Origin of the sequence: Streptomyces microflavus (assembly GCF_014650075.1) — a bacterium.
Taxonomy (GTDB): Bacteria; Actinomycetota; Actinomycetes; order Streptomycetales; family Streptomycetaceae; genus Streptomyces; species Streptomyces microflavus.
Genome location: NZ_BMUG01000004.1, coordinates 400,672 through 458,342, shown reverse-complemented (window position 1 = coordinate 458,342; position 57,671 = coordinate 400,672). Strand labels below are relative to the sequence as shown.

At 71.1% G+C, this 57,671-nt stretch carries 47 protein-coding genes (2 of these 47 only partly in view); 10 read left to right on the top strand and 37 right to left on the bottom strand.

Annotated elements, in window-relative coordinates; translation table 11 throughout:
• The 5 genes from IE264_RS14270 to IE264_RS14255 form a co-directional block, all read right to left on the bottom strand.
• On the bottom strand, positions 1–223 hold the beginning of the coding sequence (locus IE264_RS14270) for an agmatine deiminase family protein (protein WP_032757498.1). 809 nt of this gene lie to the left of the window's left edge; the window shows 223 of its 1,032 coding nt (coding positions 1–223); it begins with the start codon at positions 221–223; the stop codon falls past the left edge of the window.
• Between the two features lie 160 nt (positions 224–383).
• Positions 384–1,487 (bottom strand): branched-chain amino acid aminotransferase, encoded by a 1,104-nt coding sequence (locus IE264_RS14265; protein WP_015611588.1) that lies wholly within the window; start codon positions 1,485–1,487, stop codon positions 384–386.
• A gap of 255 nt (positions 1,488–1,742) precedes the next feature.
• Positions 1,743–2,786, bottom strand: a complete 1,044-nt coding sequence (locus tag IE264_RS14260) for a 3-isopropylmalate dehydrogenase (protein ID WP_032757499.1) — start codon at positions 2,784–2,786, stop codon at positions 1,743–1,745.
• Positions 2,787–2,959: 173 nt separating this feature from the next.
• Positions 2,960–3,088, bottom strand: coding sequence for a hypothetical protein (locus IE264_RS38405; protein ID WP_015611586.1), 129 nt, complete (start codon positions 3,086–3,088; stop codon positions 2,960–2,962).
• 229 nt (positions 3,089–3,317) lie between these two features.
• Positions 3,318–4,235, bottom strand: coding sequence for a LysR family transcriptional regulator (locus tag IE264_RS14255; RefSeq protein ID WP_032757500.1), 918 nt, complete (start codon positions 4,233–4,235; stop codon positions 3,318–3,320).
• A 197-nt stretch (positions 4,236–4,432) separates the two neighbouring features.
• Between IE264_RS14255 and IE264_RS14250 the strand changes: the two genes are divergently transcribed.
• Entirely contained in the window at positions 4,433–5,434 is a 1,002-nt protein-coding gene (locus IE264_RS14250) for an NADP-dependent oxidoreductase (RefSeq protein WP_032757501.1), read from the top strand.
• A 66-nt stretch (positions 5,435–5,500) separates the two neighbouring features.
• Here IE264_RS14250 and IE264_RS14245 read toward each other — a convergent pair whose 3' ends face one another.
• Together IE264_RS14245 and IE264_RS14240 are read right to left on the bottom strand one after the other, a co-directional pair.
• A complete protein-coding gene (locus IE264_RS14245; protein ID WP_015611583.1) occupies positions 5,501–6,052 on the bottom strand; it encodes a GNAT family N-acetyltransferase in 552 nt (183 codons plus the stop codon).
• Between the two features lie 97 nt (positions 6,053–6,149).
• Entirely contained in the window at positions 6,150–7,223 is a 1,074-nt protein-coding gene (locus IE264_RS14240) for a S1 family peptidase (protein ID WP_032757502.1), read from the bottom strand.
• A gap of 203 nt (positions 7,224–7,426) precedes the next feature.
• Here IE264_RS14240 and IE264_RS14235 point away from each other — a divergent pair, with 203 nt between their 5' ends.
• Positions 7,427–8,137, top strand: a complete 711-nt coding sequence (locus tag IE264_RS14235) for a nitroreductase family protein (protein WP_015611581.1) — start codon at positions 7,427–7,429, stop codon at positions 8,135–8,137.
• A 156-nt stretch (positions 8,138–8,293) separates the two neighbouring features.
• Here the strand turns inward: IE264_RS14235 and pruA are convergent, their stop codons facing one another.
• Both pruA and IE264_RS14225 read right to left on the bottom strand, forming a co-directional pair.
• Positions 8,294–9,925, bottom strand: a complete 1,632-nt coding sequence (pruA, locus tag IE264_RS14230) for an L-glutamate gamma-semialdehyde dehydrogenase (protein WP_032757503.1) — start codon at positions 9,923–9,925, stop codon at positions 8,294–8,296.
• Between the two features lie 54 nt (positions 9,926–9,979).
• Positions 9,980–10,906 (bottom strand): proline dehydrogenase family protein, encoded by a 927-nt coding sequence (locus IE264_RS14225; RefSeq protein ID WP_032757504.1) that lies wholly within the window; start codon positions 10,904–10,906, stop codon positions 9,980–9,982.
• Positions 10,907–11,118: 212 nt separating this feature from the next.
• On the opposite strand from IE264_RS14225, the gene IE264_RS14220 reads away from it, so the two are divergent.
• The gene (locus tag IE264_RS14220; protein ID WP_032757505.1) at positions 11,119–12,270 is read left to right on the top strand and encodes a PucR family transcriptional regulator; all 1,152 of its coding nucleotides are present in this window, start codon (positions 11,119–11,121) and stop codon (positions 12,268–12,270) included.
• A gap of 30 nt (positions 12,271–12,300) precedes the next feature.
• Here IE264_RS14220 and IE264_RS14215 read toward each other — a convergent pair whose 3' ends face one another.
• From IE264_RS14215 to IE264_RS14170, 10 genes are all read right to left on the bottom strand, one after another.
• Positions 12,301–13,083 (bottom strand): isoprenyl transferase, encoded by a 783-nt coding sequence (locus tag IE264_RS14215; protein WP_015611577.1) that lies wholly within the window; start codon positions 13,081–13,083, stop codon positions 12,301–12,303.
• A 77-nt stretch (positions 13,084–13,160) separates the two neighbouring features.
• Positions 13,161–13,706: a hypothetical protein gene (locus IE264_RS14210; RefSeq protein ID WP_032757507.1), complete on the bottom strand. Its 546-nt coding sequence runs from the start codon at positions 13,704–13,706 to the stop codon at positions 13,161–13,163.
• 75 nt (positions 13,707–13,781) lie between these two features.
• The gene (locus tag IE264_RS14205; protein WP_015611575.1) at positions 13,782–14,480 is read right to left on the bottom strand and encodes a serine/threonine-protein kinase; all 699 of its coding nucleotides are present in this window, start codon (positions 14,478–14,480) and stop codon (positions 13,782–13,784) included.
• Between the two features lie 59 nt (positions 14,481–14,539).
• The gene (locus IE264_RS14200) at positions 14,540–17,116 is read right to left on the bottom strand and encodes a Tox-REase-5 domain-containing protein (RefSeq protein WP_063605753.1); all 2,577 of its coding nucleotides are present in this window, start codon (positions 17,114–17,116) and stop codon (positions 14,540–14,542) included.
• Positions 17,117–17,371: 255 nt separating this feature from the next.
• Positions 17,372–18,964, bottom strand: coding sequence for a phosphoglycerate dehydrogenase (gene serA / locus IE264_RS14195; protein ID WP_015611573.1), 1,593 nt, complete (start codon positions 18,962–18,964; stop codon positions 17,372–17,374).
• A 312-nt stretch (positions 18,965–19,276) separates the two neighbouring features.
• Positions 19,277–20,278, bottom strand: coding sequence for a ketol-acid reductoisomerase (ilvC, locus tag IE264_RS14190; RefSeq protein WP_031124384.1), 1,002 nt, complete (start codon positions 20,276–20,278; stop codon positions 19,277–19,279).
• Positions 20,279–20,388: 110 nt separating this feature from the next.
• The gene (ilvN, locus tag IE264_RS14185) at positions 20,389–20,916 is read right to left on the bottom strand and encodes an acetolactate synthase small subunit (protein WP_003966072.1); all 528 of its coding nucleotides are present in this window, start codon (positions 20,914–20,916) and stop codon (positions 20,389–20,391) included.
• Positions 20,917–20,939: 23 nt separating this feature from the next.
• Positions 20,940–22,796 carry an acetolactate synthase large subunit gene (locus IE264_RS14180; RefSeq protein WP_015611571.1) on the bottom strand — a complete coding sequence of 619 codons (1,857 nt, stop codon included), beginning with the start codon at positions 22,794–22,796 and terminating at the stop codon, positions 20,940–20,942.
• 232 nt (positions 22,797–23,028) lie between these two features.
• Positions 23,029–25,848: a putative bifunctional diguanylate cyclase/phosphodiesterase gene (locus IE264_RS14175; RefSeq protein ID WP_032757509.1), complete on the bottom strand. Its 2,820-nt coding sequence runs from the start codon at positions 25,846–25,848 to the stop codon at positions 23,029–23,031.
• 324 nt (positions 25,849–26,172) lie between these two features.
• Positions 26,173–27,135 (bottom strand): 2-hydroxyacid dehydrogenase, encoded by a 963-nt coding sequence (locus IE264_RS14170; protein WP_032757511.1) that lies wholly within the window; start codon positions 27,133–27,135, stop codon positions 26,173–26,175.
• Between the two features lie 163 nt (positions 27,136–27,298).
• On the opposite strand from IE264_RS14170, the gene IE264_RS14165 reads away from it, so the two are divergent.
• The 3 genes from IE264_RS14165 to IE264_RS14155 all read left to right on the top strand — a co-directional run bounded on the left by IE264_RS14165 (position 27,299) and on the right by IE264_RS14155 (position 30,026).
• On the top strand, positions 27,299–28,255 hold the full coding sequence (locus IE264_RS14165) for an aldo/keto reductase (protein WP_031124380.1): 957 nt from the start codon (positions 27,299–27,301) through the stop codon (positions 28,253–28,255).
• A 155-nt stretch (positions 28,256–28,410) separates the two neighbouring features.
• Positions 28,411–29,619: a PQQ-dependent sugar dehydrogenase gene (locus tag IE264_RS14160; protein WP_032757513.1), complete on the top strand. Its 1,209-nt coding sequence runs from the start codon at positions 28,411–28,413 to the stop codon at positions 29,617–29,619.
• A 50-nt stretch (positions 29,620–29,669) separates the two neighbouring features.
• Entirely contained in the window at positions 29,670–30,026 is a 357-nt protein-coding gene (locus IE264_RS14155; protein ID WP_032757514.1) for a DUF6191 domain-containing protein, read from the top strand.
• A 152-nt stretch (positions 30,027–30,178) separates the two neighbouring features.
• Here IE264_RS14155 and IE264_RS14150 read toward each other — a convergent pair whose 3' ends face one another.
• The 14 genes from IE264_RS14150 to IE264_RS14085 all read right to left on the bottom strand — a co-directional run bounded on the left by IE264_RS14150 (position 30,179) and on the right by IE264_RS14085 (position 48,312).
• Entirely contained in the window at positions 30,179–30,784 is a 606-nt protein-coding gene (locus IE264_RS14150; RefSeq protein WP_032757516.1) for a hypothetical protein, read from the bottom strand.
• 48 nt (positions 30,785–30,832) lie between these two features.
• Entirely contained in the window at positions 30,833–31,390 is a 558-nt protein-coding gene (locus IE264_RS14145; RefSeq protein ID WP_032757518.1) for a GNAT family N-acetyltransferase, read from the bottom strand.
• Complete coding sequence (locus IE264_RS14140) at positions 31,368–33,608, bottom strand: MMPL family transporter (protein WP_032757520.1); 2,241 nt, start codon at positions 33,606–33,608, stop codon at positions 31,368–31,370. The genes IE264_RS14145 and IE264_RS14140 overlap by 23 nt, the downstream gene beginning before the upstream one ends.
• A gap of 186 nt (positions 33,609–33,794) precedes the next feature.
• On the bottom strand, positions 33,795–35,903 hold the full coding sequence (locus IE264_RS14135; RefSeq protein WP_032757522.1) for a phosphocholine-specific phospholipase C: 2,109 nt from the start codon (positions 35,901–35,903) through the stop codon (positions 33,795–33,797).
• Positions 35,904–36,025: 122 nt separating this feature from the next.
• On the bottom strand, positions 36,026–37,285 hold the full coding sequence (locus IE264_RS14130; RefSeq protein WP_032757523.1) for an SLC13 family permease: 1,260 nt from the start codon (positions 37,283–37,285) through the stop codon (positions 36,026–36,028).
• A gap of 98 nt (positions 37,286–37,383) precedes the next feature.
• A complete protein-coding gene (gatB, locus tag IE264_RS14125; RefSeq protein WP_032757524.1) occupies positions 37,384–38,892 on the bottom strand; it encodes an Asp-tRNA(Asn)/Glu-tRNA(Gln) amidotransferase subunit GatB in 1,509 nt (502 codons plus the stop codon).
• Positions 38,893–38,908: 16 nt separating this feature from the next.
• Positions 38,909–39,142, bottom strand: a complete 234-nt coding sequence (locus IE264_RS14120) for a hypothetical protein (protein WP_018509752.1) — start codon at positions 39,140–39,142, stop codon at positions 38,909–38,911.
• 5 nt (positions 39,143–39,147) lie between these two features.
• The gene (gene gatA, locus IE264_RS14115) at positions 39,148–40,650 is read right to left on the bottom strand and encodes an Asp-tRNA(Asn)/Glu-tRNA(Gln) amidotransferase subunit GatA (protein WP_032757525.1); all 1,503 of its coding nucleotides are present in this window, start codon (positions 40,648–40,650) and stop codon (positions 39,148–39,150) included.
• A gap of 5 nt (positions 40,651–40,655) precedes the next feature.
• Positions 40,656–40,952: an Asp-tRNA(Asn)/Glu-tRNA(Gln) amidotransferase subunit GatC gene (gatC, locus tag IE264_RS14110; protein WP_003966094.1), complete on the bottom strand. Its 297-nt coding sequence runs from the start codon at positions 40,950–40,952 to the stop codon at positions 40,656–40,658.
• A 126-nt stretch (positions 40,953–41,078) separates the two neighbouring features.
• On the bottom strand, positions 41,079–43,232 hold the full coding sequence (locus tag IE264_RS14105; protein ID WP_015611557.1) for a putative bifunctional diguanylate cyclase/phosphodiesterase: 2,154 nt from the start codon (positions 43,230–43,232) through the stop codon (positions 41,079–41,081).
• Positions 43,233–43,653: 421 nt separating this feature from the next.
• On the bottom strand, positions 43,654–45,882 hold the full coding sequence (gene ligA / locus IE264_RS14100; protein WP_032757526.1) for an NAD-dependent DNA ligase LigA: 2,229 nt from the start codon (positions 45,880–45,882) through the stop codon (positions 43,654–43,656).
• A gap of 32 nt (positions 45,883–45,914) precedes the next feature.
• Positions 45,915–46,943 carry a methionine synthase gene (locus IE264_RS14095; protein ID WP_032757528.1) on the bottom strand — a complete coding sequence of 343 codons (1,029 nt, stop codon included), beginning with the start codon at positions 46,941–46,943 and terminating at the stop codon, positions 45,915–45,917.
• Positions 46,944–47,021: 78 nt separating this feature from the next.
• The gene (locus IE264_RS14090; protein WP_032757530.1) at positions 47,022–47,711 is read right to left on the bottom strand and encodes an SDR family oxidoreductase; all 690 of its coding nucleotides are present in this window, start codon (positions 47,709–47,711) and stop codon (positions 47,022–47,024) included.
• A gap of 61 nt (positions 47,712–47,772) precedes the next feature.
• A complete protein-coding gene (locus tag IE264_RS14085; protein ID WP_032757532.1) occupies positions 47,773–48,312 on the bottom strand; it encodes an LOG family protein in 540 nt (179 codons plus the stop codon).
• Between the two features lie 106 nt (positions 48,313–48,418).
• Between IE264_RS14085 and IE264_RS14080 the strand changes: the two genes are divergently transcribed.
• Both IE264_RS14080 and IE264_RS14075 read left to right on the top strand, forming a co-directional pair.
• Positions 48,419–48,754, top strand: coding sequence for a DUF427 domain-containing protein (locus tag IE264_RS14080; protein WP_015611552.1), 336 nt, complete (start codon positions 48,419–48,421; stop codon positions 48,752–48,754).
• A gap of 77 nt (positions 48,755–48,831) precedes the next feature.
• The gene (locus IE264_RS14075; RefSeq protein WP_032757533.1) at positions 48,832–49,647 is read left to right on the top strand and encodes an alpha/beta fold hydrolase; all 816 of its coding nucleotides are present in this window, start codon (positions 48,832–48,834) and stop codon (positions 49,645–49,647) included.
• Between the two features lie 223 nt (positions 49,648–49,870).
• On the opposite strand, the gene IE264_RS14070 is transcribed toward IE264_RS14075, so the two are convergent.
• The 3 genes from IE264_RS14070 to IE264_RS14060 form a co-directional block, all read right to left on the bottom strand.
• Positions 49,871–50,626 (bottom strand): M48 family metallopeptidase, encoded by a 756-nt coding sequence (locus IE264_RS14070; protein WP_032757534.1) that lies wholly within the window; start codon positions 50,624–50,626, stop codon positions 49,871–49,873.
• Between the two features lie 41 nt (positions 50,627–50,667).
• A complete protein-coding gene (locus tag IE264_RS14065; protein WP_032757536.1) occupies positions 50,668–54,351 on the bottom strand; it encodes a type I restriction endonuclease subunit R in 3,684 nt (1,227 codons plus the stop codon).
• Between the two features lie 241 nt (positions 54,352–54,592).
• Positions 54,593–54,907, bottom strand: coding sequence for a hypothetical protein (locus IE264_RS14060; RefSeq protein WP_063605755.1), 315 nt, complete (start codon positions 54,905–54,907; stop codon positions 54,593–54,595).
• Between the two features lie 186 nt (positions 54,908–55,093).
• Here IE264_RS14060 and IE264_RS14055 point away from each other — a divergent pair, with 186 nt between their 5' ends.
• Positions 55,094–56,203, top strand: coding sequence for a Scr1 family TA system antitoxin-like transcriptional regulator (locus IE264_RS14055; RefSeq protein WP_229887522.1), 1,110 nt, complete (start codon positions 55,094–55,096; stop codon positions 56,201–56,203).
• Between the two features lie 240 nt (positions 56,204–56,443).
• Complete coding sequence (locus tag IE264_RS38655; RefSeq protein ID WP_078657474.1) at positions 56,444–56,716, top strand: DUF397 domain-containing protein; 273 nt, start codon at positions 56,444–56,446, stop codon at positions 56,714–56,716.
• Between the two features lie 376 nt (positions 56,717–57,092).
• On the opposite strand, the gene IE264_RS14040 is transcribed toward IE264_RS38655, so the two are convergent.
• A protein-coding gene (locus tag IE264_RS14040; RefSeq protein ID WP_158706530.1) for a restriction endonuclease subunit S crosses the window boundary here: on the bottom strand, positions 57,093–57,671 show its end. 657 nt of this gene lie beyond the right edge of the window; only the last 579 of its 1,236 coding nucleotides appear in the window; its start codon lies off the right edge, out of view; the stop codon is at positions 57,093–57,095.

Sequence of the window (57,671 nt, the reverse complement as noted above, 5' to 3'; positions counted from 1 at the left end):
GCCCGAGCATCGCGGCGGCCCCCTCCTCCTGCCCCGGCCCGACGACCATGGTGACCGGCTCGAACCGGCGTACGGCGCGGGCGACGGCGGCCCAGGCGCGGCGGGCCTCGTCCAGCTCGGCGTCGGAGTCGAAGGTGGGGTTGGGCCCGGGCCAGGCCATCCAGGTGCGCTCGTGGGGGGCCCACTCGGGGGGCATGCGGAAGGGGGCGGGGGTGGCGGACATGGGGGCTCCTGGTCGCGTTGATTAGAGTGCCACTCTAACCGTATGGTTCGGCTGTACGGAAGTTTCATACGGACCTCTTGGAGCGGTGCTCTATTCGCCGGTACGGAAAAGGCCGCACCGGCGGGGAGCCGGGTGCGGCCTGTTCCTGGGGCGGGAGGCCCTAGCCGAGCGGGTGCATCCAGCCGTGGGTGTCCTCGGCGATGCCTCGCTGGATGTCCAGCAGGCGGTCGCGCAGCTTCATGGTGACCTCGCCGGGCGTGCCGTCGCCCTGGGTCCACTCGCCGCTCGCGGTCTTCACGGTGCCGACGGGGGTGATGACGGCGGCGGTGCCGCAGGCGAAGACCTCCGTGAGGGTGCCCTTCGCGGTGTCGTCGCGCCACTGGTCGATGGAGACGCGGCCCTCCTCGGAGCCGTAACCGAGGTCGCGGGCGACCTTGAGGAGGGAGTCGCGGGTGACGCCTGCGAGGAGGGAGCCGGTGAGGGCGGGCGTGATGAGCTTCTTGGAGCCGTCCTCCTGCTCGTACACGAAGTAGAGGTTCATGCCGCCGAGCTCCTCGACCCACTTGTGCTCGACGGCGTCGAGGTAGGCGACCTGGGCGCAGCCGTGCGCGGCGGCCTCGGCCTGGGCCAGGAGGGAGGCCGCGTAGTTGCCGCCGGTCTTGGCGTCGCCCACGCCGCCGGGGACGGCCCGGACACGGTTCTCGGAGAGCCAGATGGAGACGGGCTTCACGCCGCCGGGGAAGTAGGCGCCGGCGGGCGAGGCGATGACCAGGAAGAGGTATTCGTTGGCCGGCTTCACGCCGAGGCCGACCTCCGTGGCGATCATGAACGGGCGCAGGTAGAGCGACTCCTCGCCGCCGTGCGCCGGGACCCATCCCTTGTCCTGCTGCACCAGCACGTCGCACGCCTCGATGAACGTCTCGACGGGCAGCTCGGGCATGGCCAGCCGGGCGGCGGAGCGCTGGAAGCGGCGGGCGTTGGCGTCCGGGCGGAACGAGGCGACCGAGCCGTCGGGCTGGCGGTAGGCCTTGAGCCCCTCGAAGATCTCCTGCGCGTAGTGCAGGGTCATGTTGGCGGGGTCGATCGACAGCGGGCCGTAGGGGACCAGCTCGGCGTCGTGCCAGCCGCGGCCCTCGGTCCAGCGGATCGTCACCATGTGATCGGTGAAGTGCCGGCCGAATCCGGGGTTGGCCAGGATCGCCTCGCGCTCCGCGTCGGACAGCGGGTTCGAGGAGGGCTTGAGCTCGATCGTGGGCGTCGTCATGAGTGCGTGTCCTTCACCGGTCTTGTGTGTGATGGACCGCGCCCACGCCCGTTCATGCCCGACGCTTTTCGGTCAGGTCCTAGGACGTCCGAGCTTTCCGCGAGCCACGGCCCCGCGTTCGATTATCTCCTGCGGGGGGCCAGGCACGAAATGGTGTGAATGCGGTCCAGGGGTTGATGGTGGCACCCGGGGGCCGCACAGGTGAAGCCGCCGGGCGCTGATGCGACCCGGCGGCTTCGAAGTGGAGTCGTCGGGTCAGGTCGCTACGCGTACCGCGAGCGCGTCGCCGATCTCGTCGGTCGTACGCGTGGCGGCACCGTCGCGCTCCGCGAGGTCGGCGGAGACGGCGTCCTCGATGCGCACGGCCTCGGCCTCGTAACCGAGGTGGCGCAGCAGGAGGGCGACGGAGAGGACCGTGGCGGTCGGGTCGGCCTTGCCCTGCCCCGCGATGTCGGGGGCGGAGCCGTGGACCGGCTCGAACATCGACGGGAACGCGCCCGTCGGGTTGATGTTGCCGGAGGCGGCCAGGCCGATACCGCCGGTCACGGCGGCGGCGAGGTCGGTGAGGATGTCACCGAAGAGGTTGTCGGTGACGATGACGTCGAAGCGCTCCGGCTGGGTGACGAAGAAGATCGTCGCGGCGTCGACGTGCAGGTAGTCGGTGGAGACCTGCGGGTATTCGGCGGCGACCCGGTCGAAGGTGTTCTTCCACAGGTGGCCGGCGTAGACGAGGACGTTGTTCTTGTGGACCAGCGTCAGCTTCTTGCGCGGGCGGGCGGCCGCGCGCTCGAAGGCGTCCCGGACCACGCGCTCGACGCCGTACGCCGTGTTGACGCTGACCTCGGTGGCGACCTCGGCGGGGGTGCCGGTGCGCAGCGAGCCGCCATTGCCCGTGTACGGACCCTCGGTGCCCTCGCGGACCACGACGAAGTCGATGTCGGGGCGGCCGGCGAGCGGGGTCGCGGTGTTCGGGAAGAGCTTGGACGGCCGCAGGTTGATGAAGTGGTCGAAGGCGAAACGCAGCTTCAGCAGCAGCCCGCGCTCCAGGACGCCCGACGGCACGGACGGGTCACCGATCGCGCCGAGGAGGATGGCGTCGTGGTTCTTGAGCGCCTCCAGCTCCGCGTCCGGGAGGGTGTCGCCGGTGCGGTGCCAGCGCTGGGCGCCAAGGTCGTACTCCTTGGTCTCCAGCTTCACATCCTGCGGGAGGACAGCGTTGAGGACTTTGAGGCCCTGGGCCACAACTTCCTGGCCGATTCCGTCACCGGGGATCACTGCGAGATCGATGCTGCGAGACATGCGGGAAGCCTAACGGTGCGTCCCACCCCATGACATCCGACGTCCACCATGCGGACGGACGCAAGCGTGTTCGGGGCTTGCGGGGTGTTCCGGATGCTCGGGGTGGGGGCGAGCGGTGCGTGGGCGCGGGTGGTGTGCGCGCGGGTCTCTCCGGCCGCGCGGGCCCCGGCGGCTCAGTGGCCGGTCGAGCCGCCGTTGTCCCGGCGGTCGAGGGCGCGCTGCAGGGCGGCGGCGGCGTTCTTGCGCTCGGCCTCGGCCTGGCGGGAGCTGTGACGGACGCGGCGGGTGGTGGTGTTGGCCATGATGGATCGACTCCTTGAGATCGCATGGATGCCGGGGGCAGGCCGCACATCGTGGTGCGGCGCCGAGGCCGGGCCGGGATCGGATTTCGAGGTGCCGGAAGGAGCGGGGAGCGTACGCCGCAGGGGTTACCTGCTCAGGGCGTGCGCCCGCAACCGCCACAGTCGCTCGATCGAGCGATTCGTTCGGCTCCTACAAAGCTAGGACAGCGGAGCCGCTCTGTCTCCACAGTTAGTCGGACTTCCTACTATCTGAGACGGCCGCTCCCCCGCGCTCCGCCCGCAATTCCCGGATCAGTGCCCGTACGGCGAGGGATCGTGCCTGCTCAGGGGTGGTGAGGTAGCCGATCGAGCGGGTGGGGCGGTCGGGTCCGAGAGCAGTGATCCGAATTCCGTCGGGTGCTCCGTACAGGGACAGGCCGGGCATGATCGCCATGCCGAGACCACGGGACACCATCGAGAGCACCGCTCCGTCGTCCTCGGCCTGCACGGTCGCCTCGGGGATCCAGCTCTGGGCCGCCCACCAGTCGCGCGTGTACGAGGTGCAGTTCTCGTCCCAGTCGACCAGCGGCAGCGTCCGGGGCGCGGAGTGCCCGGCCGGGTGCACCAGGGAGTACTCCTCCTCCAGCAGTACGCCGCCGACCAGCCCCGGCTCCACCGGCGAGGTGGTCCCGATCGTCGCGACGGCCAGATCGGCCCGCCCGTCCAGCACCTCCCCGGCCGTGCCCCGCCCCACCTCGCGCACCATCCGCACCACCGGCTCCACCCCGGGGTGGCGGGCCGTGAGGCGTTCCAGGGCGGGCGGCAGCAGATGCAGAGCCGCGCTCCGGAAGGCGGCGATCCGCAGCGGCCCGCTCACGGTGTCCGTCCCGCCCGGCCCGGCGGCGATCCCCCGGGCCTCGGTGCCCATCACGTCGAGCAGCCGCAGGATGCGCCGGGCGTGGGCGGCGACCACGTCACCGGCCGGGGTCGGCGTGGCGCCCCGGCGGCCCCGCTCGAAGAGCACGGCACCGATCCGGCGCTCGCTGGTACGGACGGAGTGGGAGACGGCGGACTGCGTCATGCCGAGGTCCCGGGCGGCGGCGGAGAATCCGCGTGCGTCGGCTACGGCGGCGATGACGCGGAGCTCCTGCGGGGCGAGGTCGGTCATCGCGCCACCCGCGCCCGGTGAGGGCCGGGGCCGGGCGCACGCCCGCGCCCATGCACTGCCCCATGCCCATGCCCATGCCCATGCCCAGAACCATGCCCATGCCCATGCCCTCGCCCATGAAAGCTGCTCATGGAAACGATTCTTCCATCGATGCCACCCCCTCCCCGGCCGCCGCGTTCCCTCCTAACGTCAGCCGCATGACGACACAGCGCACCCTCCACCTCGCCGCCCGCCCGCACGGCTTCCCGACGGCCGATCTCTTCTCCGTCGACACGTCCCCCGTACCGGAGCCCGCTCCCGGCACGGCGGTGGTGGAGAACCTCTACCTCTCCGTGGACCCGTACCACCGCGAGGAGATGGACGGCGGCTGGGAGCTGGGCGTCCCGCTGGAGGGCCGGGCCCTCGGCCGGGTGACGGCCTCCCGCACACCCGGGTTCGTGGAGGGCGACCTCGTCCTGCACCGGGAGGGGTGGCGGACCCATGCCGTGGTGGTGCCCGGCGAGGGCGGGGTGCGCAAGGTGCCCGCGTACGACGGGGTCCCGCTCACCGCCTACATGTCGGTCCTCGGCGGCACCGGGCTCACCGCCTATGTGGCACTCACCCGGACCCTGGAGTTCCGGGCCGGGCAGGACCTCTTCGTCTCGGCGGCGGCGGGCGGGGTCGGTACGGCGGTGGGGCGCATGGCCCGGCTGCTCGGCGCCGGGCGGGTCGTCGGCAGCGCGGGAACGCCCGCGAAGGTGACCCGGCTGACCGGGGAGCTCGGATTCGACGTGGCGTTCGACTACCACGACGGGCCGGTCGGGGAGCTGCTGGCCAAGGCGGCACCGGACGGTATCGACGCCTACGTGGACAACGTCGGCGGGGACCATCTGGAGGGCGCGATCTCGGTGCTCCGCGAGCACGGGCGGATCGCGTGGGTCGGCGCCATCTCCCAGTACCACTCGGCGCACGAGCCGCCGGCCGCCCCGCGCAACCTGTTCGACATCGTGGAGAAGAGCCTGCGCCTGGAAGGGGTGATGGTGCGCAACTACCGTGATGTGCAGCAGGAGTTGGAGGACTTCCTGGTGCCGCATATCCAACGCGGTGCGGTCGTCCCCGATGTCACGGTGGTGGACGGCTTCGAGCGGACGGTGGAGGGGTTCCTCGGGATGCTGCGGGGCGGGAACACCGGGAAGATGCTGATCCGGGTCGCCGGCTGAAGCCCTGCGGCCGACTCGGGCTCTCCCGCCGATTCAGGCCCTCCGGCCCGCTGTTGCCCGCCCGCCCTACAGCAGGTCGCCGTCGCGCCAGTCGAAGACGAGCGGGTGCGCGGCCGCGGGCAGGAAGTGGCCGGCGGCCGGGCGGACGTAGGTGGAGCCCTCCTCCTCCGGCAGCGCCACGGTCCCGTGCGGCCCGAGGGCGGCGAGGCTCCCCGGCCACACCTGCCAGCCGCGCGCCGCGTAGAGCGCCGCGCCCGCGTCGGAGGCGGACAGGGCCCCGAACTCGTAGGCCCCGTCGACGACCCGCTCCAGCGCGGCCATCACCCGGTGGCCGAGCCCCTGGCGGCGGCGGCCGGGGCGGACGGCGACGGCTTCGACGTAACCGGCGCGCAGCGAGCGGCCGTCGTGGAGCACCCGGCGCTGGACGATCGAGCCGTGGGCGACGAGGAGCCCGCCGGTGTCGCGCACCAGGGCGTGGACGCCGCCGAGGGAGTGCTCCCAGTCGTCGTCGCCGAAGTCGCCGTCGAAGGCGGTGTCCAGCAGGGTGCGGATCTCGTCCCGTACAGCCGCGGTCAGCTCATAGGTGTGGGCGGCGTGCACCGCGGGGAGCTCGGTCATGGAGTCAGTTTCCCAGGCACCCGCTCCGACCAGGCACGCAGGGGCGAAGCGGGGTACGGAGCCGGTCGTGACGGCTCCGTACCCCGGGGCTCACGGCTCAGTACACCGTCACGCCGTACGCGGAGAGCGCCTCGACCACCGGCTGGTGGATGGCCGAGCCGCTCGTGCCCGAGCAGCCGGAGCTGCCGGAGTGGATGCCGAGGGCGACGGATCCGGCGAAGTGGGCGCCGCCGCTGTCGCCGCCGGCCGAGCAGGCGGTGGTGCGGACCATGCCGTAGACGGGCCCGTCACCGTAGTTGACGGTGACGTTGACGGCGGTGACCGTGCCGGAGGTCACCTTGGTGGTGGAGCCGCTCTTGCGGATCGCCTGGCCGACGACGGCGTTGGCGGCGGAGGCGATGTCCTGGGTGGAGCCGTTGTAGAGGTCGACGGTTCCGGCGGGCGAGGAGCCGTCGGTGTAGCGGACGATGCCGTAGTCGTTGGTCGGGAAGCTGGTGCCCTCCCGGACGCCGATGACCGAACCGCCCGAGCTGGCCGACCAGTTGGCGGAGATGTTGGTGCAGTGTCCGGCGGTCACGAAGTAACGGGCCCCGCCCTTGGTGACGTTGAAGGCGGCCGAGCAGCGGCTGCCGCCGCCGTAGATGGCTCCGCCGCCCAGCACCTCGCGGTGGAAGACGCCGGGTACGCGGCTGATGCTCACCGCGCCGCCGAGCCGCTCGGCGACGGCTTCGAGGCGGGCCATGTCCCGCTCGGAGACGGAGGAGTCGGCCTCGACCGCGACCTGGTTGCTGCGCGGGTCGATGCCCCAGGAGGTGCCGGTGATCTTCGCCTCGGCCTCCAGGGTCTCCACCACCGCGTCGAGCTGGGCGGCGCTGCGGGCCACCCGGCGCACGGTGGCCCCGGTGGCGCGGGCCTGCTCCTCGGCCCGGTCGGTGGTGACGGTGACGACGAGTTCGCCGGTCTTCCGGTCCAGGTAGGTGCCGGCGGTGGCGGCCCCGAGCCGGCGTTCGACGGCGGCGTCGAGCGCGTACGCGGACGGGGCGGGGATCGCCGAGGGGGCGGCGGCGAGGGCATCGGCCGGGGCCGCGGTGGAGGGGGTGGCGCCGAGGCCGAGGGCGCCGGCGACGAGCAGCAGGGAAACGCCCAGGCGCGCGCGGGAGTTGCGTCTCATGGGGGGCTCCTTCTCGGGTGACGTGTGGGGACGTACCGAGAAGGAATTTGACATGGACATTACCTAACCCACAAGACCGCGTGGCCCGGTGCCCCGCTGGGCGGACGGATCACCCCGGTCAGCGGACACTGACCGGGACCGGCTCCCTCGCCTGTCCGAAGCCCCGCTTCCCCCGGACCGCGCCCGCCGCGCACACTGCGGCCATGTCCGACACCGCACCCACGCCCCAGCAGTGGTCGCCCACCCATGGCGACCCGTACCGCCCCGCGCCCTACCGCCCCGAGCGGATCGCCGAGAAGACGTCCCTGGCCCACGCCGCCCGGCTGCGGCGGCGGATGGACGAGCGCAGGACCGTCCGCGCCTTCTCCCCCGACCCGGTCCCCGGGCAGGTGCTGCGCGACGCCATCGCGTGCGCGGCCACCGCCCCCTCCGGCGCCCATCAGCAGCCGTGGACCTTCGTCCTGGTCAAGGACCCCGAAGTACGCCGCCGGATCCGGGAGGCGGCCGAGCAGGAGGAGAAGCTGAGCTACGACGGGCGGCTCGGCGAGGAGTGGCTCGCGGCGCTGCGCCCCCTGGGCACCGACGCGGTCAAGGCCCATATGACGGACGCGCCCGCCCTGATCGTGGTGTTCCAGCAGCGCTACTGGCTGGGCGAGGACGGCACCAAGCGCAAGCACTACTACGTCGACGAGTCGGTCGGCATCGCGGTGGGGATGCTGCTCACCGCCCTGCACCTGTCCGGTCTCGCCGCGCTGATCCACACCCCGAGCCCGATGCGCTTCCTCGGCGAGGTGCTGGACCGGCCCGAGAACGAGAAGGCTTTCGCCGTGATCCCCGTCGGCTACCCGTCGGACGACTGCGAGGTCCCCGACCTGGTGCGCAAGTCGCTGGACCAGGTGCTCGTGGAGATCTGAGCGGCCGCGCCCGGCCCCGTAGAAGGGGAAGCACATGGAAACCGCCCCCCGGCCGGCAGGGGGGCCGGTCGGGGGGCGGTGCTCTGAGGGGGCTCCCGGCTGCGGAGAGCCCCTGGGAGGCCCGGGGCGTCGTGCTGCGGCGCCCCGGGGAGGGTGTCAGCCCTGGTGGGGGTAGGTGTACTCGGTCGGCGCGACCAGCGTCTCCTTGATGGCCCGGGTGAGGGTCCAGCGCTGGAGGTTCTGCGGGGCGCCCGCCTTGTCGCAGGTGCCGGAGGCACGGCCGCCGCCGAAGGGCTGCTGGCCGACGACGGCGCCGGTCGACTTGTCGTTGATGTAGAAGTTGCCCGCGGCGTAGCGGAGCTTGTCCATCGTGTACGCGGCGGCCGCGCGGTCGCCCGCGATGACCGAGCCGGTGAGCGCGTAGTCGGAGACCGACTCCATCTGCTCCAGCATGGCGTCGTACTTCTCGTCCTCATACACGTGGATCGCGAGGATCGGGCCGAAGTACTCGGTCGTGAAGACCTCGCTCGAAGGGTCGGAACAGGCGATGACGGTCGGGCGGACGAAGTAGCCCACCGAGTCGTCGTACGTGCCGCCCGCGACGATCTCGCACGCCGGGTCGGACTTCGCGCGGTCGATCGCGGCCTTGTTCTTGGCGAACGAGCGCTCGTCGATGACGGCCCCGATGAAGTTCGTCAGGTCGGTGACGTCACCCATCGTGATGGAGTCGACCTCGGCCGCGAACTCCTCCTTGAAACCGGAGTTCCAGATGGAGGCGGGGACGTACGCACGGGAGGACGCGGAGCACTTCTGGCCCTGGTACTCGAAGGAGCCGCGGGTCAGCGCGGTCTTCAGCACGGCGCGGTCGGCGCTGGGGTGCGCGACGACGAAGTCCTTGCCGCCGGTCTCGCCGACGAGCCGCGGGTAGGTGCGGTAGTTGGCGATGTTGTTGCCGACCGTCTTCCACAGGTGCTGGAAGGTGGGGGTCGAGCCGGTGAAGTGGATGCCGGCCAGGTCGCGGTGGTTCAGCGCCACCTCGGAGACGGCGATGCCGTCACCGGTGACCAGGTTGATGACGCCCTTGGGCAGACCGGCCTCCTCCAGGAGCTGCATGAGCAGCACGGCGGCGTGGGTCTGGGTCGGGGACGGCTTCCACACCACGACGTTGCCCATAAGGGCGGGGGCGGTGGGGAGGTTGCCCGCGATGGCCGTGAAGTTGAACGGCGTGATCGCGTAGACGAAGCCCTCCAGCGGGCGGTGGTCCATGCGGTTCCACACGCCCGGGGAGTTCGCCGGGGGCTGCTCGGCGAGGATCTGGCGCGCGTAGTGCACGTTGAAGCGCCAGAAGTCGACGAGCTCGCAGGGGGTGTCGATCTCGGCCTGCTGGGCGGTCTTGGACTGGCCGAGCATGGTGGAGGCGGCCAGCGTCTCGCGCCAGGGGCCGGCCAGCAGCTCGGCGGCGCGCAGGATGATCGCCGCGCGGTCGTCGAAGGACATCGCGCGCCAGGCCGGAGCGGCGGCGAGGGCCGCGTCGATGGCGTCCTGGGCGTCCTGCTCCGTGGCGCCGGCGAAGGTGCCGATGACGGCCTGGTGGTTGTGCGGCTGTACGACGTTCACCCGCTCACCGCCACCCATCCGCTTCTCGCCGCCGATGGTCATCGGCAGGTCGATCGGGTTGTCGGCGAGCTCCTTGAGCTTCACCTCCAGGCGGGCGCGCTCCGGGGAGCCCGGGGCGTAGGAGTGAACCGGCTCGTTGACCGGCGCGGGGACCTGGGTGACGGCGTCCATGAGTGCCTTGTCTCCTTGGTGTCGGCGGGGATGTGGGTCGGCCCGGTGGCCGTCTCAGCCCTTGGTGAGAATCGAGCGGCCGAAGAACAGCAGATTGGCCGGCTTCTCCGCGAGGCGGCGCATGAAGTACCCGTACCAGTCGGTGCCGTACGCCGTGTAGACGCGCATCCGGTGGCCCTCGGCCGCGAGCCGGATGTGCTCGTCGCTGCGGATGCCGTACAGCATCTGGAACTCGTACTCATCCAGTTTGCGCCCGGACTGGCGGCCGAGCTCCTGGGCGATGGCGATGAGACGGGGGTCGTGGGACCCGATCATCGGGTAGCCCTCACCCTCCATCAGGATCCTGGTGACGCGGACGTACGCCTTGTCGATCTCGGCCTTGTCCTGGTACGCGACGGAGGCGGGCTCCTTGTAGGCGCCCTTCACGATGCGGACGCGGCTGCCGGCGGCGGCCAGCCGGCGGGCGTCGTCCTCGGTGCGGAACAGGTAGGACTGGATGACGCAGCCGGTCTGCGGGAAGTCCTTCCGCAGCTCCTCGTGGATGGCGAACATCGAGTCGAGGGTGGTGTGGTCCTCGGCGTCCAGGGTGACCGTGGTGCCGATGGCGGCGGCCGCCTCGACGACCGGGCGGACATTGGCGAGGGCCAGCTCGTGGCCGTTCTCCAGCGCCTGGCCGAACATGGACAGCTTCACGGACATCTCGGCGCGGGTGCCCAGGTCGAGTGCCTTGAGGCGCTCGATGAGCTCCAGGTACGCGTCGCGGGCGGCCTCGGCCTGCGCGGGGGTGGTGATGTCCTCGCCGACGACGTCGAGCGTGACCTCCAGGCCCTTGTCCGCGGCGTCCTCGACGATCGGCACGACCTGGTCGACGCTCTCCCCGGCGATGAAGCGGTCCACGACCTGCTTGGTGCCGGGCGCGGCCGAGACGAACCGGCGCATCTTGTCGCTGCGCGATGCGGCGAGAATCACGGGACCCAGCACGGGGCACCTCCACGAATGTACGGACGAGGGGCCGCATCGGCGGATACATGAACGCATGTGTACGGACATGAACACACCGGTACGGCACGGATAACCACCGTGAAATCTAGATACCGCTCCGATCCTGTGCCATCGACACCTGTCACGCATCCGTGGCCGCCATCTCAGACATGTGTATGAAGAGGTGGTGGGAGGGGTGCGAGAATGGCGGAGTGACAGGCGATTACCAGGAACTGGTCGACGAGATCTCCGCCCTCCTCGGCGCCCCCGCCACCCTGGAGAACCGCGACTTCGGACTGGTCGCCTTCGGGGCCCACGACAGCGACGACGACACCGCCATGGACCCGGTCCGCACCCGCTCGATCCTGACCCGCCGCTCCACCCCCGCCGTCCGCGCCTGGTTCGAGGGGTTCGGCATCACCCGGGCCACCGGCCCCGTCCGCATCCCCGCCGCCCCGGAGGCCGGGGTCTTCCGGGACCGCGTCTGCCTTCCCGTACGCCATCGGGGTGTCGTCCTCGGTTACGTCTGGCTGCTCGACACCGACCCCGGGCCGACCGACGAGCAGCTGACCGCCGCGATGGAGGTCGCCGCCCGGATCGGGGCGCTGCTCGCCGACGAGGCACGAGCGGGCGCGGACCTCTCGCGGGAGTTCGGCGCGGTGCTCGCGGCCGGCCCCGGGCGGCAGCACGACACGGCGGTCGCGGCGCTGCGGGAGGCGCTGGGCCAGGACGCGGAGGGGCTGCACGCGGTGGTGTGCGTGACGCCGTGGGGCGCCGACGACACCCCGTCGGTACGGGGCGTGGCCTCGGCGGCCGCCCTGGCCACGGTCTCCGCGCCGGGGGCCGCCGGGCCCGTGTCGCTGGCCGCACTGATCCGGCTGCGGTCGGCGGACCGGCTGGACCCGGCGACGAGCGCGGCGGACCGGCTGCGTACGTCGGCGGGCCCGGGGGCCACCGGGGGGATCGCGGCGCCCCGCCGGGGCCTGGACGCCCTGCCGGTCTCCTGGCGGGAGGCGGTGGCGTCCGCCCGCGCGGCCCGCGCCGAGACCCGCCTCGGCCCGGTCGCCCGGTGGTCGGCGATCGGCCCGTACCGCCTGCTCACCGCGCTCCCCGGCACCGGCTCGGACCCCGCCGACCCGGCGGTCGCCTCGCTGCTGACGCCGCTGCACAAGGAGCTGGCGCACACCGCGGAGGTGTTCCTGGACTGCGCGGGCCAGGCGAGCCGGACGGCGGGCGAGCTGGGCATCCACCGCCAGACGCTCTACTACCGGCTCTCCCGGATCGAGCAGATCACCGGCCTCGACCTGGGCGACGGCGAGGACCGGCTGCTGCTGCACATGGCGTTGAAGGGGGCGCGGCTGTAGAGGGTGCGGTTGCAGGGCTCCGCGCGCCTGTCACTTGCCGAAGCGGCGTTCCCGGTTCGCGTACGAGCGCAGGGCGCGCAGGAAGTCCACGTGCCGGAAGGCCGGCCAGTAGCAGTCCACCCAGTGCATCTCGGCGTAGGCGGACTGCCAGAGCAGGAAACCGGACAGCCGCTGCTCGCCGGAGGTGCGGATGATGAAGTCGGTGTGGTCGGCCACGGGTGAGTAGAGGTGGCGGGAGATGTCGTCGATCTCGAACCGTGCGACCAGTTCGGCGGGGTCGCCGCCCGCCGCCATGTGTTCCTCGAAGGCCCGCTTCACCGCGTCGACGATCTCGCGCCGGCCGCCGTAGCCGACCGCCACGTCCACCTTGAGCCCGCCGCGCCCGGTCGTCGCGGCGGTGGCCTCCTTGAGCACCTGGGCGCTGGTGCCGGGCAGCAGGTCGAGCGAGCCGATCACCTGGACCTCCCAGTCCCGGCCCTCGGCGGTGATGTCCCGGACGGTCTCCTCGATGACCTCGATCAGCGGGCCGAGCTCTTCGGCGGGGCGGCCCAGGTTGTCGTCGGAGAGCATGAAGAGGGTCACGTGCTCGATCCCGGCGGCCGTGCACCAGCCCAGGAACGTGGTCACCTTGGCGCCGCCCGCCCGGTAGCCCTCCCGGACGTCCGTGTGCCCGGCCTTCCGGGCCCAGCGCCGGTTGCCGTCGACCATGATCCCGACGTGCTGGGGGCGCGGCAGACCCACCAGGGTGCTGGCCAGCCTGCGCTCGTACACCGCTTCGATGGGCCGCCGGAGGAACAGGGGGAGCAGCTTCATGGACCCTCTCCATCACATGCCGGGCGATGCCGCAGGACCCTACCAGCGGCCCCGGCCACGCCCGGCGGGACGGTGGTTCACCACCCCGCGTCGTCCGGCTCGGTGAGCGGTCCCTCGCTGACCAGGGCGGCCAGTACGAGCGGCGCGTCGCCGTCGCTGTGGCCGACCGTCACGGCGAACCAGCGGTCGCCGGAGCCGCCCGGGCCGGCCGCACCGACCGGCCCCCAGACGGTCAGGTCCCCGTAAAGGTCCACGGCGAACAGCGCCTGGAACAGGGACTCCACGGGGGAGCCCCCGCTCAGCCACCGGCGCAGCGGAACGTGCAGTCGGACGGTGGTGTGTGGACCCCAGCGTCGGTCCAACTCCTGCGCGAGGGCGGCCAGATGGGCATCGGCGGCCTCTTCGGCGTCGTTCCACTCGGGGGCGTACACGCCGGTCAGCGGGTCGCCCTCCCAGAGCGGCACGATGCGGAAGCCCGCGCCCTCGGTGGCGGACCACTCGCCCGTCACCGGGGCGCCCTGCGCGGTGGTGGGGCCGGTGGGCGGTACGGGGGCGGCGAGGAGCTGCTCGGCCTCGGCGACCGCCCGGGGCAGGACGAAGGGCTCCCCCGCCCGGGAGGTCACAGCACGGCTCCGGCGGCACGGACGGCTGCGGGGGTCACAGCGCAGCTCCGGTAGCGGCACGGACGGCTGCGGGGGTCACAGGACGGCCCGGTCCATCGGGCGGGGCAGCGGCGCCAGGGCCCCCGCCTCGCGCAGGCGCTCGCACACGCGCACCACCGTCGCGGTGTCGCCGGGGGCCGCGACGCTCAACAGCAGTCCGCCGCCGGGGAGTTCCTGGCCGACCGCCTCAAGTCCTTCCGGTACGAGGGCGGCGCGGGCCGGGGAGAGGTAGCCGGCCCGGCCCACGGCAGGGTCCTCGACCGAGAACCCCGCCTCGTCCTCCAGCGCGTCCAGCACGTCGTCGTCGCTCACATCGCCGAAGTCCGGCTCCCACACCCGGGCGAGGAGCGCGAGGATGTCCTCCTCGGGGACGGGCGCGTCCTCCGGCGCGTGGAGCACCACGGCGACCGACTGGAGCAGGAACTCCGGCGCACCCCCCGCCACTCCGCTGACCTCCGCCTCCCAGCCCGGCGTGCCCGTGCCGACCAGCCGCAGCCCGGTACCCGTCAGGTCCGACCAGCCGTCCGCGCCCTGGGCGGCGCGCACCGCGCCGAGCAGGGCGTCCCCGTCGGCCGTGATGGCCGTCGCGGGTCCGTCGGCGTGGACCTGGCTCCAGGCGTCCGCCGCCTCCGGGACCAGCCCGGCGAGCCCGTCCAGGGTCCGCCGCCAACGGTCGGCCAGCGCCTCGGCCGGCTCCGGCCTCGGGCCCCAGAAGCCCCGCACCACACGTCGCATGCTGATCTCTCCTCCGTCACCGGACCGCTCGGGGCCGCCCTCGCGTGCAGGCTACTCGGCTACTCGTCGAAGGCCCCGGGCTTCCTCGTGCTGTCGCCCGGTTTCACCGGCGTCGGGACCACCTTGACCGGCAGCCTCGCCTCCCGGAACGCCTGGCGGGCCGCCTTCGCCACCTCCGGGTTCGAGAAGTGCCACTCCACGGGCTTGCCGCGGGCCGCCTCCACCTGGGCGCGGGCCTCCGCCAGGAACTTGGCCTTGCCGGACGGGGTGAGCGTGCCCGGGTCGGACTGGGAGAGGTAGCTGTCGTAGCCGTTCTTGGCCTCCAGGTACGTCTGCCGGGAGGAGTCCCAGCCGTCGTACTCCACGGCCGGCTTGCCCTCGCTCGGATGCGGTACGACGTACTCCTGGCCCCTGTTCGTCCCGGTGATCTGCTCCTGGTAGCGGAGCCAGGACTCGTTCTTCCAGTTCGGCGCGGGGTTGCGGTCCCGGCTCGCCCAGTAGCCGTCGCCCGCGTCCGCGTCACCGAGCGTGCGGCTCGCGAGGTCGTCCGCCCAGGACGGCGGGTTGTAGTTGCGCGGGTCGGAGGTGTCGTTGCGCTGCGGCTCGGGGTACTGCTTCTTGTCCAGCGCGGCCTTGCGGGCCCGCTCCGGCTCCTCCAGGCGCTTCTGCTCCAGGTGCGCGGCGCGTTCGGCTGCCCGCGCCTCGGCCGCCGCCTTCTTGGCCGCCTCGTCGCACCCGGCGTTCGCGAGGACCACCCGGCCCGGCGAACCGGCCGCCAGCACCCCCGTACCGTCACCGGGGACTCCACCGGCGCCTCCGCCCCCGTACCGCACCAGGGGCGGCCCCGAAGCGATCGCGCAACCGGTGCGGCGCGCCGCGTCCTCGGCGCTGTCCGCCGCCTCGTCGGCTTCCTTCGCCGCCTTGCGTACGCCGTCGAGGTCGCCCGCCTCCGCCGCCTTGCGGGCCCGGCGCGCCGCCGCACCCGCGTCGCTCGCCGCGTCCGCGAGCTCGGAGGCCACCTTGCCGACCTTGCCGAGCTTCCCGGCCTTGCCGACCACCTTGGCGACGTTGTAGCCGGGGATGAAGAGCGAGCCGACGTTCCAGATCACATCGGTGACGGCCCGGGTCTTCTCCCCGTTGTTCCAGCGCTCGCGGACGTCGTCCCCGACGAAGACGTCGTCCCCGACGGTGACCACGGTGTTGACGGAGGCCTTGCCCCAGTCCCAGACGGCACCCAGGTAGTCGCCGTCGCCCCACTTGTCGCCCGCGCCCTGGGAGTCCTTCATCCACTGGTCGCCGAGCTGACGGCCGTAGTCGGCGAGTCCGGCCCAGGTCTCGGGCTTGAACAGGTCGATGATCCCGGAGATGTCGCCCCAGATTCCGTCGACCACCAGGCCCTTGAAGACCTGGGTCGTACGGTCCCAGGCGCAGCCGAAGAAGCCCCAGCCGCCGCAGTCCTCCTGCTCGCTGGCTTCCTCTCCCCCGCCGCCCTCGTCGTCCCCTTCGGCGGAGGCGGGTACGTCGTAGGCGGCCTCGGGCTCCTCGTTGCCCTCGGGGAAGGTGTCCTCGCCGGTGCCGGGGCGGCCGTCGTCGTCGGGTCCTCCGGTGCCGCCGCCTGCGGGGGAGCCGGAGGTGGAGCCGGAGGAGCCCGTGGAACCCGTGGAACCGGTGGAGCCCGTGGAGCCTGCAGAGCCCGTGGAGCCCGTGGAGCCCGTTGTCTCGCCGCCGGTCGTGTCGCCGCCGGTGCCATCCGTGCCACCCGTGCCGCCTGTGCCGCCTGTGCTTCCGGTTCCGCCTGTCGCGTCGCCGCCGGAGGCTCCCGTACCGCCCGTGACGGTGGAACCCGCGTCCGTACCTCCGGAGCTGTCTCCGGAACTGCCTCCGGACGTACCGCCGTCGGCGCCCCCGTCCGCTCCCCCATCGGCTCCCTGCGCCGAACCGCCGTCCGTCCCCGTCCCGCCCGACGTGTCCCCGGCCTCGACGGAGCCGCTGCCGCCCGAGACCGGGCACGAGCTGCCGGTCAGCGAGCAGATCGCCGACTGGAGCCCCTCCGTGATCCGGCCGCCGAGGCCGCCCACCGTCAGGGCCCCGATCAGCGCGACGACGATCAGGACCAGGCCCAGGTACTCCAGCGCGGACTGCCCCCGGTCCCGGCGCCAGGTGATCATGTGCGGGAGCGAGAACTTCGGCGGCTCCCCGCGCTCCCGGGGCGGCAGCAGGAACCACGCCCGGCTCTGCGGCCGGCTCAGCAGCACCAGGATGAGGACGGGCAGCACCAGCTGCGTGAACCCGTCCGGTGAGCCGTCCGCCAGGTTGCCGAGGCCCCCGACGATCAGCCAGACCTGGGCGGCGACGATCCCCCACCGGACGAGCCTGCCGCCCGTCCGCAGGTACCAGGCCAGCAGTGCGCAGAGCACCCCGGGCGCGGAGGCGTACAGCACGATGCCGAGCACCTGCGCGCCCATGGCGTCGGCGGCGATCGCGGAGCCGGAGAGGCCGATCGCGCCGAGGGCCGTCGCCCCGACCAGGACGAGGAGCAGCACCCGCACCACGGCGAGGGGGCCCGGGAGGTCACGCCGCGGGGCGGCGGCCGGAGCCGGGCCTCCCGCTACGGGTATGCCACCGACAGCAGACATACGTGATCCGACCCCCGGTGCCCATGAGTGACATGACAACGGGTCACCCTAGGGTCGGGGCCCCTCACCCGTCGTGGGCCCCAGGACCCAACCCGGGGCCCATAGCGGCGGATTGGCCCCCGAACGCAGACAACTGCCGGGCGCCCCGGCGAAGGGGCGCCCGGCAGCCGGGGTCGTGCGTCTATGGTCCGCGTCAGTCGGTGAGGTTCACCGAACGGGCCGCGTCAGTCGGTGAGGTTCACCGAACGGGCCGCGTCAGTCGGTGAGGTTCACCGAACGGGCCGAGGAGGCGCCGATCTCGTCGCCGATCTCGGTCAGCACCGTCTGCGGGACGGTCTCGTCCACGGTGAGGACGACCAGGGCCTCGCCGCCCTCCGCCGCCCGCGAGACCTGCATGCCCGCGATGTTCAGACCGGCCTCGCCGAGGATCTTGCCGACCGCGCCGACCACACCGGGACGGTCCTGGTAACGCAGGACGACCATGTGGTCGGCGAGCGCCAGGTCCACGTCGTGCTCGCCGATGGCCACGATCTTCTGGAGGTGCTTCGGGCCTGCCAGCGTGCCGGAGACCGCGACCTCCTCGCCGCTGGAGAGCGTGCCGCGGACGGTGACCACGTTGCGGTGGTCGGGCGACTCGGAGCTGGTGGTGAGGCGGACCTCGACACCGCGCTCCTGGGCGAAGAGCGGGGCGTTGACGTAGGAGACGGTCTCGTCCACGACGTCCTCGAAGACGCCCTTGAGCGCCGAGAGTTCCAGCACCTTGACGTCGTGCTGGGTGATCTCGCCATACACCTCGACGTCGAGCCGGGCCGCGACCTCGCCCGCGAGGGCGGTGAAGATCCGGCCGAGCTTCTCGGCGAGCGGCAGGCCGGGGCGTACGTCCTCGGCGATGACGCCGCCCTGGACGTTGACCGCGTCCGGGACCAGCTCACCGGCGAGCGCGAGGCGGACGGACTTGGCGACCGCGATGCCCGCCTTCTCCTGGGCCTCGTCGGTGGAGGCGCCGAGGTGCGGGGTGCAGACGACCTGGTCGAACTGGAAGAGCGGGGAGTCCGTGCAGGGCTCCTTCGCGTACACATCGAGGCCGGCGCCGGCGACGCGGCCCTCCTTGAGTGCGGAGTACAGCGCCTCCTCGTCGACGATCCCGCCGCGCGCGGCGTTGACGATGCGGACCGAGGGCTTCACCTTGTGCAGCGCCTCGTCCCCGATGAGACCGAGGGTCTCGGGGGTCTTGGGCAGGTGCACGGTGATGAAGTCGGCGACTTCGAGGAGCTCGTCCAGGCTGAGGAGCTTGACGCCCATCTGCGCGGCGCGGGCGGGCTGGACGTAGGGGTCGTACGCGACGATCTTCATGCCGAAGGCCGACATGCGCTGCGCGACGAGGACACCGATGCGGCCGAGGCCGACGACGCCGAGGACCTTCTCGCTGAGCTCGACCCCGGTGTACTTGGAGCGCTTCCACTCGCCGTTCTTCAGGGCGGAGTTGGCCTGGGGGATGTTGCGCGCGGTGGCGACCAGCAGACCGCAGGCCAGCTCGGCGGCGGTCACGATGTTGGAGGTCGGGGCGTTGACGACCATCACGCCGGCCTTGGTGGCCGAGGAGACGTCGACGTTGTCCAGACCGACGCCCGCGCGGGCCACCACGCGGAGCTTCTTCGCGGCGGCGATCGCCTCGGCGTCGACCTTCGTGGCGGAACGCACCAGGATGGCGTCGACGTCGGCGATCGCGGGGAGGAGTTCGGCGCGGTCAGCGCCGTTGCAGTGCCGGATCTCGAAATCCGGACCCAGGGCGTCGACCGTTGCGGGCGACAGCTCTTCAGCGATGAGTACGACAGGTTTCGAGCTCACGTGAGTCCTCACAAGTCCAGTGCGGACGGCCGTCCCGACGGCCGCAGGCGGTGGAGGGGCTAGCCGCGTGGTAGACGCACGACACTGTGGGCCCTGACGCGTGTATGTGTTGAGAAGTGTAGTGGTGCGGAGGGCCGTCCACTGCGCCCCGGTGGAAGGATCACCCGCACGAGGGTGGACGTGGTGTACACCCGTACGGAACCACCGCTTCCGCGACCGGCTCGCACCCGGATTCCGCAGTGACACGGGGGTGCGAGGCGGGCGATACGGAGCGGGGCGGGCCCTCCTGGACCCGCCCCGCTCCCCCGAGGCCTAGGCCTCTTCGTCGTTCACCCAGCTCATGAGCTTGCGGAGCTCACGGCCCGTGGTCTCCAGCAGGTGGTCGCTGTCGGCCTTCTTGTACTCGTTGTACTTGGGCAGACCGTTGTGGTACTCGGCCATCCAGGCGTTGGCGAAGGTGCCGTCCTGGATCTCGGTGAGGACCTTCTTCATCTCGGCCTTGGTGGCGTCGGTGATGATCCGCGGGCCGGTGACGTAGTCGCCCCACTCGGCGGTCTCCGAGATGGACCAGCGCATCTTCTCCAGGCCGCCCTCGTACATGAGGTCGACGATGAGCTTCAGCTCGTGCAGGCACTCGAAGTACGCGATCTCGGGCTGGTAGCCCGCCTCGGTCAGCGTCTCGAAACCGGCCTTGACCAGGGCGGCGGTGCCACCGCAGAGGACGGCCTGCTCACCGAAGAGGTCGGTCTCGGTCTCCTCGGTGAAGGTGGTCTTGATGACGCCGGCCCGCGTGCCACCGATGCCCTTGGCGTACGACAGGGCCAGCTCCAGGCCCTTGCCCGTGGCGTCCTGCTCGACGGCCACGATGCAGGGAACGCCGCGGCCCTCCTCGTACTGGCGGCGGACCAGGTGGCCGGGGCCCTTCGGGGCGACCATGCAGACGTCGACGCCCGCCGGCGGCTTGATGAAGCCGAAGCGGATGTTCAGGCCGTGGCCGAAGAACAGCGCGTCGCCGTCCTTGAGGTTGTCCTTGACGGACTCCTCGTAGACCTGGGCCTGGATCGGGTCCGGGACGAGGATCATGATGACGTCGGCCTCGGCGGCGGCCTCGGACGGGGTCACCACGCGCAGGCCCTGCTCCTCGGCCTTGGCCTTGGACTTCGAGCCCTCGTGCAGACCGACGCGGACGTCGACGCCGGAGTCACGGAGCGACAGCGCGTGGGCGTGGCCCTGGCTGCCGTATCCGAGAACCGCGACCTTGCGGCCCTGGATGATGGACAGGTCGGCATCGTCGTCGTAGAACAGCTCGGCCACTGGGTCTTCTCCTTGGTGTGCAGGTGTTACGTCCCACCGTACGGCGGGGGCGTCGTGTACGTGATCGGGTCTCGCCATGCGAGCGGCGCGGGCGCGCGTCCCGCCGCCGGTCAGGCGGAGCGGTCGAGGGCGCGCAGCGACCGGTCGGTGATCGAGCGCGCGCCGCGCCCTATGGCGATGGTGCCGGACTGGACGAGCTCCTTGATGCCGTACTGCTCCAGCATCTTGAGCATCGCCTCCAGCTTGTCGGCCCCTCCGGTCGCCTCGATCGTGACGGCCTCCGGGGAGACGTCGACGGTCTTGGCCCGGAACAGCTGGACGATCTCGACGATCTGGGAGCGGGTCTCGCTGTCGGCGCGGACCTTCACCAGGACGAGCTCCCGCTGGATCGCGGCGGCGGGCTCGAGTTCGACGATCTTCAGGACGTTGACCAGCTTGTTGAGCTGCTTGGTCACCTGCTCCAGGGGCAGGCCCTCGACATTCACGACGATGGTGATGCGGGAGATGTCGGGGTGTTCGGTGGTACCGACCGCGAGCGAGTCGATGTTGAAGCCGCGCCGGGAGAACAGGGCGGTGATCCGGGCGAGGACACCTGGCTTGTTCTCGACCAGGACGGAGAGCGTGTGCTTTTCGGACATGGGAGTCGTTCTCTCTCTGTCTCTCAGTCGTCTTCGTTGTCGCCGAAGTCGGGGCGGACGCCGCGGGCGGCCTGGACCTCGTCGTTGGAGGTGCCGGCGGCGACCATCGGCCAGACCATGGCGTCCTCGTGGACGATGAAGTCGATCACGACGGGGCGGTCGTTGATGGAGTTGGCCTCTTCGATGACCTTGTCCAGGTCGGCCGGGTCCTCGCAGCGGATGGCGTAGCAGCCCATGGCCTCGGAGAGCTTGACGAAGTCCGGGACGCGGGTGCCCTTGGCCGGGGCGCCGTCCGTGTCCGTGCCGGAGTGCAGCACGGTGTTGGAGTAGCGCTGGTTGTAGAAGAGGGTCTGCCACTGGCGGACCATCCCGAGGGCGCCGTTGTTGATGATGGCGACCTTGATCGGGATGTTGTTGAGCGCGCAGGTGGTCAGTTCCTGGTTGGTCATCTGGAAGCAGCCGTCGCCGTCGATGGCCCAGACGGTGCGGTCGGGCATGCCTGCCTTGGCGCCCATGGCGGCAGGGACCGCGTACCCCATCGTTCCGGCGCCGCCGCTGTTGAGCCAGGTGGCGGGCTGCTCGTAGTCGATGAAGTGGGAGGCCCACATCTGGTGCTGGCCGACGCCCGCCGCGAAGATCGTGCCCTCGGGGGCGAGCTTGCCGATGCGCTGGATGACCTGCTGCGGGGAGAGGCTGCCGTCCTCGGGCAGGTCGTAGCCCAGGGGGTAGGTGTCGCGCCAGCGGTTGAGGTCCTTCCACCAGGCGGTGTAGTCGCCGGTGTTGCCCTCGGTGTGCTCGGCCTGGACGGCCTGGACCAGGTCGGCCAGGACCTCGCGGGCGTCGCCCACGATCGGGACGTCCGCGGTGCGGTTCTTGCCGATCTCGGCCGGGTCGATGTCGGCGTGGACGATCTTGGCGTACGGGGCGAAGCTGTCCAGCTTGCCGGTGACGCGGTCGTCGAAGCGGGCTCCGAGGGCGACGATCAGGTCGGCCTTCTGCAGCGCGGTGACGGCGGTGACCGCACCGTGCATGCCCGGCATTCCCACGTGCAGCGGGTGGCTGTCGGGGAAGGAGCCCAGCGCCATCAGGGTGGTGGTGACGGGGGCTCCGGTCAGCTCCGCGAGGACCTTGAGCTCGGCGGTGGCGCCGGCCTTGATGACGCCGCCGCCGACGTACAGCACGGGGCGCTTGGCCTGGGTGATCAGCTTGGCCGCTTCGCGGATCTGCTTGGCGTGCGGCTTGGTGACGGGCCGGTAGCCGGGCAGGTCCTGGGTGGGCGGCCAGCTGAAGGTGGTCTTCGCCTGGAGGGCGTCCTTGGCGATGTCGACGAGGACGGGGCCGGGGCGGCCGGTGGAGGCGATGTGGAAGGCCTCGGCGATGGTGTGCGGGATGTCCTCGGCCTTGGTGACCAGGAAGTTGTGCTTCGTGATCGGCATCGTGATGCCGCAGATGTCGGCTTCCTGGAAGGCGTCGGTGCCGATGGCCTTGGAGGCGACCTGGCCGGTGATCGCGACGAGCGGCACGGAGTCCATGTGCGCGTCGGCGATCGGGGTGACCAGGTTGGTGGCGCCGGGGCCCGAGGTGGCCATGCAGACGCCGACCTTGCCGGTGGCCTGCGCGTACCCGGTGGCGGCGTGGCCGGCGCCCTGCTCGTGGCGGACCAGGACGTGGCGGACCCGGGTGGAGTCCATCATCGGGTCGTAGGCGGGGAGGATCGCGCCGCCGGGAATGCCGAATACCGTGTCGGCGCCGACTTCCTCGAGAGAACGGATGAGGGACTGCGCGCCCGTGACGTGCTCAACGGTGACGGACGGCTGTCCGCCGTTACGGGCGCGCGGCTGCGGGTGGTGGGCCCCGGTGGCCTGCTCGGTCATCGGCATTCTCTTCTCGAAGCTGAGGGTGTTCGCGGGTGTTTTTTCGCGGGTGTTTTACAGCGATTTGAGAGGTGTCAGTGCAACAAAAAACCCCTCGTGCCGTGAGGCAAGCGAGGGGAGCGCGCCGGGTGCGGTCCGCAGAGTGTCGTGGAGTGACTCTGCTTCAGCCGACGCGCTTTCCAAGTACGAGAATTCGGGTGCGCATGGCATTGACCCTCTCTCCGGCACGCATGAAGTGTCAAGTGGGTGGGACGGGCGTCTCAGCATGTGATCCGGTGAGCAGCGGGATCGAGCCCCCCGCCATCACCGTACGGGGGCCGGGGACGCCCGGTACGGGGAACTGGCCGCGGACCAGGGCGCGTCGCAGCCGGTACTCGTCCAGCGGACCGGAGAAGGCCATGCCCTGGCCGTGGGTGCAGCCCATGGCGCGGAGCGCGAGGACCTGCTCGGGGACGTCGACCCCGTCGGCGACGGACTGCAGGCCGAGGTCGCAGGCGATCCGCAGCAGCCCGCTGGTGATCTTGTGCAGTCTGGCCGATTCGACCACCCCCTCGACCAGGTTCCGGTCGAGTTTCAGTACGTCGATGGGGAGCCGGCGCAGCGCGTTGATCGCGGCGAATCCGCTGCCGAAGCCGTCGAGGGCGATCCGCACCCCGAGGCGGCGCAGGGCCACGAGCCGCTGCTCCAGCTCGTCGAAGGAGATCCGGGGGTCGCTGTCGGCGACCTCGATCATCAGCGCCCCCGAGGGCAGCCCGTGCCGGGTCAGCAGCGCCTCGATGGAGCCGTAGGGCAGGGCCTTGTCGAGCAGCCGGGTGGCGGAGAGCCGCACGGAGACGGCGACGGGGTGGCCGGCCCTGGCCCGGTCGGCGGCCTGCTTCACGGCCTCCTCCAGGAGCCAGCGGCCCAGCTCGGCGGTGCGGTCGTCGTCGCCGGTGACCCGGAGGAACTCGGCGGGGGTGAACAGGATGCCCTGGGCGGAGCGCCAGCGGGCCTGGGCGGCGACGGCGGCGACGGACCCGCTGGCGAGGTGGACGACCGGCTGGTGCAGCAGGGCGAACTCGCCCTCGCGCAGGGCGGTGCGCAGCCGGGTGGCCAGCTCGGAGCGGCGTACGACGTCGGCCTGCATCTGGGGGGCGTACAGCTCGACCCGGTCCTTGCCGCCGGCCTTGGCCCGGTACATCGCGAGGTCCGCGTTGCGCATGAGGTCGGTGGGGGTGATGCCGGGCTCGGCAAAGGCGACGCCGATGGAGGCGGCCACCCGGACCTCGCTGGGGCCGATCCGGTAGGGCTGGGAGAGGGTGAGGCGGAGCCGGTCGGCGATCTCGTGGACCTGGTACTCGCGGGCGCCCTGGTCGCGGGTGCCGTCGCCCATGATGAGCGCGGCGAACTCGTCACCGCCGAGCCTCGCCGCGGTGTCCCCGGCCCGGACGGACTCCTGGAGGCGGCGGGCGGCCTGGATGAGCAGCTCGTCGCCCGCCTGGTGGCCGATGGTGTCGTTGACCGCCTTGAAGCCGTCGAGGTCGATGAAGAGCACGGCGGTGCCCGAGTCGCCGGCCCGGCGGCCGGTGAGCGCCTGGCGGACCCGGGAGGTGAACAGGGCCCGGTTGGGCAGGTCGGTGAGCGGGTCGTGCTCGGCGTTGTGCTGCAACTGGGCCTGGAGCCTGACGCGTTCGGTGACGTCCCGGCTGTTGAGGAGGAGCCCGCCCTGGTGCCGGTTGACGGTGGACTCGGCGTGGAGCCAGTCGCCGGTGCCGGAGCGGAAGCGGCACTCGATGCGGGTGGTGGGCTCCTCGTGGGGCGGGGCCGCGAGGAAGCGTCGCACCTCGTGGACGACCCGGCCGAGATCGTCGGGGTGGATGATCGAGGAGAGCTCGGAGCCTACGAGGTCCTCCGCGTCGCGCCCGTAGACCCCGGCGGCGGCGGGGCTGACGTAGCGCAGGGTGCCGCTGGGGGCGGCGATCATGATGACATCGCTGGAGCCCTGCACCAGGGAGCGGAAGTGGTTCTCCTTCTGCGCCAGTTCCTGGGTGAGGGAGATGTTGTCGAGGAGCATGATGCCCTGGCGGACGACCAGGGCGAGGACGACCGTACAGCCGGTGAAGATGACCACCCGGTCCACCCGGCGGCCCTCGACCACGTTGTACAGGATGCCGAGCGTGCAGACGGCCGCGGCGAGATACGGGGTGAGCGCGGCCAGCGATCCGGCGATCGGGCGGCTCATGGCGCGCGGCGGGCCCGGGCGGTCGGTGGCGGGCGCCCTGCGTCGTACCCCCCAGGGGGCGTAGGCGAGGAGCAGCGAGCCGGCGAACCAGCCGGCGTCGAGCAGCTGGCCCGAGTTGTAGGTGGAGCGCAGCAGCGGTGAGGTGAAGACCGCGTCGCACAGGACGGTCAGCGCCAGGGCGGCGATCGCGGTGTTCACCGCGGAGCGGTTGGCCCCGGAGCGGCGGAAGTGCAGCGCGAGCACCATGGAGACGAGGACGATGTCCAGCAGCGGATAGGCCAGCGAGAGCGCCGCCGGGCCCACACTGGCGTCCTGGACGCCCGCCATGTGCGCGGCGTGCGCGAGGGCGAGGCTCCAGGCGAGGGTGAGCAGGGAGCCGCCGATCAGCCAGGCGTCCAGCGCCAGGCAGACCCAGCCGGCCCGGGTGACGGGGCGCTTGGCGAGCACGAGCAGCCCGACGATGGCGGGCGGCGCGAAGCAGAGGAAGAAGGCGTCGGCCGCCGACGGGGTGGGCACGGGGACGCCGAGCACCACCTCGTACCACCCCCAGACGGCGTTGCCGCAGGCCGCCATGAGCGAGGAGAGCGAGAACAGCAGCCAGGCGGGCCGCAGCCGCCCGGCGCTCACCCGGGCGTAGAGGAAGCAGGAGACGGCGGCGGTCAGCGCCGCCGCGGAGAGGCCGAAGTCCCCCATGAAACGGGCCACTTCCGGCGATCCCCAGCCGACGGCCGCTCCGACCGAGTATCCGGCGCAGAGGAGGCCGAGCACGATCCGGGACCGCAGCCCCATGGAGCCGGCGGTGGGATGCGGCGAGAGCCAGGTCCCCAGCACGCTCACCGGAGAGCTCCCCGTCCCGGCCCCGGGCGCCGCCCCGGGGCGGAATCCGGCCACCCGCGAACTCCGCGTCCGGGCAGCGCCGATGGCCGCCGCACTCCGCTCCGCCGACTCGGATCGTCTCTCCATGGCCAGCACATCGCCCGTCGCCCCCTCGCGTTCCGATGCTCCCCCCGCGCCGCCCCTGCCACGGCGCAGCCCTCCGGTGCGGACGATACACCAGGTTCGTCACTCAGGGCCATAGCTTCTCTACGCTCCGTGACGAAAGGCGAGGTGGGCGGCACTGTGTGCACGCGGATCGCGCCTCGGCGTGAGGGCCGGGAGCCCTCAGCCGGTGGTCCTGACGACGTTCACCACCGGCTCCCCCGCGGCGAACCGGGTGAGCTGTTCGGCGAGCAGCCGCTTGGCGCGCGGTTCGAACGCCGAGGTGCTGCCGCCCACATGAGGCGTGATCAAGACATTCGGAGCATGCCAGAGAGGGTGGCCGGAGGGCAGCGGTTCCGGGTCGGTGACATCGAGCGCCGCCCGCAGCCGTCCGGATTCCAGTTCGGTCAACAGGGCCCCGGTGTCCACGACTCCGCCCCGGGCGACGTTGACGAGAAGGGCGCCGTCCGGCATCGCGGCGAGGAAGCGGGCGTCCACCAGCCCTTGTGTGGAGGGGTTCAGGGGGGTGGAGAGCACAACGACATCGGCGTCGGGCAGCAGGACCGGCAGGTCGTCGAGCGCGTGTACGGGACCGCGCTCGGTGGTCCGGGCGGAGCGCGCGACGCGCACCACCCGCGCGCACTCGAAGGGCGCGAGCCGGTCCTCGATGGCCGAGCCGATGGAGCCGTAACCCACGATGAGGACGGACTTGTCGGCGAGCGCCGGATAGAAGCCGGACCGCCACTCCTCCTTGTCCTGGCCGTGGACGAAGCCGGGGAGGTCGCGCAGGGAGGCCAGGATCAGGGTGAGCGCCAGTTCGGCGGTGGACGCCTCGTGCACCCCCTTGGCGTTGCAGAGGCGTACGCCGGCGGGCAGCAGCCCCAGGCCCGGCTCGACGTGGTCGATGCCCGCGGAGAGCGTCTGCACGACCTGGACGGCGCTCATGGCGTCCAGCGGCCGCACGGCGATCTCGGAACCCTTCATGTAGGGGACGACGTAGTAGACGCAGTGCGCGGGGTCCCCCGGGTACTCCGGCCCCCCGTCCCAGAAGAGGTAGTCGAGGCCCTTGGGGAGCCCGTCGATCTCGTCGGCCGGGAAGGGCAGCCATACATCGGCGGTGGTCGCGCCGGCAGTCGTCGAAGTCATGGTCAGGAGGCTATGCGACGGGTGTGCGAGTGCTCCAGGACGGCTGATCGAAGACCGTGCCGGGCCAGAGGTTAGTTTGGGGTGCGGTACGGCCCCGTGACCGCAGGATCGAAAGGGGTTCGGGGAGTTGGAGCGCAGGACTATCGGGGCGTCGGGGCTCGCCGTGGGCGCGGTCGGTCTGGGCTGTATGCCGATGAGCTGGGGGTACAGCGCATCGCAGCAGCTCGGTGACCGTTCGTTGCGGACGGTGCACGCGGCGCTCGATGCGGGTGTCCGGCTGCTCGACACCGCCGACATGTACGGGCCGTTCACCAATGAGCTGCTGGTGGGGCGGGCGCTCAAGGGGCGCCGCTCCGAGGCGTTCCTCTCCACCAAGTGCGGGCTCCTGGTGGGTGATCAGCACATCGTCGCCAACGGGCGCCCCGGATACGTACGGCGGGCCTGCGATGCCTCCCTGCGGCGGCTCCAGACCGATGTGATCGACCTCTACCAACTGCACCGGGCGGACCCCGAGGTGCCGGTGGAGGAGACCTGGGGTGCGATGGCGGAGCTGGTGACGGCGGGCAAGGTGCGGTCGCTGGGGCTGTGCGCGGTGGGGGCGCGCGCTCCGCGCCGGTCGGGTGCCGGGCCGCATGCGGGAACGATCCGGCAGTTGGAGCGGGTGCAGCAGGTCTTCCCGGTCAGCGCCGTCGAGGCGGAGCTGTCGGTGTGGTCGCCGGAGGCGCTGGAGGAGCTGCTGCCCTGGTGTGCGGCGCGCGGCGTCGGGGTGCTGGCCGCGATGCCGCTGGGCAGCGGCTATCTGACCGGGACGCTGAAGCCGGGGCAGGGGTTCGAGCCCGAGGACCTGCGGGCCAGGCACCCCCGGTTCACGGCCGAGATGATGGCGGCGAACCAGCCGGTGGTGGCCGGTCTGCGGCGGATCGCGGAGCGGCGCGGGGCGAGCGTGGCCCAGGTGGCGCTGGCCTGGGTGCTGCGGCAGGGGCCGCACGTGGTGGCGGTGCCGGGGGCGAAGCAGGAGCGGTGGGCGGTGGAGAACGCGCGGGCCGCCGAGGTGGAGCTGGACGAGGCCGATCTGGCGGAGATCGCCGGGCTGCCCCGGGCGCGGGGGTCCTGGGACTGAGCGCGGGGCGGGCAGCACGTCCTCGGGGCCGCGCACCGGGTAGGAGATAGCAGGACAATGGTCCGCACCGGGAACTCCGGGCGGGGCCGCGGTGTAGGAACAGGTAGTGCTGATCAGGTGGTGCTGATCAGGCAGCCGTCGAAAGGATCGGTTCAGTGCGCGGTGCTGTGTTCGGGTCAGTTCAGTCCCCCGCGGTGCGCAGGGGGGTGGTGGCCGCGCTGGCGACGGCCTCGCTGGTCCTGTCCGCCGCGTGCTCCTCGGGCGGCGCGGAGGGCCCGTCCGGTACGGGCGCCGCCTCGCCGTCCGCCTCGCGGAGCTCCGGCTCCCCCTCGCCGAGCGCGTCGGCCGACCTGCCGCCCGCCAAGGGTTCGGCGACGGTCGTCTCGACGCTGACCGAGGGGCTGAAGTCGCCCTGGGGGCTGACCGCGCTGCCGGGCGGTGATCTGCTGGTCGCCTCGCGTGACGAGGGCACGATCCACCGGATCGACGGCGAGAGCGGGAAGCAGACGCTGCTGGGCTCGGTGCCCGGGGTCTCCCCGGCGGGCGAGGGCGGTCTGCTGGGGCTCGCGGTCCCCTCGACGTTCGCCGCGGACGGATGGGTGTACGCCTACTTCACCACCGCGTCCGACAACCGGATCGTACGGATGAGTTACGACGAGAACCGTCCGGCGGGGCAGCAGCTGGGGGCGCCCGACACCATCCTGCGCTCCATCCCCAAGGGGAACATCCACAACGGCGGCCGGATCGCGTTCGGCCCCGACAAGATGCTCTACGCGGGCACCGGCGAGACCGGGGACACCGGGCTCGCGCAGGACAAGGAGTCGCTGGCGGGCAAGATCCTGCGGATGACCCCGGACGGGGAGCCGGTGCACGGCAACCCGGAGGCGGACTCGGTGGTGTATTCGTACGGGCACCGCAATGTGCAGGGGCTCGCCTGGGACGCGCAGAAGCGGCTGTGGGCGGCCGAGTTCGGCCAGAACACCTGGGACGAACTGAACCTGATCGAGCCCGGCGGCAACTACGGGTGGCCCGAGGTGGAGGGGCAGGAGGGCGAGGACGGGTTCATCGACCCGGTCGCCCAGTGGAAGACCTCCGAGGCCTCGCCCAGCGGAATCGCGTACGCGGAGGGGTCGATCTGGATGGCGGGGCTGCGCGGCGAGCGGCTCTGGCGCATCCCGCTCTCCGGCGACTCCGGCAAGGAACCTTTGGCCGACCCCCAGTCGTTCCTGGATGAGAAGCACGGCCGGCTGCGCACCGTGGTGGGCGCGGGCGGCGACCGGCTCTGGCTGGTCACCAGCAACACGGACGGCCGGGGCGAGCCGACCCCCGGGGACGACAGGATCCTGCTGGTCGAAGTGGGGTAGGCGGACACCCCGAGGCACCACCCGCGCAGCATGTCGGAGGGAGCACGACCGTGTTCAATTTCTTCGAGGAGCTCTTCGCCCCCGGCCGCAAGCACGGCGCCGACGAGCAGAAGAGGCTGGAGCTGAGCCGGGTGGACGTCGCCGCCGGCGATCCGGGCCGCGGCCCGATAGACCTCACCTCCGGCAAGGTGACCGTCCGGGCGCCCGAGGCGGAGCCGTCCCCGGACGGTGAGGGCGGACCGGCCGAGCGCATGCGGAACGCGCCGCTGGAGCAGGACGCCGTGCTCGCCCCCCGCACCCGCGTCGTCACGGAGCCGGTGGGCGGCCGGGGCGTCCGGGGCGACGGAGATGGGGACGGCGGCGCCGGGCCGCCGCCCGAGCGGCCCACGCCCGTCGAGCCGTCATAGCCTCCCGCGCGAAGAGGATCGTGCCGACGGCCGTTTCGCCGAGGCCTGGGGTTACGGGGCCCGGCAGAGGCGAGGGCGATGGGCGAGGGCCTCAGGCGTGGGCGTGCGGTGCCCGGCACGGGCGTGCGGTGCCCGAGGCCGGGACCAGGAGGTCAGCCCGCCGGTGTGCCCGCGACGGGCAGCGAGAGGAACAGGTCGAAGTACATGCCCACGGAGATCAGCACGCCGAGGGTGCCCAGGGCGACACCGGCCAGCGCGACCGCGCGGATCCAGGCGGGCTGCGGCCTCGTAGCGGGGGTGCCGAAGGCGGGGCGGACCAGGACGAAGACGCCGACGAGCAGGGCCAGCAGCGCGAAGACGCCGTTGACCAGGGCGGTGGTGTGCCAGGCGTCCCCGTAGATCTCCGCGATCTGCTGGGCCGGGCTGCCACCGCCGGAGGTCTGGATCTGGCCCATCAGGGTCTCGCGCTCGGCGGCGACCCGGCCGGACCAGGCGCCGGTCAGGGCGACGATGCCCAGGGCGGCGGAGACGACGGCCGTGGCGCCCGCGCCGACGCCGTGGCGCGCCTCGGTGAAGGGGTCCGGCTCCAGGTCGTCGTCCTCGAAGTCGTCGGCGGCCACAGGGGTCCCGTCCGCCGGAGCCGTCGACGGCGTGGCGGCGGGGTCCTCCGTAGCGGCGTCGGCGGTGCTCTTCTCGGGGTCGTCGGCGGGCGAGGCCGTCTTGGAGAGGTCGGTCGTCTTGGAGGGGGTGGTGTTCATGTGCCGCACGCTAGGGGTCCCGGATGAGAACCCCCTTAACGCCGGGGCTCAGCGCCCGGTGCGGGCCCGCCATTCCGGGGCCAGGACGGACCAGATCTCCGAGTCGTGGCGCTCTCCCCGGTAGAGGTAGTTCTGCCGGAGCACCCCGTCGCGGGTCATGCCGAGCCGCTGGGCGACGGCGATGGAGCGGGTGTTGGCGGCGGAGGCGTCCCACTCGATGCGGTGCATCCCGCGCTCGTACACCGCCCAGTCGATCAGGCGCTCGGCGGCCCGGGTGATCAGACCACGGCCCTGGGCGGCGGGCTCCAGCCAGACGCCGATCTCGCAGTTGCCCGAAGCCGCGTCGAAGATCCGGAACAGGACGCCGCCGACGAGGGTGCCCTCCAGCCAGATGCCGTAGAGCCGTCCGGTGTCCGCCGCCTGCTTCTCCGCGTACCGCTGGAGCAGGGCGCGCGCCGAGTCCAGGTCGGTGGCGAAGGAGGCGAACGGGATCCACGGGTCGACCAGCTCCCTGGCCCGGTCCATATGGGTCAGGAACTCCTCGGCCTGCCAGACCTCCAGCGGGCGCAGCTCCGCCTTGTCGTCACCCAGGGATATGGCGAACATCGTGCTCCTTCTCGACCGGCACGGCATCCTCTTCCGTGCCGCGCGCCCCCGGGATCTTCGCATGATCCACCGTGCAGTCGGGCGGCTCGATGCTGATCCGGGGCAGTCGGCGGTCCAGCCAGCCGGGCAGCCACCAGTTCGCGCCGCCGAGCATGTGCATCAGGGCGGGCACCAGCAGGGTGCGCAGGACGAAGGCGTCCAGGGCGACGGCGGTGGCCAGCGCGATGCCGAACATGGCGATCACCCGGTCGCCGCTGAGCACGAAGGCGAGGAAGACGGAGATCATGATCACGGCGGCGGAGTTGATCACGCGGCTGGTCTCGGCGAGGCCGACCCGGACCGAGCGCCGGTTGTCGCCGGTCTCCAGCCACTCCTCGTACATCCGGCCGACCAGGAAGACCTGGTAGTCCATGGAGAGGCCGAAGAGGACCGAGACCATGATCACGGGGAGGAAGGGTTCGATGGGCCCGGCGCTGCCGAGGCCGAGCAGCTCACTCCCCCAGCCCCACTGGAAGACGGCGACGACGACTCCGAAGGAGGAAGCGACGGCGGCCACGTTCATCACGGCGGCCTTGACCGGGATGCCGATGGAGCGGAAGGCGAGCAGGAGGAGCAGGCAGCCGAGGCCGATCACGACCCCGACGAAGAGGGGCAGTTTGCCGACGATGATCTCGGCGAAGTCGTCGTAGCTCGCCGTCACCCCGCCGACGTACGTCTCCAGTGAGGTCTTGTCCTGGACCGGCGGCAGGACGTCCGCCCGGATCCGGTCGACCAGCTCGCTGGTCTGCTGCGACTGGGGCGCGGAGTCGGGGACGACGGTGAGGAAGGCGGTGTCGCCGCTGCTGTTGTACGTGACCGGGCCGACCGAGGCGACGCCTTCGGTGGTACGCAGCGCCTCGGGCAGCGAGTCCAGGGCGAGCCGGTCGTCCGCCCCGTCGAGCTGGGCGGCGATGGTGAGGGGGCCGTTGACGCCGGGGCCGAAGCCGTCGGCGAGCAGGTCGTAGGCCTGCCGGGTGGTGGCGGTGGCCGGGTTGTTGCCCTGGTCGGAGGTGCCGAGGTGGAGGCCGAGGGCGGGCAGGGCGAGGACCACCATGACGACGGCCGCGATCCCGCCGAGCAGCTTGGGGTGGCGCTCCACGAAGGCGGACCAGCGGGCGGCGAAGCCGGTGGGCAGCTCGGGCCGGGGTCCGTGTTCGGCGAGCTGCCGTCGTTCGCGGCGGCTGAGCGCCCGCATCCCGATGCGGGAGAGCAGGGCGGGCAGCAGGGTGACGGAGGCGGCCACGGTGAGGACGACGGTGAGCGAGGCGGCGATGGCGACGCCGTTGAGGAAGCTGAGCCGCAGGATCAGCATGCCGAGCAGGGCGATGCAGACGGTCGCCCCGGCGAAGACGACCGCGCGCCCGGTGGTGGCGACCGCGTTCTGGGCGGCTTCGTCGACCGACATCCCGCGCCGGAGGCCTCTGCGGTGCCGGGTGACGATGAAGAGGGCGTAGTCGATGCCGACACCGAGCCCGATGAGCATGCCGAGCATCGGGGCGAAGTCCGCCACGGTCATCACATGGCCGAGCAGGACGATGCCCGCGTAGGCGGTGCCGACGGAGACCAGGGCGGTGGCGATGGGGAGCAGGCTGGCGGCGAGCGAGCCGAAGGCGAGGAAGAGGACCACGGCCGCGACGACCACGCCGATGGCCTCGGCGATGTGGGCGGTGGGCGCTTCGGTGAGGGCTATGGCGGTGCCGCCCAGTTCGACCTGGAGCCCGTCCGCCTCGGCTCCCTTCGCGGTGTCGACGAGGGCCTGCGCCTGGGAGGCGGGGATCTCGTCGGCGGGGCGGTCGAAGGTGACCGTGGCGTAGGCGGTGCGGCCGTCCTCGCTGATCTGGCCGGTGCCCTCGGCTCCGTACGGGCCGGTGACCGCTCCCACACCGGGCAGGGCGTCGATCGCGTGGAGGGTGCGGGTCATCGTCTGTTCGACGTCGGCGGCCCGGACCGTGGAGCCGGTGGTGTGCCAGACGACGGTGTCGGTGTCGCCGCCGAGGTCGGTGAAGCCGCGCGAGAGGAGCTCGGTGGCCCGGCCGGACTCGGTGCCGGGCACCTCGTAGTCGTTGGAGTACGCGGAACCCGCGAACCCCGCCGCGGCCGCTGTACCGCCGAGAGCGGCGAGCCAGAGGAGGACGGCGAGCAGGCGGTGCCTGATGCACCAGCGGGCGATGGCGGCCAACGGACGCTCCCTGAGGGTTCGTGAACATTTACCCACAGATAGCGTGATCTGCCCGTAAATATCTCTGACCTGAGACCGCCACTCTGACAGCAGAACGTGATCGTTTGTCCGTTTCGTGGCCATGGTCACAGGGCTTGATCTGTTCCCTACAGGGGACGGATCAAGCCCTGGAACCGTCGGCTCCGGTCAGCCGGAGACGCTCGCGCGGCCGTTCTCGATGTGCCCCATGAGCCGCCGCCGGAAGGTGTCCTCCCCTTCGGCCGTGACGGCGAGGTCGTACCAGCCGTGGGCGTCGGCCGCCGAGTGCACGACCGTACGGCTGCGGCCCGGCTTGACCGTGACCCGGCGGGTCCAGTCCCGCAGGTCGTCCTCGTCGACATAGCCGAGCGGCCGTACCAGGAAGGTCAGGTTCCGGCGGCCGGTGTTGCGCAGGGTGAGGTGGACATCGCGGTCACGGGTGTCGATCCGGGTGGTGACCTCGGCGCTCCCCTCGGCCGGCCCGGCGAACTCGCGCCGGAAGCCGTTCGGCCCGGTGACCGTGAACCGGTACGTCTCCCCCGTCAGCGGTACGGTCCAGTGCGCCGAGGACCGGACGTCCTTGTGCTGTGGGGCCGCGAACTCACCGGCGTACGGGTAGAGCGTGAAGTGCGCCGAGGACCGGCCGCTGTTGCCGAGCTCCACGCGCAGGCCGCCGTGCGCCCTCCTGACCTCGGCGTCCGGCTGGTACGGCAGCGGGCGCGCCGGGCGTGCGCCGGGCTCCTGCTCGGGGAGGTGCTGGACGGCCGGGGGTTTGGGCTGCCAGCGGCCGCTGAGCGGCGGGATCGTCCCCGGCCGCTGCACGACGGGCTGCCGCCGGGGCCGGGTGAAGTCGAAGGCGGAGGTGAGGTCGCCGGTGACGCGGCGCCGCCAGTCGCTGATGTTGGGCTCCTTCACGCCGGTCCAGCGCTCCAGGAAGCGGATGACCGAGGTGTGGTCGAAGACCTCGGAGCAGACGTAGCCGCCGACGGTCCACGGCGAGACGACGAGCAGCGGCACCCGGATCCCGAGGCCGGTCGGGCGGCCCTCCCACTGCTCGTCGGTCACCTCGGGGGGCGCGACGGGCGGCGGTACGTGGTCGAAGAAGCCGTCGTTCTCGTCGTAGTTGATCAGCACGGCGGTGTGGCGCCAGACGTCCGGGTTCCGGCCCAGCGCGTCCAGGATCTTGTAGACGATGGTGGCGCTGTGCACCGGCGAGGAGACGCTCGGGTGCTCGGAGTCGATCGCCGAGGGGACCAGGTAGGAGACCTCCGGCAGCGTCCCGGCCGCCACGTCCTTGGCGAACTCATCCGCCAGCGTGCCCGTGGGGACCCGGCGCAGCCCCCGCTCGAACAGGCTGCGCTCGTGCCGGGTGAGGGTGGCGACGCCCTCCTCCAGCAGCCCGAGCAGCCGCTCCCGCTCCCCCGCGGAGGCGCTCCGGACCTTGGCGTAGAACGCCTCCATGTACATGTGGCCGCCTGTGCGGGCGAGCGCCTTGCGGGCGATGGCCTTGAAGGTGGCGTAGAACTCGATCTGGTTGTCGGTGAAGTTCTCCCACTCGGTGTACGTCCGCCAGCTCCGCCCGGCCTTCTCCAGCCGCTCGGCGTAGGTGGACCAGTCGTAGCCGGGGTGGCTGCCCTCGCTGTACGCGTCGTTGCCGACGGCCCGCTTCCCGTTCGGCTCGAAGCCGGTCTTCCCGCTCCACAGGTGGTTGCGGTTGGGGCTGGTGGAGGTGTGGATCGAGGAGTGGTAGGCGTCGCAGACGGTGAAGGTGTCGGCCAGCTCGTAGTGGAGCGGGATGTCACGGCGGTCGTAGTACGCCATGGTCGCCGCGGTCTTCGCGCTGATCCAGCCGTTCATCCAGCCGCCGCCCCAGGCCTTCGCGCCGCCGTTCCAGGAGTGGTCGAGGGCGCCGATGTACTGGAGGTCCTTCTTCTGCTCCTCGGCGGCCCCGCGCACGAGGAAGGGCAGGACGGTGGCGCCGGACGCGCCGGGCTGCTCGAAGACGGTCCCGCCGGTGGGCAGCTCGATGGCGTTGCGGTCGCCGAAGCCTCGTACACCGCGCAGGGCGCCGAAGTAGTGGTCGAAGGAACGGTTCTCCTGCATGAGGACCACCACATGCTTGATGGACCTCAGCCCTCCGCCTCCGGACCCCGCGTGGGCGGGCTGCGCGGCGATGGCTGCCTGGAGCGACGGCGGCAGGAACGATCCGGCCGCAGCGGCGCCCAGCGCGCCCCCGCCGAGGGCGAAGAGCCGCCGCCGTGACATGTCCGTGGTCAAAAGAGCCTCCCGATTCGGTGGTTACAGCCGGGAAGCTAGTTGGGGCAGGTGGCGGCGGGAAGGACTGCGTACGGCCCGGTGGTGAACGTCCAAGAGGTCGGACGAGAAGTCCAACCGGCGGCCTACACCCCGATGAGGTGCAGCGATCCCCAGAGCGCGAGCGTCGAGGCCAGGAGCGTCGCCGGTACGGTCGCGAGTCCCAGCCGCGTGAAGTGGCCCAGCTCGGGGGCGTCCCCGTGGGCGTGCAGGATGCGGCGCCACAGGAGCGTGGCGAGGGACCCGACGTAGGTGAGGTTGGGGCCGATGTTCACCCCGATCAGGGCGGCGAGCAGCGGTCCGGGACCGGCCGCCGCGACGATCGGGAGCAGGGCGAGGATCGCGGGCAGGTTGTTGATCAGGTTGGCCAGCAGCGCCGCGACCACGGCGACGCCGAGCAGTGCGGGCAGCGTGTCGCCGTCGGGCAGGAGGGCGGCGATCCCGTCCCCCAGGCCGTTGTCGACGACCGCCTTGACGACGACGCCGAGCGCGAGGACGAAGAGGCAGAACAGGGGGTTGGCCGAGCGGACGACGGCGGCCGGCGTGGTCTCCCGCTTGGCGAGCGCCCGTACGGCGAGCACCGCCGCCCCCGCCAGCGCCGCCCACAGCGGCTCGGCCCCCGCGAACGAGGTGACGACGAACCCGGCGAGGGTCAGCCCCAGCACGACGAGCGTGAAGACGGGTACGGGCGTGCGCTCTGCCTCCGGGTCCGGCGCGTGCGCCCCGGCGGCCAGGTCGGCCCTGAACGCGCGACGGAACACCGCGTACTCGACGGCGATCGCGGCGAGCCACGGCAGCGCCATCAGCGCGGCGAACCGGGTGAAGGAGAGGCCGCTCGCGGTGAACGCCAGGAGGTTGGTGAGGTTGGAGACGGGGAGCAGGAGGGAGGCGGAGTTGGCGAGGTGCGCGCAGGCGTAGACGTACGGGCGCGGCCGCGCACCGACCCGGGCCGCCGTGGCGAGGACGACCGGGGTCAGCAGGACCACGGTGGCGTCCAGGCTGAGGACGGCGGTGATGAGGGAGGCGACGACGAAGACCCCACCGAGGAGCGGGCCGGTCTGCCCCCGGCAGGCGCGGGCCACCAGGTCCCCGGCGGCCCGGAACAGCCCCTCGTCGGCGCAGAGCTGGGCCAGCACCAGGATCGCGGCGAGGAACCCGACGACGGGCAGCAGCTCACCGACCTGCTCCCGGGCCTCGGGCCAGGTCACCGCCCCCACGGCCACCACGAGCACCGCGGCGGGCACGGCGACGGTCGCCTCCGGCAGGCCCCTCGGGCGTACGACGGCGAAGGCGAGGACGCCCAGGAGGAGGGCGAAGGAGACGAGCTCTGCGGTGACGGTGTTCAGGGGGGTCTCTCAGGGTTCTGCGAAGCACAGCCGGAGGGGCGGTGCGCCCGTCGTGGATACGGGTGCACCGCCCCTTCAGGACGTGATCGGCCGGGGGATCAGCCCTCGGCGCCGAGCTTCTCCAGGATCAGCTCGCGCACACGCGCCGCGTCCGCCTGGCCACGGGTGGCCTTCATGACCGCGCCGACGAGCGCGCCCGCCGCCGCGACCTTGCCGGCGCGGATCTTGTCCGCGATGGCCGCGTTGCCCGCGATGGCCTCGTCCACGGCCGTGGACAGCGCGCCCTCGTCCGAGACGACCTTCAGGCCGCGCTTCTCGACGACGGTGTCCGGGTCGCCCTCGCCCGCGAGGACGCCCTCGATGACCTGGCGGGCCAGCTTGTCGTTGAGGTCGCCCGCGGCGACGAGCGCGGCCACCCGGGCGACCTGCGCCGGGGTGATCGGCAGCTCGTCCAGGCCGCGGCCGGTCTCGTTGGCGTTACGGGCCAGCTCGCCCATCCACCACTTGCGGGCCTGGTCCGAGGGTGCGCCCGCCTCGGTCGTGGCGACGATCAGGTCGACCGCGCCCGCGTTGAGGATGGACTGCATGTCGTGCTCGTTGACGCCCCAGTCCTCCTTGAGCCGGGCGCGCCGCAGCCGGGGCAGCTCGGGGAGGCCCTTGCGGAGCTCCTCGACCCAGTCGCGGGCCGGTGCCACGGGCACCAGGTCCGGCTCGGGGAAGTAGCGGTAGTCCTCGGCGTTGTCCTTGATACGGCCGGCCGTGGTGGAGCCGTCCTCCTCGTGGAAATGCCGGGTCTCCTGCACGATGGTGCCGCCCGAGGACAGCACGGCGGCGTGCCGCTGGACCTCGTAGCGCGCGGCCCGCTCGACGGAACGCAGCGAGTTCACGTTCTTCGTCTCGGAGCGGGTACCGAACTCCTCGCGGCCGTGCGGGCGCAGCGACAGGTTGACGTCGCAGCGCATCTGGCCCATCTCCATGCGCGCCTCGGAGACCCCGAGGGCCTTGATCAGCTCGCGGAGCTCGGCGACGTACGCCTTGGCGACCTCGGGGGCGCGGGCACCGGCTCCCTCGATCGGCTTGGTGACGATCTCGATGAGCGGGATGCCGGCCCGGTTGTAGTCGAGCAGGGAGTGGGACGCGCCGTGGATACGGCCGGTGGCGCCGCCGACGTGCGTCGACTTGCCGGTGTCCTCCTCCATGTGGGCGCGCTCGATCTGCACCCGGAAGATCTCGCCGTCCTCCAGCTGGACGTCCAGATAGCCGTTGAAGGCGATCGGCTCGTCGTACTGGGAGGTCTGGAAGTTCTTCGGCATGTCCGGATAGAAGTAGTTCTTCCGGGCGAAGCGGCACCACTCGGCGATCTCGCAGTTGAGCGCGAGACCGATCTTGATGGCCGACTCCACGCCGATCTCGTTGACCACCGGCAGTGCGCCGGGCAGCCCGAGACAGACCGGACAGGTCTGGGAGTTGGCGTCCTGCTTCAGCTCCGTGGAGCAGCCGCAGAACATCTTGGTCTTGGTGCCGAGTTCGACATGGACTTCGAGGCCCATGACGGGGTCGTAGGACGCGAGTGCGTCCTCGTACGACACCAGGTCGGTGACAGTCACGGTGAAACTTTCCCTCTCAGCCCAGCAGGACGTCGTCGTCGCCCAGACGCTTCAGTTCGCGATAGAGGATCGCGAGTCCGGTGACGATGGCGGCCGCGGAGACGGCCGCGTCGACGAGACGCAGCACGTCGTTGTCGTTGCGGGCGAGCTTCGCCTGCTTGGCGACGCTGATCGCGCCGAACGCGGTACTGCCGAGCGCGACGTACAGCCCGGTCTTGGACTTCTTGAAGTTACTGGCCTTCTTTGCCATGGCACTCACAGCGACGGAGCCTCCTCAAGCAGCGGGTGCCCCCACTTTTCCACGAACGCGGCTTCGACGGCCGCTCCGACCTTGTAGAGCCGGTCGTCCTTCATGGCGGGGGCGATGATCTGCAGGCCGACCGGCAGACCGTCCTCGGGTGCCAGGCCGCAGGGGAGCGACATGGCGGAGTTGCCGGCCAGGTTGGTCGGGATCGTGCACAGGTCCGCGAGGTACATCGCCATCGGGTCGTCGGCGCGCTCGCCGATCGGGAAGGCGGTGGTCGGCGTCGTCGGGGAGACGATCACGTCGACCTGCTCGAAGGCCTTCTCGAAGTCCCGGGTGATGAGGGTGCGGACCTTCTGGGCCGAGCCGTAGTACGCGTCGTAGTAGCCGGAGCTGAGCGCGTACGTCCCCAGGATGATGCGGCGCTTGACCTCGTCTCCGAAGCCAGCCTCGCGGGTCAGCGCGGTGACCTCCTCGGCCGACTTCGTGCCGTCGTCGCCGACCCGCAGGCCGTAGCGCATGGCGTCGAAGCGGGCCAGGTTGGAGGAGCACTCCGAGGGCGCGATCAGGTAGTACGCGGAGAGCGCCAGGTCGAAGGACGGGCAGTCCAGCTCCACGACGTCCGCGCCCAGCGACTTCAGCAGCTCGACCGACTCGTCGAAGCGCTGGAGGACGCCCGCCTGGTAGCCCTCGCCGCGGAACTGCTTGACGACGCCTACGCGCATGCCCTGTACGGAGCCGTTGCGCGCGGCCTCGACGACCGGCGGGACCGGGGCGTCGATGGAGGTCGAGTCCATCGGGTCGTGCCCGGCGATGGCCTCGTGGAGCAGCGCCGCGTCCAGGACCGTACGGGCGCAGGGCCCGCCCTGGTCCAGGGAGGACGAGAAGGCGACCATGCCGTAGCGGGAGACGCCGCCGTAGGTGGGCTTGACGCCGACCGTGCCGGTGACGGCGGCGGGCTGGCGGATCGAGCCGCCGGTGTCCGTGCCGATGGCGAGCGGGGCCTCGTAGGAGGCGAGGGCGGCGGAGGAGCCGCCGCCGGAACCGCCGGGGATGCGGGTGAGGTCCCACGGGTTGCCGGTGGGGCCGTAGGCGCTGTTCTCGGTGGAGGACCCCATGGCGAACTCGTCCATGTTGGTCTTGCCGAGGATGACGACGTCGGCGGCCCTCAGGCGCTGGGTGACCGTCGCGTCGTACGGCGGGACCCAGCCTTCGAGGATCTTGGAACCGACGGTGGTCGGCATGTCCTTGGTGGTGAAGATGTCCTTCAGCGCGAGCGGGACACCGGCCAGCGGGCCGAGCTTCTCGCCGGCCTCACGCTTGGCGTCCACGGCACGGGCCTGGGCGAGCGCGCCCTCGCGGTCGATGTGCAGGAAGGCGTGGACCTTCTCGTCGACCGCGTCGATCCGGGCCAGGTGGGCCTCGGTGACCTCGACGGCCGTGAGCTCGCCGGAGGCGATCTTCGCGGCGATCTCGGCCGCGGTGAGCTTGATGATGGTGCTGATGTCCGTCATGGCGGTTAGTCCTCCCCCAGGATCTGCGGCACCTTGAAACGCTGCTGCTCCTGGGCCGGGGCGCCGGAGAGCGCCTGCGCGGGGGTGAGCGACGGACGGACCTCGTCCGCGCGCATGACGTTGGTCAGCGGCAGCGGGTGGGAGGTCGGCGGTACGTCTTGGTCGGCGACCTCGGAGACGCGGGCGACCGCGCCGATGATGTCGTCGAGCTGACCGGCGAAGTGATCGAGCTCTTCGCCCTTCAGCTCCAGACGCGCCAGCCGGGCGAGGTGGGCGACCTCCTCGCGCGTGATGCCAGGCATGCAGCGATCCTCAGGGGTTGGTGTGTGGTTTTGGCCCCAATCCTATGGGGTCCCCCGCGAGCGGGTACCCCACCCCGATCGGCCCACCCCTTTCGGACGTTTTCGGTACGGGCCCGGGGCCCTGGCTCAGGCCGTCGCCGGGCCCGAGACCGTACGTCCCTGGGTCGGGTGCTGCTCACCGTCCGGCTTCCCGTTCGCCGCGGCGGCGGCCGCCTGCGCCTCCAGCTCCGCGGGGCGCCGCCAGCCGTGCTCGCCGCGCGCCCGCAGCCAGGCCGTCGTCTCCTGGGGCGGCATCGCGGCGGCCACCAGCCAGCCCTGCACCGCGTCGCACCGCAGGTCCCTCAGCCGCTCCCAGGTCTCGTCGTCCTCCACCCCTTCGGCGACGACGACCAGGCCGAGCGAGTGGGCCAGGTCGATCGTGCAGCGGACGATCTCCGCGTCCTCGTGGTCGACGGCGAGCCGGGCCACGAAGGAGCGGTCGATCTTCAGCTCGCTCACCGGCAGCCTGCGCAGGTGTACGAGGGAGGAGTAGCCGGTGCCGAAGTCGTCGAGGGACATCTTCACGCCGTGCGCCGTCAGCCCGGCCAGGGTGTCGGCGGCGCGCTGCGGGTCCTCCAGCAGGACGTGCTCGGTGATCTCCAGCTGGAGCGCCGAGGCCGGGACGCCGTGGCGGGCGAGCCGGGCGGCGACCCCGCCCGCGAAGCCCGGGGTGTGCACATCGCGCGGGGACACGTTGACCGCGACCGGGACGAAGAGGCCCTGCGCCCGCCACCGGGCCACCTGGGCCAGCGCCGTCTCCAGCACGTACTCCGTGAGGTGCGGCATCAGGCCGGACGACTCCGCGATGGCGATGAACTCGTCCGGGGGGACCCGGCCGCGCTCCGGATGCACCCAGCGCACCAGGGCCTCCAGACCGGCGACCTGCCCGTCGAAGCGGACCTTGGGCTGGTAGTGCAGCTCGACGTCGCCCGCGTCCAGCGCCCGGCGCAGATCGCCCAGGAGCCCGAGCCTGTCGGGGGTGTTGCTGTCCCGCTTCGACTCGTACACCTCCACGCCCGTACGGTCCCGCTTGGCCTGGTACATCGCGACGTCGGCGCGGCGCAGCAGCCCTTCGGCGTCCAGCGCGTGGTCGGGGTAGACGGCGACCCCGGCGCTGGCCTCCAGCACGAGGACCAGGCCGTCCAGGTCGAGCGGCGAGGACAGCTCGGCGACCAGATGGCGGGCCACCCGCTGGGCGCTGGTGGTCGAGTCGGCCTGCGGCAGGAGTACGGCGAACTCGTCGCCGCCGAGCCGGGCCGCCTCGGCACCGCACGGCAGGGCGAGGCGGAGGCGTTCCGCTATCTGGAGCAGCAGCCGGTCCCCGGCGAGGTGGCCGAGGGTGTCGTTGACCGCGCGGAAGCGGTCCAGGTCGATCAGGACCAGCGCCGACCTGGTGCCCACGCTCTCGGCGTCCTCCAGCGCCGTCCAGGCCCGCTCCAGCAGCCACTGCCGATTGGGCAGACCGGTCAGCGGGTCGCGCAGCTGCTCCTCGGCGCGGGCCCGGGCGATCCAGAGCGTGGAGTCCAGGGCGATCAGCGGGACCGCGAAGAGCGGCAGCACGACGGGCATGGACATCGCGACGACGCAGATCAGCGGGGCGAGCCCGAGCAGGGCGACGGCGACGAGCCCCTGGCGCAGCAGGGCGGTGCGGGCGATGGTCGGCAGCCCGCCGTTCTGGGGCGCTCCCGCGTACCACAGCAGGACCCGGGTGACGAGCAGGTACGTCGACGCCGTCAGGAGCAGTTCCGGTACGGCCGCGATGCCCCAGTCGAGTGGCAGCCAGGGCCTCTCCACGGTCGGCACCTCGCCGAGCGCGGCCAGCACGAGCGCCGCCGCGGCGATGCCGAGGATGTCGACCGCACCGTGCAGGAGCCCCTGCCACCAGCGGTGTCTGCGGGCGCTCCCGACGAGCACCACGACGACCAGGCTGACCAGCCCCGCGGGCAGCCAGCCGAAGAGCAGCAGCACGGCGAGGGTGAGGGCGGCCCCGGATCCGGTGCCGCCCCACCAGCGGTCGCGGCCGAGCGCGACCAGGTGGCCGACGATGATCCCGGTGAGCACGGCGAGCGACCAGCCCACGGCACCGTCCGGGAAGAGCGCGTGGCCGCTGCGCACCGTCAGGTAGAAGCCGGCCGCCAGCAGTAACGCGGCGGTCCCTATGACGCCGGCACCCACGGGGGACGTGAGGCCGACGAAACCTTGCAGCCGCGACACCGGGGCGGCGCTCTCGGTCGGTTTCATTCCGTCCCTCTCACAGCCGGCAGTGCCGAAGTCCCTCGGTGGCCCCCGCCCTCTTGCTCCCACGGCCCCGGGAAGGCAGCCGTGCACGGCAGGCGCTACCCCTCAACAGTAGGCCGCGAAGGGCTTCCAGGGGCAGCGCTCCACAGCTCTTGCCGAAGGCGAACCGACTACCCGTCACCATCTGCTATGCGCCGAACGGGTGATACCCATGGGCCGTTCGGGCTCCGGCCGACCCTTCTTTGCCCCTCTGCCCCGTTTCTTCCCCACCTGGCGCGCGCCACGCCGGGGCCGCGTCTCGAAGTCGTCTCGATAAGGCGAACAGTGCATGTCCGGGAGTGGCGGGCGGGTCGCGGGGGACGGGCGGGCCCACTCCCGGGCTGCTCCACGGCTACTCCCGGGCCACTCCGGAGCTGCTTCCGGGCTATTCCGGGGCCACTTCCGGCTCGGGTGCCGCCGGCTCCGGCACCGGCAGGGCCGCCTCCCGGGCGGCGTCGGGGCCCTGTTCGAGGAGGACGGCGAACCCGGCCTCGTCCAGCACGGGGACCTTCAGCTGCATGGCCTTGTCGTACTTGGAGCCGGGGTTGTCGCCGACGACCACGAACGCGGTCTTCTTCGACACCGATCCGGTGACCTTCGCCCCGAGGCTCTGGAGCGCCTCCTTCGCACCGTCCCTGGTGTAGGCGGTGAGGGTGCCGGTGACGACGACGGTGAGCCCTTCGAGGGGGCGGGGGCCCTGCTCCTCGTCGGCTCCTTCGTCGGCCATCCGGACCCCGGCCTCGCGCCACTTGCGCAGGATCTCGCGGTGCCAGTCCTCGGCGAACCACTGCTTGACGGAGGCCGCGATGATGGGGCCGACGCCGTCCGCATCGGCCAGCTCCTGCTCGGTGGCCTCGTCGATGCGGTCGATGGAGCGGAACTGACGGGCCAGCTCCTGGGCGGCGACCGGACCGACGTGCCGGATGGAGAGCCCGGTGAGGATCCGGGCCAGCGGCGCCTCCTTCGCGGCGGCGATGCCCTCCAGCATGGCCACCGCGTTCTTCTTCGGCTCGCCCTGCTGGTTGGCGAAGACCGTCGCGATCTTCTCCTCGCCGGTCTTCGGGTCACGCTTGGGCAGACCGCTGTCCTGGTCCAGGACGTACGCCCGGATCGGCAGCAGCTGCTCGATGGTGAGGTCGAACAGGTCGCCCTCGTCCCGCAGGACGGGCTCGGCGGGCTCCAGGGGCCGGGTGAGGGCGGCGGCGGCCACATAGCCGAAGTGGTCGATGTCCAGGCTCTTGCGCCCGGCGAGGTAGAAGACCCGCTCGCGCAACTGGGCGGGGCAGCTACGGGCGTTGGGGCAGCGGAGGTCGATGTCGGCCTCCTTCATCGGGCGCAGCTCCGTACCGCACTCGGGGCAGTGGGCCGGCATCTCGAACGCCTTCTCGGTGCCGTCGCGCAGGTCGACGACGGGGCCGAGGATCTCCGGGATGACGTCGCCCGCCTTGCGGATGACCACGGTGTCACCGATGAGGACGCCCTTGGCCTTGACCACGTTCTGGTTGTGGAGGGTGGCGAACTCGACCTCGGAACCGGCCACTTCGACCGGCTCGACCTGGGCGTACGGCGTGACGCGGCCGGTGCGGCCGACACCGACGCGGATGTTGACCAGCTTGGTGTTGACCTCTTCGGGGGCGTACTTCCAGGCGATGGCCCAGCGCGGGGCGCGCGAGGTGGAGCCCAGCCGTCCCTGGAGCGGGATCTCGTCGAGCTTGACGACGACCCCGTCGATCTCGTGCTCCACGGAGTGCCGGTGCTCACCGAAGTACGCGATGAACTCCCGTACGCCTGCGAGGGAGTCGACGACCTTGTTGTGCTGGGCGGTGGGCAGACCCCAGGAGTGGAGGAGCTCGTAGGCCTGGGAGAGGCGGTCGATGGTGAGGCCCTCGTGGGCGCCGATGCCGTGCACCACCATGTGGAGCGGGCGGGTGGCGGTGACCTTCGGGTCCTTCTGGCGCAGCGAACCGGCCGCGGCGTTGCGCGGGTTGGCGAACGGCTTGTCGTCGGCGGCCACCAGCCGGGCGTTCAGCTCCTCGAAGGCCTCCATGGGGAAGAAGACCTCGCCCCGGATCTCGACCAGCGCGGGGATGTCGTCGCCCTTCAGGCGGTGCGGGATCTCCGCGATCGTCCGGACGTTGGGGGTGATGTCCTCGCCGGTGCGGCCGTCGCCCCGGGTCGCCGCGCGGGTCAGCCGCCCGTGCTCGTAGGTGAGGTTGACGGCGAGGCCGTCCACCTTGAGCTCGCAGAGGAAGTGGTGGTCGGGCGTGCCGACGTCCTTGGCGACGCGCTCGGCCCAGGCCGCCAGCTCCTCGTCGTCGAAGGCGTTGTCCAGGGAGAGCATGCGCTCGCGGTGCTCGACGGAGGTGAACTCCGTGCGGTAGGGCCCCGCGACCTTCTGGGTCGGGGAGTCCGGGGTGCGCAACGCCGGGTGCTTCTCCTCCAGTGCCTCCAGCGCACGCATCTGCCGGTCGAAGTCGGCGTCGCTGACGACCGGCTGGTCCTTCACGTAATACCGGAAGCGGTGCTCCTCGACCTTCTCGGCCAGCAGCGCGTGCTCCTCCCGCACGTCCGCCGGAACCGAGCTCTCCTGCTCCACCCGCTGTTCGCCGGCCATCGTCCCGTCCTCCCGTTTGCCCGTCGTCCCCGTCACTCAGGGTTGTCTGCGAGCGACCTCGCCGCCCGGGCGCTGTGGGCGAGCGCGGTGCGGGCGTATGCGGGCGACGCGCCCGCGAGACCGCACGACGGGGTGATCGCGACGGACTCGGCGAGAGTCCCCGGATTCAGCCCCAGCCTGCTCCACAGCGTCCTGACCCCCATGACGCTACCGCCCGGGTCTGACAATGCCCCCGAGGAGGCGTCGGTGGAGGGCACCACGCCGAGGAACAACTGGGTGCCGCCTTCGACCGCTTCCCCGATCGTCTCCTCCTCACGCTCCGTGAGGAGGGAGAAGTCGAAGGAGATTCCGTCCACCCCGGCCCGGCGCAGCAGCGCGAAGGGCACTTCGGGGGCGCAGGAGTGGACGATCGTCGTCCCGTCCTCGCCCGCGACGGCCAGGACGTCGCGCAGGGCCGACTCGACGACCTGGCGGTCGACGGCCCGGTAGGTGCGGTAGCCGCTGGCGGAGCGGACCCGGCCCAGCAGGACGGCGGTCAGGGAGGGCTCGTCCAACTGGAGGACCACCTCGGCCCCGGGCATCCGGCGCCGCACCTCGGCGAGGTGGGAGCGGAGCCCCTCGGCCAGCGATCCGGCCAGGTCGCGGCAGGCCCCGGGGTCGCCCAGCATGGCCTCGCCGCCGCGCAGTTCCAGTCCGGCGGCCAGCGTCCACGGGCCGACGGCCTGGACCTTGAGCAGGCCCTCGTACCCCTGGGTGAACTCCTCCAGGGCGTCCAGGTCCTCCCCCAGCCAGGAGCGGGCGCGGCGGGTGTCGCGGCCGGGCCGGTCGCTGATCCGCCAGCCGCTCGGCTCGACGTGTCCGTACATCTCGACGAGCATGCCGATGGTCCGGCCGGTCATGTCCGCGCCCGGTCCGCGGGCGGGCAGTTCCGCCAGGTACGGCATGCCCTGGCCGTCGGCGAAGGAGCCGGTGACGGTCTTCGCCGCCTCCCTCGCGTCTCCCCCGGGCATCGACCCGATCCCGGTCGCCGGGCACCCGCTCAACTTGCTCTTCTCGCTCACGCCGGAAGCCTACGGTCCCCCGCGTGCGCTCGGCGTACGCGGGGCGCCGGGGTCAGCGGCCGGGAACGGCTTCCGGGGTCAGCGGCCGGGGCGGACGGTGAGGTCGTTCACCTCGGCGTCGCGCGGCAGGTCGATCGCCATCAGGATCGTGGTGGCCACCGACTCGGGGTCGATCCAGCGGGCGGCGTCGTACTCCTTGCCCTCCTGCTGGTGCACCTTGGCCTGCATGGGGCTGGCGGTGCGCCCGGGGTAGACGGAGGTGACGCGCACCCCGTTGCCGTGCTCCTCGTGGCGCAGCGAGTCGGCGAGCGCCTTGAGGCCGTGCTTGCTCGCGGCGTACGCGCTCCACCCGGCGTGGGCGGCGAGCCCGGCGCCGGAGTTCACGAACAGGACGTGGCCCTGGGCGGCACGGAGCTGCGGGATGAGGAGGCGGGTGATCTCGGCGGGGGCGATCAGGTTGGCGTTGAGCTGGAAGTGCCAGGCCTTGGGGGTGAGCTCCCCCACCGCGCCGAGCTCGACGACGCCCGCGATGTGCAGCAGGGTGTCGACACGCTCGGGCATGGGCTGCTGGCCGAACGCCCAGGAGAGCCGGTCGGGGTTGGAGAGGTCGCCGACGAGGGTCCGCGCGCCCGGGTAGCGGTCGGCGAACTCCTTGGCGCGGCCGGCGTCGCGGGCGAGCAGGACGAGGTCGTCGCCGCGCTCCAGGAGACGGCGGGCGACAGCGGCCCCGATGCCGGAACCGGCGCCGGTGATGAGGTGGGTAGGCATGGGGCGATCCTAGGGGGGCCGTGATCACTGCGGCCCGGCGGACTCCTGCGGACACGCGTGATCACTGGAGCCCGGCGGACTCCTCCAGATACGCCAGTGCGCCGACGCCGTCCTTGGCGAAGAAGACCAGGTCGGTCAGGGGCACCGGGAGGAACCCCTCGTCCTCCATCCGCTGGAACTGCTCGCGCAGCCCGTCGTAGAAGCCCGCCGTGTTGAGCAGGACGACCGGCTTGGTGTGCTTGCCGTGCTTCTTCAGCTCCAGGATCTCGGTGGCCTCGTCCAGCGTCCCGGTCCCGCCCACCATGATCACGATCGCGTCCGACTTCTCCAGGAGGAGGGCCTTCCGCTCGGCGAGGTCACGGGCGATCACCATCTCGTCCGCGTTCGTACGGGCTTTCGCGGCGAGGAAGTCGACCGAGACCCCCACGAGCCGCCCGCCCGCCGCCTGCACGCCGTCCGCGACGACCTTCATCAGGCCACTCTCCGAACCGCCCCAGACCAGGGTGTGCCCGCCTCTGCCGAGCAGTTCGGCGAACTCCCGGGCGGGCACGGTGTAGCGGTCGTCGAGGTCGGCGGCGGAGAGGAAGACGCAGATGTTCATGGAGCCACCGTACGACCCGCCTCGGACACTCCCCCGTTCCGGTGAGGATTCCGGTCAACGGGGGCGGGCGGGGAAGATTCCCGGCCCGTACGCCGCTGAGAGAGGCATGACTTCCACCCGAGGACACCACATCACCGTCGAGCCGGGCACCGTGCACGTCAGGGCGGTCCACGCGGGCCAGGTGCTGGCCGAGAGCCGCCGCCCCCTCGTCCTGCGCGAGACGGGCTGTCCGGACCGCTACTACCTGCCGCCCGAGGACGTCCGCACCGAGCTGCTCACCCCGTCGGACACCAGCACCCACTGCCCGTTCAAGGGGGACGCCTCCTACTGGTCGCTCCCCGGCGCCGCCGATCTCGTCTGGGCCTACCCGGACCCGAAGCCCGAAGTCGCCGCCGTCAAGGACCACTTCTGCTTCTACGAGACGGAGACCGTGACCGGCTGACCTGCGGCCGGCGAGCTTCCCGGAAGTTTCTGCCGTCCGTGCGATGAGTTTCGCGGCCCGCCCCGGTCTCTCCTCCCATGGACAGGATTCTCTCCGCCGACGGCACACCGATCGCCTACCGCCGCCAGGGCGAGGGGCCACCGCTGGTGCTGGTCGGCGGGGCGCTGAGCACCGCGGCGACCGACGCGCCCCTGGCGGCGCTGCTCGCACCGCGCTTCACCGTGGTCACCTACGACCGCCGGGGCCGCGGCGCCGACCGTGACGCCGGGCGCGGGGACGCGGGGGCCGACCAGGTGCGCCGGGAGATCGAGGACCTGAACGCCGTCGTGGCCGCGGCGGGGCCCGGCGCATGCGTCTTCGGGATGTCCTCCGGCGGGGCGCTGGCCCTGGAGGCGGCCGCCGCCGGGCTCCCCGTCGACCTGCTCGCCGTCTACGAGCCGCCCTACACCCCCGGCGCCTCCGGCCTCCTCTTCAAGGCCCGCTGCACGGCCCGGCTGCACCGGCTGCTGGCGGACGGGGACCGGGCCGGGGCGGTGGAGCTCTTCCTGACCGCGACGGGCGTCGACGCGGCGACGGTGGCCCGGATGCGGCGCGCGCCCCTGTGGCCGGGCCTGGAGGCGCTGGCGCACACCCTGGCGTACGACGACGCACTGCTGGGCAACGGGGCGGTCCCGGCCGGGCGGTTCGCCTCGGTCACCGCCCGCACGCTGGTGGTCTGCGGCGGCTTCAGCTCGGCCCGCGCCCGGGCGTCCACCCGCACCCTGGCCGAGGCCCTGCCCCGCGCCCGGCACCGCACACTGACGGGCCAGATGCGCGAGGTGGCGCCGCAGGTGATCGCCCCGGTGCTGGCGGACTTCTTCGCCCGGGACGTGTACGTACGCCAGGCGTCGTGAGCCGAGGACCCGCCGGCTACGTGTGCCAGGCGTCGTGAGCGGCGGTGCCCGTCGGGGCTCAGGTGCCCGAGGCTGTGCACCGGTCGGCCGCGACCTCGGTCCCGCCATCGTGGACTGGAACGCTCAGGTGTCGGCGTGGCCTCAGGTCGGGCGCCGGTGCTGCCGAGAAACCGCAGAAGGCCCTCCCTCAGCTTGCGGCGCCGAAGCCGCCCTCCTCGGGCACTCAACGCGGACGAACTGCCCCACGCCACAGGTGCGGCTCCTCATCCGCGAACCAGCGCTCCAGCGCGTCCGCGCCCGGCAGCGCCAGCCGCATCTGCCTGCGGAACGCGGCACCGTGTCCGGCGACTCGCAGGTGACACAGTTCGTGGACGAGGACAAGATCGACCAAGGCAGGAGGCAACTGCATCAGTGCCCAGTGGACCGAGATGGATCCGTCCCGTTCCAGGGCGCCCCAGCGGCGGCCGAGATCACGGGCCACGACCGGTCGGGGTGCCACTCCTATGCGCGACGCGAGGGAAGGCAGCCGCGCCGACAGCCAGCGATCGCCGCACGCCATGTACCACTCGGTGATCCGAAGTGCTTCGTCTCCCGTCGTCTCCGCCCTGGCCGACTCCAGCCAGCCCCGGTACAGCCGCACCCGCCGTTCCTCCCTCGAAGGCGAGGGGCCCGGAGGAATGACCTTCAGCCGGTGGCGCCTTCCCAGGTAGCTGAAGCTGGTGCCGCCGATCAGGTCCTTGACCGGCTCAGCGGGACGCTCCTGTCTGCGCCGCACCTCCCGTGCGAGCCGCGGCAGCCTCGACCGTACGGCGTCGGCGACGGCAGCCGGATCGGCGTCCGTCGGCACGGCGAACAGCACACCGCCGTCGGGCGTCACCTCGATGCCCAGAGTGCGCCGCCGTGGCCGCACGACGACATCCCACAGCCACTCCGCGGGGACAGGTAGGGCCGCGATCGCCTGCTGGACGGATGTGCTCACCGGACATTCCTACCACCCGGGTCTGTCACCGCTGCCGGGACCTACGAAGCGTCCGGGCGATACCCGAGGAAGTCCTCCCGCCGTTCGACCGCCAGCTCCAGCAGAAGGTTGGCGAGCGGACCGGTGTGGTCCCAGTCCATGTCGAGACGCAGCTCCAGCTTGAAACGCAGCACCTTGCGGACCCTGTCCTGCGTGTCGGCCAGCGTGACGAACTGTGCCGGCCGCACCAGCACAGCGATGTCCGCCGCCAGTCCCTGGGCTGCCTGGTAGAAGTCGGCTCCCGCCGGTATTCCGGCCGCCCCTGATTCGTCGAGTTGCTGACGCAAAAGTCGGTAGATGGGCTGCTCGGTCCGGGGGGCCAGTCCGCCCGCCTCGTCGGGTTCCTCGGCCGGCGCGTTCACGTCCTGGATCAGATCGGTCAGGTCGGCGGCAGCCTGCTCGAAGTCCTGCGCCATGCGTCGGGTGATCTCGTCGAGCCGCTCGCTGAACTTGGTATAGCGACCGCGGTCGGAGGCGATGTGCGCGGTGATGTGCAGATCGAGCGAACTGGTCATGTACGCCGTCCTGGCGCGCGGGTCGCGGTTGGCGTTGACCCGTTCCATGAAGTTGGCGTCGGTGAGTTCCACCGGCGGGACTCGCTGCTCGATCCTGGTTACCCGGAGGTGCTGGGAGATCAGCTGACGTACCTTCGCGCCGTAACGGCGTGGACTGAACTGGTCCCGCCCATCCAAGTAACGGCGCCTGACCAGTATTTGCGTCTCCCCGAGCTGCCGTGCGGCCCCCTCGTATCTCAGCGCTTCCGGGCGTGGCAGTACGGCGTTGACGGCCGTGAGGAAGTCTCGGACGAGTTCGTCGAACTCGCCCCGCAGCGACGGGTCCACGAGCCTCGCGAGCAGGTCCTCACGCCTGGTCTCGTCGGCGAGCAGGGCAGCGTCCATACCGAGGAACGCGCGGATCTTCTTGTCCAGATCGGACAACAGAACGTTGGCGGCGACGTCCGACTGGAGCAGCAGCCCTTCACGAGCGGGCTCAGCTCTGCGGGAGTCGTCGGATCCCACGCCGGACTCTTCGTTCGGGCCATCGCCCAAGGTCCGGTCAAGGTGATCCACCGAAACGTCGTCGTAGCCGAACACCTGGCGCAAGTGTTCCTGGTCGTAGGCGGCGAGGGAACGTGCCAGTTCGGGACCGATGCCGATGAAGTCGACGACCTGCCCCCATTTCTTCGCTCGCCAGGGGCGGTTGGTGCGCGCCACGGCTTGGAGGAGACCCGCTCCCTTCATGGCACGGTCGAGGTAGAGGACCTGCTCGACGGGGGCGTCGAAGCCGGTGAGAAGCATGGACTGGACGATGAGGAAGGCCATGGGCGCCTGCTCGCTCTCGGCGTCCTCCGTCGGCTCCCCCTCGCGTTGCCCGTCCTCCTCCCCCTGGGTCGTCTCGTGCCAGACCTCGCCGTCCGCTGCGGCGGTCCCCCACCCCGGCGAGACCGTGCCGTGCGGGTCGACAACCCAGGACGGATCATCGGCAGCGGTCAGCGGATCCCCGATGCCGTCTCTGAACCGCGCGATGTGCGCGTCCTGGTGGGGCTTCGTGGTCCAGCACCTCCATTCCTCAGGATCCTTGGGCTTTCCTGGCTGGGACTTGGAGATCACCACTGCCGCGTCGAGGGAGGCGAGGATGTGCCGGTGCGGCAGCAGGTTGAGCAGCTCACGCTCTTCGTCCGTGGCATGCAGCGCGGCGAGCGGATCGTGTGCGAGGTCGAGGTCCAGCGCGTCCAGACGTTCCAGCAGCCGGTTCCGCGCCGCGAGCAGGGCCGTTCGGTAGCGGACGGCCGCGAGCCTGGAGACCGCGACCACTTGTGCGCCGAACCGGTCCGGGAGAGCCGACGTAGCCCAGTGGTCGAGGATGTGACCGGCCTTCGCCGCGATCACGGAAGGCGCCTCCAGAATTTCCTTCCGCCGCGCGAACTTGTTCAACACCCGGATTCTCTGCTGCGGATCACCAGGAATCTTCTCGTCGAACTTGGCGTCCAGCGCCGCCTTCTCGATCACTTCGAGCGGCACCGCGTACGCCTCGTAGCGCACAGGTACCACGGACCCGTCCCGCTCGGCGTCACGGAGGGTGTAAGTGTCCGCGAACGCGCCGAAGATCTTCTCGGTCGTCTTCCGGCGCTTGTCGATGATCGGGGTACCGGTGAAGCCGACCAGTACAGCGTTCGGCAGCATGGCGCGCAGCCTGGCGTGCTGCCAGTGGGCGTTCCCTCGGTGGGCCTCGTCGATCAGGACGACGACTGTGTGATGCGGGTTGGCGACCAGGTTGTGGATCCGGGCTTCGTTGCCCTTTTCGTCAGGCTCGTCCTCGTCAGTGTCCTCGGTCTCCTCACCGAGGGACTCGGCACTGCCGTCGTCCGCCATGTCGTCCTTGCGCGCCTTCTGGAGCGTGATCAGCACCAGATCGGGCACATCGACGGCCAGGTACTTGCGGGCGCTCTTCACACTCGACGCGCGGTGTACCTTCTCGTCACTGGCGCCGAGGCTCCGCCGGATCTGCTTCTCAAGGTCGATCCGGTCGGTGACGACCACCACCTTGTGGCCAGCGAGGTCCGGGTTGCTGCGCAGATGCCGTACGAGAAATGCCATGGTCAGGCTCTTGCCGGAGCCCTGGGTGTGCCAGACGACCCCGCCTCGCTGAGATACGTCGCGCTCGGCCGCAACCGCCTCGCTCCTGTCCCGAAGCCGTGTCGACAGGGTCAGCACGGCCCGGAACTGCTGGTAGCGGCCGATAATCTTCCCCGCACGGTTGCCGTGTCCGGCCCAGGTGGTGAAGTCGCGAACGAGGGTGAACAGGTGGGCGGGGTACAGAAGACCCGCCACGAGTACGTCCTGGGCGGTCAGCGGCGTGCTCTCGCTCTTGCCGACATCGGCGCGCACGTTGGCTTCCGAACGGGGCCGGACCGTTCGCCAGGGCGCGAAGTGCTCCGGCCCGGCGGTCACGGTACCCAGCTCGGCGTGATCACGATCCGTGCCGATGAGCACCTGCGCGTACCGTACGAACTCGGCGACGGGAGCCGCCGAACCGGCACCCGCGTAGCCGATGACCTGATCAACGGCGGCATCCAGCGCGGCCCTGCTGTCCGTTTCGGTCAGCAGGGGGGCCTTGCACTCGATCACCACCCAGGGCAGACCGTTGACGAACAGGACGAGGTCGGGAGTGACGGGCTTGGCACCCTTGCGTTCCACCCGGAACTGAGAAACGGCGAGAAGATCGTTTCCCCTCGCGCTGCCTTCGCTCTCGCCCTTGCCTACGGGACCGAACTCGCCGTCCCAGTCGACCAGGCGGATGTGTTCGGGATTCTCGGGGGTCCAGCCGGGGACCGTACGGGCGTTGATGCCGTTCCGGAGCATGTCGGTCGCTTCGCGGTTCCCGGCCGCGCCCCGTCCGGGGAGCCCCTGGCCGGGCGCGGTTCCCTTGATACGCGCGAGAAGGTGGTCCAACTGCCCCGGGGAGAGCCAAGTCCGGCCGCCGTCGGCGCGAGGGGCGGGGTTGAGCCGAGCCACGGCGTCGCGGAACCGGTCCTCGTACACGACCTGTGTGAATGAGGTGCGCCCGGAAGCGCTTGCCAGGGTCGCGGGCTCGCCGGGCGGCCCTCCCCGCACATGCTTCCACCCCATCGCGACCAGCTGGTCGATCAGGGGCTCCTCGGTCTTGTCGTACTCCGGCTGCCCCATCGCTGGTCTCCCCGTCCGCCCGTCACCGTACGTCCCGCGCACTCCCCGAAAGGATGTGCGCGAAACTCTACCCGCGGGTGAGCGGGGGACGAGAATGCGGGCCAGATCGCTTGCTCACACGCTGACCAGCGCAGGAGGGGTGACACGGCTGCCGAGGCTGGCGGACTTTCCGCCGAAGCCGACCTCGGCTCGTATTCGCGTTGGGGGTCACGAGCGCCAATTGATATCGCGGCCCGGCGAATCAGGAGCCGATCCAGCGCAGGCTTGCCCTGACATCGCCGCCCCGCCCGAAGTACCGGAGGGCCTTCTCGGCCGACGGCAAACTCATACGAACGCCTCCCCTGTACGGAAGCACCTCGGCCCGATCTTCGAACGCCAGGCCCCAAGCCGCCACCCACCCGTCTTCCCGGTCACCCACTTCCTGTACGACGGCGAAGAGCCGTGGCATGGACTCGGCCACCACCTCCGCCAGCAAGGCTACGTACTCGTCATGCCCCAGTGGGGTCAGCGACTCTGGCTCTGAACGGACTTCCGTCGTCGCCGACACCTCAGTCATAGACCTCTCCTCACCCCGTTGCCACATTTTTGTTAAGTCTAAATTTTTACTCAACAGAGCGCTATGACTCGTTCGAGTGACGTCCGGCTGGCCTCAGTCAGGCGAGTTCCGGCGTGATCACGCACCGGGGAGACGCAGGCGCTACCGTCATTCCCGATTCATGAGCAGAGCGCAGGAGGCAGAGCAGTGACCGATACGTCCAGCCCCACCGTCTGGCGGCGCTGGCTCGCCCTCGAACTCACTCGGCTACGCCGGGAAGCTGGCCTTGAGCAGAAGGATGTCGCCAAGGCGCTGCGATGCACGGTCGCCAAGGTCTCGTACTACGAGACCGCCGACCGGCCTGTCGTCGTCAAAGATCTCGATGAAGTGCTGCTCCCCCTCTATAGCGTCCCGGAGGACCGCTGGCCGGCCTACGTTCGTGCAGCCAAGGACGCACGGAAGAAGGGCTGGTGGGAGACGCACGGCGGGCCACCCATTCCAAGTTGGTTCTCGCTCTTCGTCGGGTTGGAGCAGGGCGCTTCACAGATCCGCACGTACGAGAGCGAAGCAGTCCCCGGCCTTCTCCAGACCCGGGCCTACACCGACGCCATCACCCGCCGCGGCACAGCCGAACGCGCAGAAGACGAGGTCGAGCGTCAGATCAAGCTGCGTCTGACTCGGCAGGACGCCCTCAACCGCGCCTCCAGCCCGCTTCGTCTGTGGGCAGTGCTCAATGAAGCAGTACTCCGCCGGGTCGTCGGCAGCCCAGCTGTCATGAGGGACCAGCTCCTACACGTGGCTGAGATGACGAGCCATCCGAAGATCACCGTCCAAGTCATCCCCTTCTCTCACGGCGCACACCCGGGCATGGCCGCAGGACCGTTCCAGATCCTTGGCTTCCCGTGGCCCACAGATCCTGGCGTGGCCTACGTTGAACACCGCGCGGGAGCCTTCTACCTCGAAGCCCCCCCACGAGATCGAGGCGCATACGGTGGCCTTCGAGCACCTGGTTGCACTCGCCTTGAGCCCGGACGAGTCAGTGAAGATGGTGCGCGACATCGCAGAGGAGTATGCATGACCACCCCTGAGTCCGTTTCCAACCAAGCCCAACTCGAATCCGCCCCTTGGCGCAAGTCCAGTTTCAGCGGAGACCAGGGAGCCTGCGTAGAGGCCGCCCCACTGCTAGACGGCCGCATAGCGGTACGCAACAGCAACCACCCCGGAGCGGGAACCGTCTTCTTCACTCGCACCGAGATGGACGCCTGGATCAAGGGGGTCAAGGCAGGCGAGTTCGACGACCTTGGATCTCAGAGGTAGTCAAGGCTCCTTCGCCTACGGTGCGCTGCGGTCTTTACTCCCAGTAGCCCACGGTGCTGATGTCACCATTGGGACAGGCACAGGTGGACTCGCCTATCGGTTTCGACTGCACCGACCCGCCTACACAGTTGGCCAACTTCCCTACGTAACTGGAACCCTGCGGAACAAGCGGCGTTGAATGCAGGTGAGGCGAGAGACGTCATACGTGACATCGCCAGAGCTCTGCGAGAGGAACGATTCATGCCTGACTTGAAGTGGTTGAAGTCGCCCCACTCCGAGGCATCGGCGAACAACTGTGTGAAGGTGGTCGTAAGAGAGCGAGGCATTGCGGCTCTGCGCGACAGCACACGGCCGCCCCTAGTCATCCCTGTGCGCGGCAGTACGTTCCATGCGCTCGCGCAGGGAGTGAAGACGGGCATGTTCGATCCGATACCACGACAGGCGCAGCGGACCCACTCACGCTACTCCCCTCCGAGCATTCCTTCAAGCACACCGCCAAAGGCTGTCCCGTAACTCAGCCTCGGGCCAACCGGGGCCCAACCGGAGAGCAAGATTATCCCGTTGCAGGCCGACTTGCCACTCCAGCGAGATCGCGATCAATCGATGCATACCGGGCCCCGTCGGACGGCACCAGAAATTACGGGACTGTCTTTAGATAGCGATGGCATTCCACGTAGTCTGCTTGAAAGTCGTGACGCTTCGGGGAATAAGCCAACAACTGCGTGGAAGCGTCTGTGCGGGAGCTGAGCATCGCGGCCCTACGCAACACTCAAAGACCAGATCGAGTGGCCTTGTCAAGCCAGGGAGCATTTGCGCACTCATCGAAACTCAGAACGCAACGCATGCACCGGAAGCCCGATAAACCGACAGGAAGTGCGCTTCCGGCACGCTACGCGCTTAGACGCACACGCCCACTCAGCAGGTCCTCAACCATGCCCTGACGCACTGTTCGCAGCTTCGCGATCTGGTCACGCATGCTGCTGGCACGCCGCCTACTAGCCGCCGTAGCAGCAACAATCCGACGCTGAGTCCCCACAGAAACGTCCGGCACGAGCAGTTGCCTAACTGCGGTCTGCGCGATGTTTTTCATGCTGCCACTCGTTCCGGTTGCGGCAGCCATGATCTGCCTGCGGACATCGAAACTCAGCAGAGCCAGCTCAACGAACCCAACTTCGGCTCGCGCTGATTTCGGAACGAGCCGAAGCGTCTTGTCGCTAAGCATGAGCCTGGGCGCAGGATGACGTGCGACACAGGCCAGGCCGACCAGCTGTTCGGTATTAGCTCGCGTCATAAGTAGATCGCCCGGCCGTACCTCATATTGAGGGTTGATTAGGTCAGGGGTGCGTACCACCTTATTCTCTATCCCTTTGAACCACCCTGCCTGCACTGCGCTTACTTTGAGTACTCCCCACTCCGAATCTCCGGCTGGCACATCCTCGACCAGCGGGCTCTTCCCGGCCTCGATTCG

Excerpts from the sequence above, each read along its gene's own strand:
- IE264_RS14265 (WP_015611588.1), bottom strand. The coding sequence starts at position 1,487 with ATGACGACGCCCACGATCGAGCTCAAGCCCTCCTCGAACCCGCTGTCC.
- IE264_RS14260 (WP_032757499.1), bottom strand. The coding sequence starts at position 2,786 with ATGTCTCGCAGCATCGATCTCGCAGTGATCCCCGGTGACGGAATCGGC.
- IE264_RS38405 (WP_015611586.1), bottom strand. The coding sequence starts at position 3,088 with ATGGCCAACACCACCACCCGCCGCGTCCGTCACAGCTCCCGCCAGGCC.
- IE264_RS14255 (WP_032757500.1), bottom strand. The coding sequence starts at position 4,235 with ATGACCGACCTCGCCCCGCAGGAGCTCCGCGTCATCGCCGCCGTAGCC.
- IE264_RS14250 (WP_032757501.1), top strand. The coding sequence starts at position 4,433 with ATGACGACACAGCGCACCCTCCACCTCGCCGCCCGCCCGCACGGCTTC.
- IE264_RS14245 (WP_015611583.1), bottom strand. The coding sequence starts at position 6,052 with ATGACCGAGCTCCCCGCGGTGCACGCCGCCCACACCTATGAGCTGACC.
- IE264_RS14240 (WP_032757502.1), bottom strand. The coding sequence starts at position 7,223 with ATGAGACGCAACTCCCGCGCGCGCCTGGGCGTTTCCCTGCTGCTCGTC.
- IE264_RS14235 (WP_015611581.1), top strand. The coding sequence starts at position 7,427 with ATGTCCGACACCGCACCCACGCCCCAGCAGTGGTCGCCCACCCATGGC.
- pruA (WP_032757503.1), bottom strand. The coding sequence starts at position 9,925 with ATGGACGCCGTCACCCAGGTCCCCGCGCCGGTCAACGAGCCGGTTCAC.
- IE264_RS14215 (WP_015611577.1), bottom strand. The coding sequence starts at position 13,083 with ATGAAGCTGCTCCCCCTGTTCCTCCGGCGGCCCATCGAAGCGGTGTAC.
- IE264_RS14205 (WP_015611575.1), bottom strand. The coding sequence starts at position 14,480 with ATGCGACGTGTGGTGCGGGGCTTCTGGGGCCCGAGGCCGGAGCCGGCC.
- IE264_RS14200 (WP_063605753.1), bottom strand. The coding sequence starts at position 17,116 with ATGTCTGCTGTCGGTGGCATACCCGTAGCGGGAGGCCCGGCTCCGGCC.
- ilvN (WP_003966072.1), bottom strand. The coding sequence starts at position 20,916 with ATGTCCGAAAAGCACACGCTCTCCGTCCTGGTCGAGAACAAGCCAGGT.
- IE264_RS14180 (WP_015611571.1), bottom strand. The coding sequence starts at position 22,796 with ATGCCGATGACCGAGCAGGCCACCGGGGCCCACCACCCGCAGCCGCGC.
- IE264_RS14170 (WP_032757511.1), bottom strand. The coding sequence starts at position 27,135 with ATGACTTCGACGACTGCCGGCGCGACCACCGCCGATGTATGGCTGCCC.
- IE264_RS14150 (WP_032757516.1), bottom strand. The coding sequence starts at position 30,784 with ATGAACACCACCCCCTCCAAGACGACCGACCTCTCCAAGACGGCCTCG.
- IE264_RS14145 (WP_032757518.1), bottom strand. The coding sequence starts at position 31,390 with ATGTTCGCCATATCCCTGGGTGACGACAAGGCGGAGCTGCGCCCGCTG.
- IE264_RS14120 (WP_018509752.1), bottom strand. The coding sequence starts at position 39,142 with ATGGCAAAGAAGGCCAGTAACTTCAAGAAGTCCAAGACCGGGCTGTAC.
- gatA (WP_032757525.1), bottom strand. The coding sequence starts at position 40,650 with ATGACGGACATCAGCACCATCATCAAGCTCACCGCGGCCGAGATCGCC.
- gatC (WP_003966094.1), bottom strand. The coding sequence starts at position 40,952 with ATGCCTGGCATCACGCGCGAGGAGGTCGCCCACCTCGCCCGGCTGGCG.
- IE264_RS14105 (WP_015611557.1), bottom strand. The coding sequence starts at position 43,232 with ATGAAACCGACCGAGAGCGCCGCCCCGGTGTCGCGGCTGCAAGGTTTC.
- ligA (WP_032757526.1), bottom strand. The coding sequence starts at position 45,882 with ATGGCCGGCGAACAGCGGGTGGAGCAGGAGAGCTCGGTTCCGGCGGAC.
- IE264_RS14090 (WP_032757530.1), bottom strand. The coding sequence starts at position 47,711 with ATGCCTACCCACCTCATCACCGGCGCCGGTTCCGGCATCGGGGCCGCT.
- IE264_RS14085 (WP_032757532.1), bottom strand. The coding sequence starts at position 48,312 with ATGAACATCTGCGTCTTCCTCTCCGCCGCCGACCTCGACGACCGCTAC.
- IE264_RS14080 (WP_015611552.1), top strand. The coding sequence starts at position 48,419 with ATGACTTCCACCCGAGGACACCACATCACCGTCGAGCCGGGCACCGTG.
- IE264_RS14075 (WP_032757533.1), top strand. The coding sequence starts at position 48,832 with ATGGACAGGATTCTCTCCGCCGACGGCACACCGATCGCCTACCGCCGC.
- IE264_RS14065 (WP_032757536.1), bottom strand. The coding sequence starts at position 54,351 with ATGGGGCAGCCGGAGTACGACAAGACCGAGGAGCCCCTGATCGACCAG.
- IE264_RS14060 (WP_063605755.1), bottom strand. The coding sequence starts at position 54,907 with ATGACTGAGGTGTCGGCGACGACGGAAGTCCGTTCAGAGCCAGAGTCG.
- IE264_RS38655 (WP_078657474.1), top strand. The coding sequence starts at position 56,444 with ATGCCTGACTTGAAGTGGTTGAAGTCGCCCCACTCCGAGGCATCGGCG.